We start from the raw sequence: 57,671 nt of genomic DNA, 5'->3' as shown, positions 1-57,671 counted from the left end.
GGCCACGCCTACGGCGATGGCGATGCAGTAGATGGTCATGGCGAGGGGCGCCACGATAAAGATAATGGCAGCGCCCGCCTTGCTGCGGCGCCCGACCTCATTGAGCACAATCAGGCCGATAAAGACCATGGCCCAGCCGAGCCAATGGATGCCGGTGTTGCTCCCCCAAACATCAAACAACATGTCCCTCTCCTTTCCTTAATGCCCGTCTCTCCCTCTAGTTCACAACGGGCGCAAATAAACAGTTGCGGCCGTTAGCATCCTATTTGGATGGTCGGCGCTCCGGGTACTTGGCGGTGTAGCCCTCGATGTGCAGCGTCGAAGCAATGATGTCCTTCACGGTCTCATCGGGCACATCCGGGTGCGTGCGAATGTACATGAGCAGTCCCATGACAAGCGTGTAGAAGGTTTCGTAAACATGGTCGATGCGCAGCTCGTGATGGGCAACAAAGTCGGCGACGGTCGTTTCGCACAGGTAGTGCGCAACGCGCTCAACTGCATGGTGGAGAAAACCGCCGTAGAGGGCCCCGCTGCCCGAGGTGAGCGTGGTGGGCAGCTCATGATCATCCACCACCAAACGCTTGAAGAGCGGGGCCACGCTGTCGAGCGCCCCCTCGATGTCGCCTACGGTGCGGCTGGCGTTCCAGTGTTCAAGTTCGCTGACAAAACCCTCGATAGCCTCGTCCATGACGGCTTCGACGGCGGCGTCCATATCGGAAAAATAGTGGTAGAAAAGCGAGCGCGTGCAGCCGGCCTGCTTTGCTACTGCCGATACCGAGAGATGGGATACCCCGCGCTCGGCGCTTACGATGCGTACCGCTTTGAGGATCTCTCGTCGGCGCTCGTCTCCGGGCAGGCGCTTGGAAATCGTGAGCGCAGCTGTGCCCTGGCTTGGCTGGGTTTCGTTTTGCTGCGAGGCGGCATCGCCTGGGTGGTTCGATGTCGCGCTGCGGGTGCTCATCCGCTTGCCGCCTTTCTGATGTTCCGGCCCGGTGATTCACCTTCTAGTCTTGAATATTGTTGACGGTTCGTCAATACTGTTTTTGACAGTATGTCAACTTTACGGGTCGAGCGCGAACAGCCGCGCGTAGCTCGCTTACACAAGGACCGCAGCCTGCGCAGTCGCCGCGCGGCAAGGGAGGGGACGCCATGATTCTCAATGGACCGGGGATTAGCTATACCGAGCCCGATATCGGTGCGGAGTTCGTGCCGCCGTTGCCCGAGCACCCGCGCGAGAAGATCGTGAAGCTTTGCGAGCACTGCACGAATCGCCTGCTGCATCGCGATGAGCTTTTGGGCTATGAGTACTGGTCGTTTGCCGAGGCAGCCACTGACGAGCAGGCAGATGTTTTGCTCAAGATGAAGATGCGCCGGCCCTACACCCTGGCCGAGATGGTCAAGCTCACGGGTATGCCCGAGGCCGAGATCGAAAAGATGCTCGACGACATGAGCTATACCGGCTTGCTTGAGTACAACTGGGAAAATCCGACGCGCACCAAGCAATGGGTGCTGCCCATGCTCGTGCCCGGCTCTGCCGAGTTTCTCAATATGCGTGTAGGCCAGCTGGATGAGCACCCGGTGTTCGCGAAGTTTTTCGAGCAGGCGTCCAAAGGCCCGCTGTCTAAGGCGACGCCCATGGTGCCTCCCGGAGGCGCGGGCATTGGCATGCACGTTATTCCTGTCGAGCAAGCCATAGATGCCGCGAGCACGTCGGTGCCTATCGAGCATATCGAGCATTGGCTGGACAAGTATGACGGCAAGTACGCTGCCTCGACCTGTAGCTGTCGCGCAAGCCGCAAGGTGTTGGGCGAGGGTTGCGGTGACGATCCGCACGACTGGTGCATCGCTGTGGGCGACATGGCCGATTACGTAGTCGAGACCGATCGCGGCCACTACATCACGCGCGAAGAGGTTTACGACATTTTGCGTGCTGCCGAGGACAACGGCTTCGTGCATCAGATCACCAACATCGATGGCGAGAACAAGATTTTCGCCATTTGCAACTGCAATGTGAACGTGTGCTACGCCCTGCGAACCTCGCAACTGTTTAATACGCCCAACCTATCGCGTTCTGCCTATGTTGCCCATACACAGGCCGACAAGTGCGTGGCGTGCGGCCGTTGCGTGGAGGTATGCCCCGCGGGTGCCGTCAAGCTGGGCCAGAAGCTTTGCAGCAAGACGACGGGCAAGGTCCCGGAGTACCCGCGCCAGGAGCTTCCCGATACCGTGAAATGGGGGCCGGAGAAGTGGTCGCCCAACTATCGTAACGATAATCGCGTCGAGACTCACGAGGCGGGTACCGCGCCCTGCAAGACCGCCTGCCCGGCGCACATCGCTGTTCAGGGCTACCTCAAGCTCGCGGCACAGGGCCGCTATGGCGAGGCGCTCGCGCTCATCAAGCGCGAAAACCCGCTGCCTGCCGTGTGCGGCCGCATTTGCAATCGCCGCTGCGAGGACGCGTGCACGCGCGGCAGGGTCGATGCCGCCATCGCCATCGACGAGGTAAAGAAGTTCATTGCGCAGCGCGACCTCGACGCTGCAACGCGCTATATTCCGCCGGTGGTCACGCCTACGCGCGCGGGCGGCTTTGACCAGAAGGTCGCCATCATCGGCGCTGGCCCCGCGGGCCTTTCGTGCGCCTTCTATCTGGCCGAGAAAGGCTACAAGCCGGTCGTGTTCGAGAAGATGCCGCGTCCCGGTGGCATGCTCACCTACGGCATTCCTTCCTTCAAGCTCGAGAAAGACGTCATCGAGGCAGAGGTCGAGGTCATTCGTGAGATGGGCGCCGAGTTCCGCTATGGCGTGGAGGTCGGTCGCGATGTGACCTTGGCCGAGTTGCGTGAGCAGGGCTTTGCCGCCTTTTATGTTGCTATCGGCTGCCAGGGAGGCCGTCTGCCCGGCATCGATGGGCAGGACGCGAAGGGCACCTGGACCGCTGTTGACTTCTTGGCCAAGTACACCGATCAAAGCGCGGGCGCTGCCCCTGCGATGGGCCGCACGGTGGTTGTGGGCGGCGGCAACGTTGCCATCGATGCTGCTCGCGTGGCTGCGCGTACCCAGGCCCCCGAGGTTACGATGCTGTGCCTCGAGTCGGCCAAGGAAATGCCCGCAAGCGACGAGGAGGTTGCCGAGGCTCGCGAGGACGGCGTCGACATCCGTTGCGGCTGGGGCCCCAAGGAGGTCCTCACCAACGAGGCCGGCGCTGTGCGTGGCGTTGTGTTCAAGCGCTGCACGCGCGTGTTTGGCGAGGACGGACGCTTTGCCCCCGAGTATGACGAGAACGACCTTGTGACCATCGAGTGCGACCAGGTTGTCTTTGCCATTGGCCAGAGCATCGAGTGGGGTAACCTGCTGGAGGGCTCTGCTGTCGAGCTTGGCCGTGGCCAGGGCGCCGTTGCCGATCCGCAGACGTATCAGACTGCGGAGCCCGATATCTTTGTGGGCGGCGACGTCTACACGGGTCCTAAGTTTGCTATTGACGCCATTGCCGCTGGCCACGAGGCCGCCGTGTCGATTCATCGCTTTGTCCAGCATGGAACGCTTACCATTGGCCGCAACCAGCGCAAGTATGTTGAGCTTAACAAGGACGACGCCGATCTTTCGAGCTACGACACCGCCCAGCGCGAGGCGCCGGCTTCCAAGGACGCTGCGGCTGCCAAGGCGGCGCCTTTCCGCGAGTACGTGCAGACGCTTACCGAAGAGCAGGTGCGCGCCGAGACCGCTCGCTGCTTGGGCTGCGGCGCCTCGGTTGTCGACCCCAACAAGTGTATTGGTTGCGGCCTGTGCACTACCAAGTGCGCGTTTGACGCCATTCACCTTACGCGCGAGCGTCCCGAGTGCTCGAATATGGTCAAGTACGAGAAGAAGGTTCCCTCGCTGGCAAAATATGCCCTCAAGCGCGAGATCAAGATTCGTTTTGGCAAGAAGAAATAGCGCGGCGGGCCTTGAGGTTTAGTTGCTGCATTGGATGGGCGGGGCCGGACGCAATGCCGGCCTCGCCTTTTAGATAAGAGGTTGATGTCATGCACGAGCTGGGCATCGTGTTTCATATCATCAGGACGGTCGAGGACGCGTGCCGCGACAACGCGATTTTGCGCGTGTCTTCGGTGACGCTGCAACTTGGCGAGGTATCGGGCGTGGTTCCGCACTATCTTGAGGATGCCTGGCGCTGGGCAAGCAACAAGAATCCGTTGGTAGCGGGCTCCGAGCTTAAGATCGAAGAAATACCTGCTGTCACGTATTGCGAGGACTGCAAAAAAACGTATGAAACGGTAGCACACGGCAAGACATGCCCGCACTGCGGAAGTTCTCGCACGTATTTGGTGCAGGGCCAAGAGGTGATGGTGAAGGAGATCGAAACTCCCGACGAGCAGCTTTCGCGCGATGACGTGGACAAAGAGTACGTTGACGGTGTATCTCCATTGGGCCAAGGAGCCATGCGAGAGGCACCACTGGACCCGGTGGATGCCGCCAACCCGTTGATTATCGAGTGAGGCCGGGCTGGGGCAATAAAAATTAAGCGTCAGCCACATCGCGCGAGCGACGGCTGGCCAGAAGTGTTTCTTCCGCCCATCGATTTAAGTTGCATTTTTTTTTCGCTGAGAAAATGGAATTGTTCGAGCTCGCAATCAAGTTCCATTTTTCGGGGAAGGAAAACCATGGACGAGGAGAAGAATCCGCAATCAACTTCGCCGGTCGCGGAAGAAGCGCAGCCAGCAAAGAAGGCCAAAAAGCCTCTTTCAAAAAAGAAAAAGATAATTATTGGCGTGATTGTTGTCCTTATTGTTATTGGCGCAGCCGGCGGTAATGGGAACGGTGCTGGAAACGCGTGGGAATCGAGCGATTCGCAACAAAGTGCCTCAACGACGGTTGAGAAGAAAGAAAAGAAAAAGACTCCGGCCAAAGTCAAGGTCGATAAATCAGGGCTTGAATCCTACATCGATTCGTATGGATCCGTTGCCGCAGATGGATACACCGAGGATTCCTACCAGGCGTACTCGAGCGCTCTTGAGAATGCCAAGTCTGTGGACGCCGACGAAGACGCCACACAATCGCAGGTTGATTCGGCAAAGGGCGATCTCTACACCGCTTACAACGGCTTGGTAGAAGCATTTAACCCCGCTAACTATTCATGGCCTGCGTACCGTGATGTCGCGAGGAACCCTGATAGCTATTCCGGTCAGAAACTTGCGTTTAAGGGAAAGGTCCTTCAGGTTGTAGAGGGGGACTCCGAGACGGATTTGCGTATTGCGACTGATGGCGGATACGACGACGTTATATTCGTGGGCTTTGACCCGAGCATTATGGGCGGAACTCGTGTTCTCGAAGACGATACGGTAACGGTTTATGGTACCTGCGTGGGACAGTACTCATACCAGTCGACCCTGGGTGCAAAAATATCTCTTCCGGGATTGTATGCCGATCAGATAGAGATTAACCAATAGGGTGAGGACGGACGGTTCTCGTCGATTGAGAGCTTGTATCTGCTAGAATGCAATACGCAATGCCTCAGTAGCTCAGGGGATAGAGCACCGCTCTCCTAAAGCGGGTGTCGTACGTTCGAATCGTATCTGGGGCACCAGAGCTTATACGGGCCGGAAGCCATATTGGTTTCCGGCCCGTTTGCTTTTAGCTCATCGTGTGCTCACGGGGCGAAATGAGAGTAAAAAGCGTGTCGGGGCGCCTTGCTGGGCCCCGGCTGGTAAAACCCGCGCACAAACGTTCAGTTTTCCTTATTTTTGGCAAAAAGTTGACGTTTGTGCGCGGGTTTTTATTTGGTGTCGCCGCGGCGTCTGGTTTGGTGCGGCGATGCCTGCGCGCGGTACCTCCTCGAGCCTCCACAAACCTCTCCTGCACCTCCGCCTGGCTCCATTTCCGGGCCATGTGTCTATCGCTGCCAGTGGATAATGAGCCGCTGGGCGATATGAGCAGGACGTTCGCTCCCTGTACCATCTAACATGCTACATAAGATCGCAAAGCTATCGAAAACGGCGCCACCGCGACTGCTGTCGGACACATGCCGCAGCGACCTCGACATCAACCGTCGGTACTCATGGTTGCACCAGGGCGCGTCAAACGCCGGTTTCACTCCTTTGCGAGTCCACCAGGACGAGAGGAGCGTCATGAGCAAGATACGGAAACTGATAGGTTTTGCCTCAGCACTCGCCTTTGTCATAGCGATGCTGCCGGCGTTGGCGTTTGCCGAGACAACGCAGTACAACCTGTTTGTTAACGGCGAACAATTCACCAGCGATAACCTCACTATCGCATGCGGCGAGGGAACGGCGACGTACGACCCCGACGCGCAAACCCTTACGCTGAACAACGCGTCTATCACAAACACGCTTGGCTACGGCGGCATCAATTCACAATTGACAGGCGATTTGGACATCGTGCTTCAGGGTGAGAACCGTATTACTTTCGATGACAATATGGGCATTATGGCTAAAGGGAATGTCGAGTTCTCGGGGTCTGGCAGCCTTACGATCAATGTAGCGGGGGAAACGAAGGACGGCATAAGTGCTGCCGGCAACGTTTCGGTACGCGCGACGACTCTTATCGTTAATGCTCCGGGCGGCGTTGGCATTGCTAGCGACGGCTCGGTGGTCCTCGATAACGCGCGGCTTACGTCGCATGCGCTGTATGCGGGCATCGACGCCGTTAACCTCACCATCCGAAACGGCAGCGTGGTTGACATCTTGGCGACGGAAAACAATTGCAACGCCGCGTTTATCAGTTCTCGTGGCGACCCCGTGGGTGGCAACCTGAGCATTTCGAATTCTAGCGTCGTGGCAAAGAGCCTCTCTCCCGGTTTGTTTGCTAGTGGAAATCTAACGATTGACGGCGGTTCTGTTCAATCAACCTCTACCAAGAATTCTGGCCTGTGGGCACGCGGCGATCTGACCATCAAGGGCGGCGCAAAGGTCGCGCTTACTGGCGCATATCCTGCTGGCTGCGGCGGCAATTTCACGGTCTACGCGGCCGAAATCGATGCCAAGAACACAAACACGGATAATATCCCCGCGCTTTTTGATAGCCTTGTCATCAATGCCGATTTTGACCTGACGCATGCCGTCGCCGTCGATAGCGAGGGCACGACCATCGATCTCATCGAACATGATGGCGCCGAGCAGGCCAAGGGCTTCTTGCATCTCTATAAGAATATCCACTTCACTACCGGTGAGAAATCCGTCAGCTACAGCTTCCCCTTCACGAAGGTTGTCAAGAAGGGCGGAGACATCGCTCCCGGCAAGCAGGAATTTGAGCTTGAGATTTTCAACGTCGGCGTTGGCCAAATTGAGGATTACGCTGGCGTGACCGTGACGGCGAGCGTTGTTACGGATGGCGAAAAGAAGTACGAGGGGCTCCTCACCATTAAGGGCCCCAAGAGCCAGGTTCGCGATGTCACTTGCGAGGGCTTCTGCGTGCGCGAGAAGAATACGGGTGTGGCAAACTGGACTTACTCCGATGCTGTCTACCAGATTTTCTGCCATGAGTACACAATTGTGGCTGACGCCCAGTCGGCCACCCAGTCGAGTTACGAAATTTTCCCCGTCAAGCTGGTGGAAACCGATAACGGTGCATTCTACGAGAAGACTCAGGACACGCCCGTGACGAGCATGACGTTCGAGAACGTCTATACAGAAAAGACCGCACCTGCCGAGGGCGATAAACCTGATACCGGCAAAAAGCCTGCTGACACCACGAAGCCTGCCGGAAAGAAAAAGACCACTGCGGGCAAGATTCCCAGCACGGGCGACAGCAACACTTTGGCTATGGAGTGCGCCGCACTGCTGGCAATCGCAGGCGTGCTAGCTGTTGGGCTTTCGATGAAGAAGCTGCGCGGTGGACGTAACGCTCGTTAAGAGTAAGGGCCATGACGTCTGCTGAGGCGGACATGACCAACCAACAAAGGGGTCGATTTCGGAAGAGTTCCGGAATCGACCCCTTACGTTCTGGCCGTTATTTGGCGCACCCGAACCCTGAGTTCAATTAGTCAATCTCAGGAAGCCGCAGCTCTTGCGCGTAATCCTCTTGCGTGAAAAGGTCCACAACCGAGAACTTGCCATCTTCGTAGGAGAAGTGGATTGCTCCGCAGTTGCCAGGTACCTTGTCGTTTGGATTCGCTGCCTCTTCGAGAACGGCGTCATAAAACTCTTTGCACGAGCGTCCGTGGCTTACAACGAGAACGCACTCGGTGTCGTCTTGCTCCATGATGTCATGAATGCAATCAAAAATACGGGTTCGCACTGTCGACTGGGCCTCTCCACCGAATTGGCAAAAGTAGTCACCAAAAGGCGCCTGAGGCATTATGGCAACCCTTTCTGCCTCGTAATAGCCAAAGAACCATTCGCGAAGCGGCTGCTTAATTTCAGGTGCAAGGTTGGGCTCAACGAGCTTTGAGGTCTCTACTGCTCGATGGAGATCCGAACAGTAGAGATGGTCAAAATGAATCCCCTTGCTTTGAAAGAAGAGGCCGGCTCGCTTTGCCTGCTCGATTCCCTTCTCGGTAAGAGGGGAATCGGACCATCCGGAAATGAGATGCTTGGAATTAAAGAGCGTTTGGCCGTGCCTTAGCAAATACAGATTCTTCTTCATCTAGGCACCGGCCTTTTTGTTCGTGAAGGCGCGGCGGGCATTGTGGATGAGCATCTTGTCTACCGTTTGCTGGCTTATGCCCGAAGCCAGAAGGCGAGGAGTGAAAATGCCAAGGTTGTAACCGAGGCCGGGGCCTCCCTCGTAGGAACGGAAGTACGATTTTCCTCCCAGGTCGGCACCCATCAGCAGCTGATCTTCGAATCCCGTCTCGACCATATGCTCGATGAGGCGGGCAATTACCTCGTCCGTGTAGTACTTAACGCGGGCGGCGCCATCATAAATAAGGAAAACGCCGCGCTTGGCAATCTGCTCGTGGTAGTAGTAATCCGGGTTGCGGTCGATGTGGCCAAGAATGATGTTGTTGGGCTTGGCTCCGTTTTCGAGAAGAATATCGATCGCTTCGAGCGCCATCGTGCCCTTCTCAAGGTGAAGGGAAACGGGCGCACCGGTTATATTTGAAGCGATTGCCGCGGCGCGAAGCTCTTTTTTCTCGACAGTCGTAATTGATTGCAGGCTGCATGCCGCTTTGATGACGCCGGCGCGGCCTTCCGATCTTTTGACTATGGGGCCGGCGTAATCATAGATATCAATGCCGTCGCATACGTCTGCAACGAGGAGCTCGACAAGCTGCTCTGTGTCGTATTTCCACAGGAAGTGAGACTTGTCATAAAACTCCGACTTGTGAAAGCCGGTGGTCGCAATGATGTTAACGCCGCTTTTTGCACTGATTTCACGCAGGCTTTCGATGCTGCGCCCACTGCCGATGGGGGTCATTTCGACGAGGGAGTTGCCGCCAACTTGTTTGAAAAGCTCCAATTCCTCGAGGGCTTTGTTCTCGTTGGGCATGTCGAAGTCGCTTCCATTGGTGATGACTTCGACACCGCCCTTTCTGATGAGGTGGTCGTGGGCATCGGTCTTGCCGATGTTTGACGGATCGATTTTTCCCAGGACTGTTTCGATAAATGCCATAAATGCCTCCAAAAGAAAGTGCGGGCACCTTTTGGCAAGGCACCCGCACGGAGAGAAAGGCTTTTTGCGGGAACGGCTATGCGATGCCTGCAATAAGCTTGATGACAAAGAGGACCGGGAGCCAGAACACGGCGTAGTCGATGTTCGAAAGCATGAGGCCGGTGCCAAAGAGCGAGCCCATCATCGGGTAGAGGGCGATGATGCCCAGGTGAGCGATGAAGCTGGAAACAAAGCCACCCAGGAGAGCACCCTTCCAGCCGCCGTACTTGTTGCCAAACACGCCGACCGTGCAACCGTCAAAGAAGAGGATGATCGGGCTCGGGAAGACAACCACGGAAGAGCCGAGGGCAACAGTGAGCAGGCAGACGATGATGCCAGCGGGGATGGAGCCCAGGAAGCCGAACATGGCGCCGGAGGGGCTGAACGGGTAGAGAACGGGGCAGTCGAGAGCGGGGACCGAATTGGGGATGAGCTTCTCAGAAATACCCTTGAATGCCGGGATGATGGAGTTGAGGAACATGCGGACGCCGGAGAGCATGATGGATACGCCGGCTGCGAACTTCAGGCCTTCCATGATGAGGAAGATGGCCCAGTTCTGAGAGCCGGAAAGCGTCTCGACCTGACCCTGACCCACAACAAGACCGATGATGACGAAGAGGATCGGCATGATGAGGGAGAGCGCCAAAGTGACGTCCTGGAACAGGTAGAGTCCGCCGGGGAGCTTGATGTTCTCAGCGTCCTCGTCCTCAGCGTGCTTGCCAAACAGCTTGCCGCAGAGTGCGCCGATGAGGGTACCGAACTGTGCTGCGTGACCGAGGGTGAAGTCCTCGCCAAAGTACTTCTTTCCCAGAGCACGGGGAATTGCAGGAGTGAAGGTCCAGTAGAGTGCAGCCAGGATCGCGCAGGTGACAATAAGGGGCATTCCCTGAAGACCGAGGATGCAGTTGATCGAAAGCGCGAGGAAAACCGCGAGGTACAGCATCATGTGCGCCGTGAGGTAGACGTTCTTCATATCCTTTTTGGGCATGAGGAACACCATCACAAGGTGGATGATGAAACCAAGGACGAAGATGGAGACAACGGTCTCGGACATGGTGGACATGCCCACGGCGAATGCTGCCTCGTTCATGGGCATAACGCCATTAACGCCAACGACATCGTTAAGCAGCTGCATAACGGGGGTGATGGTGTTGGAGATAAGATCTGCGCCGGCATTGAGGATCAGCATGCCGACGATGGTCTTGATTACGCCCTCGAAGACTTCGCCCGCGGGGGTCTTTTGCAGGAGCAGGCCGACAAGCGTGATGATGCCCAGGAAGATGGGGGCTTGGTCAAGCACCTGGAAAATGATGAAGTTGCCAATGGAGGCAAGAATATCCATGTCTCTTCCAATCGATGAGGAACTAAGGACGGGAATTGAAAAAAGGAGCCAGGCGGAAGCTTTTACTCATCCTGACCAGCGAAGAACTCGTCGAGTTTTGCGTTGATTTCGTCCTTCTTGATGAGGTTCGTGACGTACATGACTGTGGTGCGGCTGCGAATATCGTCAGAGATATGGCTTGCCATGCTCTTGGTGGTCAAGATGATGTCGGCATCGATGCTCTTGACGCTTCCGATGTCGGCGACGGTGACGGTGGCGTCGATGCCGTGTCCCTTCACATAGTCCATGATTGCCATGCGAGCAAGGCTGCTCGTTCCAAGGCCCATACCGCAAAGGGCAGTGATTTTGTAACGCTTATCCATGAGAATCATCCATTTCTTGAGTTAATCGATCAGATTGATTGAGCTAAAAGCGGCTGATGAGGTCCATGACTTCAGACACATCCGCTGCGTTGAGAATCCCGTCGACATTACGTTTGTCTTCGAGAAGCGAAACCAGCCTTGCGAGAGCATCGAGATGCGACTCTGAATCTGTCGAGCAGAGGCAAATCACGAGGCTCACGGGATCGTTTTCGGGACTTCCGAAATTAACGGGAGTGTCGAGGGTGATCAAGCTCAGGCCGACAGCAAGTGCTCCGTCTTCTGGGCGAGCGTGAGGAATGGCAATGCCAGGGGCTATGACCATGTAAGGGCCGAATTCCTCGACAGCAGAAATCATTCTTTTGGTGAACGATTCGGTTGCTTTACCTGCTGAGACAAGGAGGTCTCCACCAATCGCGATCGCTTCTTCGTAGCTGTCTACCTTGTTGTGAAGCGAAACGCATTGCGGTTCTAGCCAGTTTTCAAGCATAAAACCCCTTTCGTTATCATTCGTTTCTACAACGCTTGCGGAGCATCGATGCATATGGGCGCTGCCTGAAATCGAGAATAGCGATTCGTTTTTTTTTTTTCGAAAATTGGAAAAAAATTTCGAACGGTGGCATTTGTTCGGTGAACGTATTTCGAAGTAAAGCGAAAGTTAACATCTTGTTAACGAAATCAACCAGTTCCGTTCAAAGAGCTCGCCGGGCATTCCTGCCTCTCTTTTATTAACAACCCTATTAACAACCCATCGGCGTAAGCTTTCGATCTGACGTCGGACGGGTTGGGGCCCGCTTCTTGTACCACTTCCCCTCCCGGGGTGGTAAAGTTGTTGACCACACGGAAATGCAGGCGCGGAAAGGGAACGATCGCATTGGCTCAAAAGGTGACACTCAAGCAGATTGCCAACGAGGTGGGGCTTTCTCCCTCTTCGGTTTCCCTTGTGCTCAACGATCGGCCCTGCCGCATCTCGGAGGAAAATCGTCGCCGCATCAAGGAAGTCGCGGCGCGTGAGCATTACGTTCCCAACCAGATCGCTCGCAGCCTGGTGATGCGCGAGTCCAAGACGCTTGGCCTCATCGTCCCCAATATCGAGAGTCGCTTCTTCTCTTCGCTTGCCAAGAATTTGGAGCAGCGTTGCCGCGCCGAGGGGTACGCTCTGTTCATCACCAACTCCGATGGCTTGCCCGAAAACGACCTGGATTTGCTGGGGCTTCTGGTTACACGCGGTGTGGACGGCATATTCTTGGTTGTCGCCGATGAGCTCGCAGACGACAGCGTGCTGGTCAATGAGCTTTCTCATCTGCCTGTTCCTTATGTGATGATCGACCGCGTGGTGGACAACCTCTCCTGCGACAAGGTCTTGTTCGATCATGAGCAGGGCGGCTACATGGCAACAAAATACCTGCTCGAGAAGGGCCACGAGCGCATTGCCTGCTTGGTCAACGCGGCCAAGTCTATGACGGGTCGCAAGCGTCTTGCCGGTTATGAGCGTGCCCTTACCGAAGCCGGCGTGGCATTTGATCCCTCGCTGGTGGTCGAGACCGACTACTACATCTCCGATGCCTATGAGGCGTCGGCAAACGTGCTGGATACCGATGCCACAGCTGTTTTTGCAAGCTCCGACAACATTGCCCTTGGCTTGCTCAAGCGTTTGTACAAGGGCGGCCATCGCGTCCCGAGCGACTACTCGGTGGTGAGCTATGACAACAGCGCCGCCGATGCCTTGTTCGAGCCGGCTTTGACCTCGATCGAGCAAGACGTGACCATGCTTTCCGAGCACGCTATCAACATGATGCTTCGCAGGATCGAAAAGCCGACGGCGCGCCCCATCGAGCGCGTGCTCGAACCGCGTCTTGTGGTGCAGGGCAGCGTTTCCCCGCGTTAGCGGGGACGGGGCGCCCGCGTCTTCTTGGCGCATGCTGTAAAAGCAAAAATGGCTTTGCCCGAATGCTTCATATGAAGGCGTTATGGAGAGCCGGGGCGATAATCTTTTAGATTGTCAAAACTGCGAACGAGCCCACCACGCTGCATAAATAACCAAATAATGTCCCTCAATATGTATAAGTCTTTACAGTGCTAAAACGTTTTTTCATAACGATAAAACGTTTTACCTCCTATACTTTCACTTCGGATACAGGTGCTTGTTGTACCTGATGCCGTGCCAATAAGCGTCGGTTCCCCCCATACGCCCCACCTGTCCCTAACGGGGTGTGTTTTCAGACGCTTTTTAAGCCTTGGCGTCCCGTAGGAGAGAGCGGTGCGTGCCCGGGAGGCCAGCATCAAAGCGCTTGAGATCTGACGCATGCAGTCCCTTGCATGCGCCGATGCGTGCGAGATGCGCTCCCGCGGCGATTGCCCTGCCCGGCAGGCCGCGGGAACGCAGCGCATCGTTTATCGGGAGTTACACGCCGGTGCCCACCGGCGAGAATACAGGAGGCAATACATGACTCAGCCCGTTATCGGAACGCCGTGGAAAAAGCTCGATGCGCCCGTTTCCAGCGAGGAGCTCGAGGGAGTGGAGAAGTATTGGCGCTGCGCCAACTATCTCTCCGTCGGCCAGATTTACCTGCGCTCTAATCCTTTGATGCGCAAGGATTTTGTCGATGAGAAGACGGGCGAAGTGCGTGACTTTGGCCGCCCCGACGTCAAGCATCGTCTGGTGGGCCACTGGGGCACCACTCCGGGCGTGAACTTTTTGTTTGGCCATGTAAACCGCCTTATTGCCGATCATCAGCAAAACGCCATCTTCCTTATGGGCCCCGGTCACGGCGGCCCGGCCGGTACCGCGCAGTCCCTGCTGGATGGCACCTATCGCGAGATTCGCCCCGACATCACCAATGACGAGGCCGGCCTGCAGAAGTTCTTCCGTCAGTTCTCTTACCCCGGTGGCATTCCCAGCCACTTTGCGCCCGAGACCCCGGGCTCCATCCATGAGGGTGGCGAGCTTGGCTACACCCTGTCCCACGCGTATGGCGCCGTGATGGATAACCCGAGCCTTCTTGCCGTGGCCGTGGTGGGCGATGGCGAGTCCGAGACCGGCCCGCTTGCGACCTCTTGGCAGTCCAACAAGCTTGTCAATCCTAAGACCGATGGCATCGTGCTGCCCATCTTGCACCTCAACGGCTATAAGATCGCCAACCCCACGATTCTGGCGCGCATCTCCGATGAAGAGCTCACCAAGTTCTTTGAGGGCATGGGCTACGAGCCGCACTTCTTTGTGGCCGGCTTTGACAACGAGCCCCACAGCTCCATCCATCGCCGCTTTGCCGATCTGTTCGAAGAGGTCTTTAACAAGATCTGCGACATCAAGGCACGCGCCGAGGCGGGCGACGAGACGCGTCCCGTCTACCCGATGATTGTGTTCCGCACGCCCAAGGGCTGGACGTGCCCCAAGCATATCGATGGCAAGAAGACCGAGGGCAGCTGGCGTGCGCACCAGGTGCCTCTGGCATCTGCCAAGGATACGCACGAGCACTTCCGCGTGCTGCGCAGCTGGCTTCGCTCGTATAAACCGGAGGAGCTCTTTACCCCGGAGGGCCAGATTCGCCCCGAGGTGACGTCTTTCATGCCCGCAGGCGACCTGCGCATCGGTGCCAACCCCAACGCAAATGGCGGCAAGGTGCGCCACGAGCTCACGCTGCCCGACATCCATGCCCATGAGGTTCCCGTGGCGGAGAAGGGGCATGGCTGGGGCGCAACCGAGGCGGCTCGCGTCTTTGGTGCCTATACCGCCGATGTCATGGAACTCAACGACGACTTCCGTATCTTTGGTCCGGACGAGACTGCATCCAACCGCCTGCAGGACGCTTACAAGGTGACGCGCAAGCAGTGGGACGGCGGCTACTATGCCGATGCCGACAACGATGAGCTGCTGGCGCCCACCGGCCGCGTGGTCGAGCAGCTGTCCGAGCATCAGTGCGAGGGCTTCCTCGAGGCCTATACCCTCACCGGTCGTCATGGCGTGTGGAGCTCCTACGAGTCGTTTGTGCATATCGTCGACTCCATGGTCAACCAGCACTGCAAGTGGCTTGAGGCCTGCGTGCGCGAGATTCCCTGGCGTGCTCCCATCTCCGGCTTGAATATCCTGCTGTCCAGCCACGTGTGGCGTCAGGACCACAACGGATTCTCGCATCAGGATCCCGGTTTTGTGGATCTGCTGCTCAACAAGGCAAACGACACCCATGTGGTCAACGCGTACTATCCGTGCGATGCAAACATGGCACTTGCCGTGGCCGAGCGCGCGTATACGTCTACGAACTGTGTGAATGCCATCTTCTGCGGTAAGCAGCCGGCGCCGACGTTCATCACGGTGGACGAGGCCCGTGCCGAGCTTGAAGAGGGCCTTGCCGAGTGGAAGTGGGCAAGCAGTGCTTCCAGCCTTGATGAGGCAGACTTGGTCATCGCTTCTTGCGGCGACGTGCCCACGCTCGAGGCGCTGGCAGCGCTCGACATGCTCAAGAAGATCGGCGTGAAGGCAACCTTTGTAAATGTGGTCGACTTGCTCAAGATCAAGAGCGTGGCCGAGAACAACCAGGCTATCTCCAACGAGCGCTTTGCCGAGTTCTTTGGCGCCAACAAGCCGGTCCTGTTCTGCTTCCACGCATATGCGGGTACTATTCATCGTCTGATTTGGGATCGCCCCAACCACGACAACTTCCGCGTGCACGGCTACGAGGAGAAGGGCTCCACGACGACTCCCTTTGACATGCTGCGCCTTAACAACATGGACCGTTGGGCGCTTGCCGCCGATGCTCTGCGCATGGTGGACGCTCAGAGGTGGGCGGCGCAGATTGAGGAGTGGGAGAACTTCCGCCAGGAAGCCTTCCAGTTTGCCGTGGACGAGGGCTACGATCATCCGGCCTTTACTAGCTGGGTGTGGCCCGATGCCGCTGCCGCGAGCGAAGGCCAGCTGTCGGCTACGCAAATGACTGCCGGCGATAACGAGTAGCTGCTTAACGTGTAGGCGGCGTACCTCCGTTTGAGGGACGTCCAGGCGCTCGGGCAATAGGCTAAGTTGCCTCTCGATTTTGCTTGACGCTCCATAAGCTCAGCCCCCTATGCATGCCCGCGTCCGGGTTTTCCGGATGCGGGCATTTTTATGTGCGCGGACCTTTTATTTCATATTGAGAGAAGCCATGCGGACGGGATCGTGCCTCCGCTTTTTGCATGAGCTGCGCCCTGCCTGACTATTGTTTCATTTCGATGCTTTTGCGCGTTGGGTTGTAAGATACTCGCAAATGATGCCGATGAAACGGGAGGGGCGCGCGGGTGTTGGAGCGGCGCGAGCGGTTGGATAGCAGCAGGAGGGACCGTCTGGGTGCTTCTTGGCTCGAAAGCAAGGTTTTCGCTTGGTCCGACGACCCCACGCCAAAGCGCTATGCGATCGATCTTGCCTGCATATTCTTGTTTTTGGTGACGGCCACGCTGGTTGGTTTTGCCTTCTTTGCCTTTGATATGGAGGCATGCATCGTCGTCACCTATGTGCTTGCGGTTCTTTGCATATCGCTCCTCACGGCAAAGCGCGCGTACTGCCTTGTCGCATCGGCGCTTTCTGCGCTCCTGTACAACTACTTTTTCACCACGCCGCGCTTTTCATTGACGGCCTGGGGGCGCGCGTATCCCGCTACCTTCGCCGTGATGTTTGCGGTTGCTCTTATTGCGAGCACGGTTGCCATGACGCTGAGACGAGAGCTGCACGCTTCCCACACGGCGTACCGCAGGACCAAGATTATGCTGGAGGCAGACGAGGCCTTTCGTCGCTGCGAGACGCGCCGCGAGATCGTGAGCGCGGCGGGCGCCCAGCTGTCGAGGCTCCTTGACGCAACGGTTGTCTGGTACTGCGATGAGGGAGAGGGCTTCTTGGAGCAAAGGAGCTTCTCCTCGGCCGGCGCGTCTCCAACCCCTCCGGTGATCGAGCTCTCTATGGCAAGAAGGGCCTTGGAGGACGGCGAGAGCGTCGGCGTTGGGACGAAGCTTTTTCCTTCGGCATCCGGCTTGTACCTGCCCCTGCGCTCTGGCACCGATGTCGTGGGCGTCATGGGCATTTGCCTTATGGGCGCAGTCCCGCTTCCTGCGGAGCGCAACGAGGCCGAGGCCGTTGCGGGAGAGGCATCGCTTGCCCTTGCCCGTGCAAGGGCGCTTGAGGAGCGCGAAAAGGCTGCCGTTCTGGCTAAAAATGAACAGCTGCGCGCCAACCTGCTCAGGTCTATCTCGCATGACTTGAGAACGCCCCTTACGGCAATTTCGGGCAATGCCGATGTGCTCCTGTCTGATGGCGAGGACCTGAGTGCCAAGAAGCGCGAAGGGCTTTTGCGCGATATCCGCTCCGATGCCATGTGGCTCAACGCCACGGTGGAAAACCTGCTTGCGATCACGCGCCTAGAGAATGGTGAGGTGCACCTTTCGACGACAACGGAGCTGCTCGATGATATCGTCGAGGAAGCGCTGCGCCATGTAAGCCCGGACTCCGAGTTCCACGACATCGAGGTCGAGCCGAGCCGCGATCTTTTGCTTGTCGACGTGGATGCGCGTCTTATGGTGCAAGTTGTGGTGAACCTGCTGAACAATGCCGTTGCCTATACTCAGGTGGGCTCGCGTATTCGCATTATGTCGCGCGCCGATGCCAACATGGTCGTTGTGCGTGTGGAGGATAACGGCCCCGGTATTGCCGAAGGGGATCGTTCCCGTGTGTTCGAATCGTTCTACACGGCAAGTCATGCTCTGGCAGATTCGAAAAGGAGCGTGGGCCTAGGGCTTGCTTTATGCAAATCGATTGTGGAGGCACATGGCGGCAGCATTGGCGTCGATGCGGTCGAACCGCATGGATGCGCGTTTTGGTTTACGCTGCCCTTGCATCGTATGGAGAATGGAGATATAGACCATGCCGATTGAGAGCCATGCAATAATCCTTGTTGTCGAGGATGACGCTACGGTTAGAAACCTGGTGCTCACGGCGCTTGAGGCCCAAAGTTTTGATCTTCTTGCCGAGTCTACAGGGCGAGGCGCCATCGCCTCGGCCGCCACGAATGCACCCGATGTGGTTTTGCTCGACCTGGGGCTTCCCGATATTGACGGCATCGAGGTCGTTCGCGCTATACGCGTGTGGTCCCAGATGCCGATCATCGTGGTGTCGGCCCGAAGCGAAGATGCCGATAAGATCGCTGCGCTCGATGCGGGAGCCGATGATTATCTCACCAAGCCGTTTTCGGTAGGCGAGCTCCAGGCGCGTATTCGCACGACCTTGCGCCGCTCGAGCTACCTTTCGAATGCCCCCACGCGCGAGAGCTCCACGTTCGAGAACGGAGATCTTCGTATCGACTATTCGGCGGGCGTGGCATACCTGTCTGGCGAGGAGCTGCATCTGACGCCCATTGAGTATAAGCTCCTGTGCTTGCTGTCGCACAATGTGGACAGGGTCCTTACGCACAGCTTTATCTTGAATGAGGTTTGGGGCGTCGAGCATCAGGCGGACCTTGCGTCGCTGCGCGTATTCATGGGCACGCTGCGCAAGAAAATCGAGTCCGATCCGGCGCATCCCCGCTATATCCAAACCCATGTGGGTGTGGGCTATCGCATGATTCGCGCCACTGCGGCTAAAGACTAAACATAGCCGTTTACCTGGGGTCTTTAGGCTTTCTTTATCCGAGTTTAACGGCACTTTTATGCCTGGCGCATGTTGAATCGTGCGAGGGTGGCAGTCTTGTTCTGGAGAGGCTCAAGGGTGGCTATTCTTCCTTTGCGTTGGCGGCATTGCCGCCGGCCGCGCATGTCCGTCGGGCACGCGCGCAATCAAAGAAAGGAGGACCCTTGGATACTGTGTCCGAATCGCATGAGGAGAAGATTTCGCAGCTCGCATCGCTCACCGGCGCGGATGCGCTGGCGGCCATGGGCAGCAGCGCTGCTGGCCTGATGAGCGATCAGGCAGCGAAGTTGCAGGCCAAATACGGCAAGAACCTCATCCAGGCGGCCAAGAAAAAATCTCCAGTCCTGGCATTTCTCTCCAACTTTACGCATCTCATGGCTATTTTGCTGTGGGCGGCGGGCATTATCGCCCTGGTGGCGGGTATGCCCGAGCTGTGCGTTGCCGTGTGGTTGGTCAACTTGATCAACGGATGCTTTAGCTTTTGGCAGGAGCATCAGGCGGACAAGGCAACCGAAGCGCTCAAGAAGATGCTCCCGTCTTACGTCAATGTTATTCGCGACGGCCAGCAGTCTCAGGTGCTTGCGGAAGACCTCGTGCCTGGCGACATCATGGTTCTAGCAGAAGGCGACAAGATCTCTGCTGATGGTCGTGTTGTTCGCGCTTCCGATTTGCAGGTGGACCAGTCGACGCTTACCGGCGAGTCCAATCCGGTGCGAAAGACCGCCGACGCCGTGCTCGAGACCGATCTTACCGCTGCCGAAACGCCCAACCTCGTGTTTGCGGGAACCTCTGTTTCCGAGGGCAACGGCCGTGTTGTTGTCACAAAGATCGGCATGGCGACGGAGTTTGGCAAAATCGCGAGTCTGACGCAGAACATGGAGGACTCCGAGAGCCCCCTGCAGCGCCAGCTTGATCGCCTGACCAAGCAGGTTACGCTGTTTGCCCTGTGCATGGGCATCGCGTTCTTCCTGCTTGACGTGCTCTTTGTGCACAACGGCCTTGCCTCCTCGTTCATCTTTGCTCTGGGTATGGTTGTTGCCTTTATTCCCGAGGGCTTGCTGCCCACGGTTACGCTGTCGCTTGCTATGGCAGTGCAGCGCATGAGCAAGCGCAATGCCCTGGTGAAGAAACTCAGCTCTGTTGAGGCCTTGGGCTCTACGAGCGTTATTTGCACCGACAAGACCGGCACGCTTACTCAAAACGAGATGACCGTCAACCATCTGTGGACATGCGAGCGCGAGTACGAGGTCACTGGCGTTGGCTATGCGCCTGCGGGTGACATCGAGGGCGACGGCGAGAAGTGGCTGGCTGCCGATAACAACGAGCTTCGCCTGCTGGTGGCAGGCGGCGCGCTGTGCTCCAATGCGCGCCTTGTTGCTCCCGAGGAAGAGGGCGGCCGGTATACCGTTTTGGGCGACCCCACCGAGGCATGCCTGCTCGTGAGTGCCCAGAAAGCCGGACTTACGCTCGAGGACCTCGAGCGCGAGATGCCGCGCGTGAGGGAGCTTCCCTTTGAGAGCCGCCGCAAGCGCATGACGACCATCCATCAGCTCAAGCGTCCGTTTGAAGGCGCTTCCCGTATCGCATTTGTGAAAGGCGCCCCTAACGAGGTTGTCCGTCTTTCCGAGCATGTGCGCTGCCGCGGCGAGGTCGCTCCCATGAGCGATGAGATGCGCGAGCGCATCATGGCTGCAAACGATGGCTATGCAGCGAATGGTTTGCGCGTCCTCGCTTTGGCATATCGCCCGCTGTGCGCCGACGACGATTCCATTCCCCGCTCGATGAGCGATTACACTCCCGATAACATCGAGTGCGGCCTTACCTTTGTTGGACTGCTCGTTATGCAAGACCCGCCAAGGCCCGAGGTTGCGGCAGCTGTTGCTGAGTGCCGCCGCGCTGGCATCCGCGTTGTGATGATCACGGGCGACTACGGTCTTACCGCAGTGTCCATTGCCCGCAAGATCGGTATCGTGCAGGGTGAGCACCCGCGCGTTTTCTCGGGCGTCGAGCTCGAGAAGACCTCGGATGAGGAGCTCAAAGAGGCGTTGAAGGGCGAGGTAGTCTTTGCTCGTATGGCGCCGGAGCAAAAGCTGCGCGTTGTCGAGAACCTGCAGCAGATGGGCGAGATCGTGGCTGTCACCGGAGACGGCGTGAACGACTCTCCTGCGCTTAAGAAGGCAGACATCGGCGTTGCCATGGGCATCACCGGCACGGACGTGGCCAAGGAGGCCGCGGACATGATCTTGACCGACGACAACTTCGCCTCGATTGTCCATGCCATCGAAGAAGGCCGTGCGGTCTACGCCAACATCAGGAAGTTCATGCTCTATATCTTGAACTCCAATGTCCCCGAGGCTGTTCCTTCTGCGATCTACCTGCTCTCAGGCGGAGCGGTGCCTCTGCCGCTTACGACGATGCAGATCCTCACCATCGACCTGGGCACCGATATGCTGCCTGCCCTTGGTTTGGGCACCGAGCCTCCCGAGGCCGACGTTATGAGCAGGCCCCCTCGCGACCCGAACGAGCCCTTGCTTTCGGGCAAGGTCATGCGCAAGGCCTTCCTGTGGTACGGCATGCTTGGCGCGCTCTTCTCCTTCGCTGCGTTCATGTTCTGCCAGATCATGAATGGTTGGCATCCGGGCATCGCGATGTTTGGCGTGGGCGCCGACCTCGATCCGGTCTATGTCCGTGCAACGACCATGGCGCTCGCTGCTATCGTCTTCACGCAGATTGGTGAGGTTTGGAACTGCCGTACGGAGACCGCTTCGGTTTTTGCCGCGGGTCTGTTCTCGAACAAGCAGATCAACAAGGGTATTCTGTTCGAGATCGTGCTCATTGTTTTCATCACACTGTTCCCGCCGTTCCAGGGCGTCTTCCACACCAGCCCGTTGCTGCTGAGCGACTACGTGTTCTTGGTGCTGCTTCCGCCCGTCATCTTGTTGATTGAGGAGTGCCGCAAGGCCATCGTTCGCAAGAAGAACCATATCGACCGTAATGGCGTCGCGCTTTCTCAGACGCCGGAAAAGAGGTAGCCATGAACGTAATCGTCGTGGGCATGGGACGCATGGGCGTGAGCCTCGCCCGCAAACTTGACAGGCAGGGCTATAACGTCTGCGCTATCGATCAGGACCCGGAGCGCCTTGAATCGCTGGGGGAGTCGTTTGGCGGCAGCACCGTAGAGGGTGTTGGCTTTGACCGTGCAGTTCTCGAGGCCGCTGGGATCGACCGTGCCAGTGCTGTGGTCGCCTGCACCTCGTCCGACGAGACGAACATCGTCGTCGCGCGTATCTCGCGCCAGACCTATCGCGTCCCACGCGTCATCGCCCGCCTGTACGAGATTTCCAATGCCGAAACCTACCGTAGGCTCGGCATCCAGAGCATCTCCACCACCGATTGGGGCGTGCGCCGCGTTTGCGAGCTTTTGACGTTCAACGAGCTGGACGATGTTGTCGAACTTGGGTCCGGCGATGTGCGCCTCGTGCGCGCCGACGTCCCGGCGCTTCTTGAGGGAAGCCCGGTGCGCGAGCTCACTGTTGTGGGCGAGATCAGCATCGTTGCCGTTTCGCACGATAATGAGACGTTCGTGCCCACGCAGGGAACGGTGCTTGACCACGGAGACATCATCTATGCGGCGGTTGCGTCGAGCGCTGCGGGCAAGTTCCGCACCATGCTCGGCTTGGCCGAGTAAGGAGGCAACCATGAATATCATTATCGTTGGCGGTGGCAAGACCGGCTCGTATCTCGCCTCCCTGCTGAGCGGCCGCGGCGACACGGTGCGCGTTATCGAATCGAGAAAAACCGTGGTGCAGCGTCTTGAGGCAAAGCTGCCCGAGGGTACGGTCGTGCGCGGCATGGGCTCGAGCCCCGATGTCCTCGAGGCGGCAGGTGTGCTGCATTCGGACGTCGTGATTGCCGTTACGGGTGACGACGAGGTTAACCTCGTGGTTTCGATGCTCGCAAAGATGGAGTACGGCGTTGGCCGCGTGGTCGCACGCGTCAACAACCCGGCGAATGCCTGGATGTTCGATGCCTCTATGGGCGTCGATGTGGCCATCGACCAGGCCGATCTGATTACGCGCTCCGTCGAGGAGGGCCTTGATATCGAGGACGTCTACACGATTATGCGCTTGGGCAAGAGCGGTCACGCTATTGTTCAAGGCGAGGTGCGTCCCCGTTCCTCGGTGGTTGGGAAGGCGGTGCGCGACTTGCAGCTGCCCGAGGACCTTGTGCTCGTAGCCGTTGAGCGTGACGGGGATATTGTTATCCCCAATGGCGGCACGGAGCTGTGCGCAGGCGATCGCGTGGTCGCGTTCTCCGACGATTCTGGCAGGGATTTTTTGAGCCACGCTTTGCAGTAGACATTGCTAATTTGCAAAAGGCCGCATCTGGGTTTTCCGGGTGCGGCCTTTTTGTGAGTGGGACCATGTCCTCTCATGTGGACTTCCACGTGTGATTGTCACGGTTCTGTTACCGATTTTGAGGGTTCGCGCAGAATACACTCTAGTATGCTAAAGTACCAGACACCGGTTGAGGCCGGGTCTTTTTTTCGATATGTTTGGCTATCGTAGAGGGGATGGGCGCGCGTATGACGGCCACACCGTGGGGATTCAGGGACATTTTGCCCGAGGAAGCTCAAGCGCGCGAGGAGATCGCACAGACGGTGAGGGACTGCTTTCGTGCTCATCATTACCTTCCGGTCGAAACGCCGCTGCTCGAGGACAAGGGCTCTCTCGAGGAGGGCGGCCGCATTGCGGACACCCCGTTTAAGTTGTTTGATGACGATGGCCGCCTGCTCGTGGTACGTCCCGACAACACGCTTCCCATTGTTCGCCTGGTCTCTACGCGCATGCGCTCGGCCGATTTGCCGCTTCGCCTGCGCTATGAGGCTCCGGTCGTGCGCGAGCAGGTGCGTGGCGCTGGCGGCTCCCGTCAGTTTACGCAGCTGGGTTTCGAGCTTATCGGCGAAGGGGACGCCGCAGGCGATGTCGAGATGGTTTCGCTGGTGACGAGCGCTGTTCGCGCTCTGGGCCTTGCCGATGCCAGGGTCGTATGCGGCAGCGTCCGTCCCTTTAAAACGCTTCTTGCACATGTGAGCGACGCATCTTTGGCCGAGGACGCCTTGCGTATGGTCCACGCAAATGATTTTGTGGACCTGGACGCTCGCGTGATGGCAAGCAGCGAGCCCGATGCCATGAAGGCTGCCATCTGCGAGTTGCCGCGCCTGGTGGGCGGTGCGTCGGTTCTCGATCGTGTGGACGCGCTTCTCGCCGCAGCCGGTGTCGCAGGCGACATGACTTGCGAGCTTCGTGCGCTTATCGCGGGTTTGGATGCTCAGGACGCCGCGCTGCTCTCCTTTGACTTTTCCATCATGAATTCGTTCGATTACTATACCGGCCTGGTGTTCAAGGCATATGCGGGCGGTCTTCCCGATCCTGTGGGTTCGGGCGGTAGGTACGATTCGGTGTTCTGTGGCGTGTTCGCATCTGCGGCAGATGTTCCGGCGGCGGGTTTTGCCTTTTCGCTCGAGCGTCTGGAGAGCGCGCTGAACACGGCAGAGGACGCTGCCGACGGCGATCACGCTGCCGTGCGCACGGGCAACGCAGCGGGCGCCCCGCTGCGTATCGCCGTGCCCAAGGGTTCTCTCAAGGCCGATACGATCGAGGTTCTGGAGGCCGCCGGCATCGATGCCTCCGAGCTACGCGACCCGGGTCGTCATCTTATCGTGCACGGCCGTGATGCCCGCGCGGGCGAGGACGGCATCGGCGATATCGAGTTTATTATCGTGCGCCCCAGCGATGCCCCTGCCTTTGTGGGCTGTGGCGGCGCCGACTGCGGCATTTGCGGCCGCGACTCCCTGATCGAGGCCGGTCTCAACCTTTTGCAGCTGGTCGACCTTGGCTATGGCGCCTGCAAGTTTATCGAGGCGGAGCCCTCGTGGCGTGCGGGGCAGGCCGAGCGCAACTATGCCCGTCGCGGATCGCTTCGCGTGGCAACCAAGTATCCGCGCATCGCCGCAGCGTGGTATGCGAGCCGGGGCGTGGTGGCAGATATCGTTTCGCTGCACGGCAATATCGAGTTGGGGCCCATCGTGGGCATGACCGACCGCATTGTCGATATCACGGCCACGGGTGCCACCCTGCGCGAGAACGATCTGGTTGTCACCGGCGAGATTATGGAGTGCACAGCGCGATTCTTTGTGAACCCCGGCGCTGCCCGTTTGGATTCGCGCGTGCGCGTCTTGGGCGAGCGACTGGCTGCTGCGGTGGAGCATCTCCATTTCGAGCCCGTTGCGGGCTCGGCTCAGTAGCGGGCATATATCGATTTTGACGTAGCATGGGCGCAGATGCCCAATAGAGATAGGACTGTTCGAGATGAAGACCATCAAGTTGGCAGCGGGCGAGCTGCTGAGCGTCAACCAACTCAATCGCAAGGGCGTGCTGCCCGAGAATATCGTGGCTTCTGCCAAGGAGATCGTCTCCCGCGTGCGCGCCGAGGGAGACGCGGCAGTGCGCGACTATTGCAGCCGTTTTGACGGTGTTGACCTTGAGAGTTTCCGTTTGCCGCAGGAGCAGATCGATGCGGCGCTTGAGGGCTTGGACCCCACGTTTGTCGCGGCACTCAAGAAGGCCGCTACGCAGATTCGCGAGTTCCACGAGCGCGAGGTCGAGCAGAGCTGGTTTACCACGCGCGCGGATGGCACCATGCTCGGCGTCAAGGTGACCCCGCTTGCTGCTGCCGGCATCTACGTGCCGGGCGGACGCGCGCAGTATCCCTCTACGGTGCTCATGAACGCTATTCCTGCCAAGGTCGCAGGGGTCAAGCGCGTGGTCATGGTCACGCCTCCGCAAAAGGATGGGCTTATCAGCCCCTACACGCTTGCTGCCGCAAGGCTCGGCGGTGTGGATGAGATTTACATGGTGGGTGGCGCGCAGGCGGTAGCGGCCCTTGCCTATGGTACCGAGACCATCCCCAAGGTCGATAAGATTACCGGTCCGGGCAACGCGTTTGTCGCCGCGGCCAAGCAGATCGTCTCGGGCGATATCGGCATCGACATGATTGCCGGTCCGTCCGAGGTCTGCGTGCTCGCCGATGCGAGTGCGAACCCCATGGTTGTCGCGGCCGACCTTATGGCGCAGGCCGAGCACGACCCGCTGGCGGCTTGCTACTTGGTTACCTGCGACGCCGATTTTGCCGCTCAGGTCGAGCGCGGTATCGAGGTTCTGGTGGCGCAGTCGCCCCGTGAGGAGATCACGCGCGCCTCTCTTGACAACGAGGGCACGATCGTAGTCGCTGCCGATATGGCGGCGGCGGTCGAGGCCGTCAACACCGTGGCGCCGGAGCACCTGGAGCTTCACTGCAAAGACGCCATGGGGCTGTTGGGTGGCATTCGCAATGCGGGCGCCATCTTTGTGGGCGCTTGGAGTTCCGAGCCGCTTGGCGATTACGTTGCCGGTCCCAACCACACGCTTCCTACGGGTGGCACGGCGCTCTTTTCCAATCCGCTTTCTGTCGAGGAGTTCGTCAAGCGCTCGAGCGTCATTTGCTATACGCCTCAGGGCCTGATGAAAGATGCGCCTGCGACCCAGCGTTTGGCCGAGGCCGAGGGTCTGTGGTCCCACGCTCTTTCTGCGGCGCTGCGCCGTCGCATTCTGGAGCAGGGTGAGGACTCCGTGAGCTGCGAGGCACTTGCCGGCACGGACCTTACTTCCGTTGCCTGGCCGGACGATGACGTCCAGACGGTCGCCGACGGCGCGACGCCAGTGGGTGAATAGCGATGGCAGAGCTTTCCCAGAAGATGAAGGAGCTCGTGCAGCCGTATCTGGCGAGCATCGAGCCGTATGACCCAAACTTCACGCCCACGAGCATCAATCTCTCGGCAAACGAGAACACCTATCCCGTGCCCGAGGGCGTGCGCGAGGCCGTTGACGCCGCCTTGGCCGCAACGCCCCTCAACCGCTACCCCGATCCCATGAGCAACGACTTGCGTGACGAGCTGGCCGCCTGGCACGGTGTGCCGCGCGAGATGGTTTGCGCAGGCAACGGTGGCGACGAGCTGCTCTATAACTTCCTGCTCGCCTTTGGCGGGCGCGGGCGCACGCTGCTCAATTGCCCGCCATGCTTTAGCGAATACGCGTTTTTTGCCTCGCTTGTTGAGACCGGGGTGCATGACGTATGGCGCGATCCCAAGACCTTCGAGCTCGATTGCGCGGCGGTGCTTGAGGCGGCCCCCTCATGCGATCTTGCTATCGTGACCTCGCCCAACAATCCCACGGGAGACGTGGCTCCGCTCGATTTTATCGGCAAGCTCTGCGAGGCATGTCCCGGTATGGTTATGGTCGACGAGGCATATATCGAGTTTGCCGACGCCTCCTTTGGTGCCAAGACCACGGCCCAAGGACTTATCGAGAAGTATTCCAACATCGTTATCCTGCACACGTTGTCCAAGGCCTTTGGGGCGGCGGGCGCGCGCTGCGGATATGTGATCGCGGCGCCCGAGGTTATCGACGTGTTTGCGGCGATTCGCCAGATCTACTCGGTCAATGTGCTTACGCAGGCGGCGGCGCTTGCGGCCGTGCGCGCTCGCGATGCCTATGCGCCGGTTGTGGCCCAGGTTGCCGCGGAGCGCGAGCGCGTCAAGACTGCGCTCGAGGCGCTTGCTGCCAAAGGCCTGCCCGTTGAGGTCTGGCCGAGCTTTGGCAACTTCCTGCTTGTGCGCACGGCGCATGCGACCCGTGTGCGCGAGCGGCTGCGCGACGAGTACTCGATTCTTGTGCGCGACTTTAGCTATGCGCCCGGACTTGCTGACTGCCTGCGCATCACCGTGGGCACGCCTGCAGAAAACGACGCTGTATTGAGCGCGCTTGCTGTGCTCGTAAAGGAGGAGATGTAGATGTCTCGCACCGCAGAGGTAACCCGCAAGACGGGAGAGACCGACATCCAGATCAAGCTCGACCTCGATGGGTCTGGCGTTTGCGATATCGATACGGGTGTGCCGTTTTTCGACCACATGCTCAACGCGTTTGGCCGTCACGGCCAGTTTGACTTGGCGGTGCATGCCGTGGGCGACGTTGAGGTCGATGCGCACCATACCGTGGAAGATACGGGTATCGTGCTGGGCGAGGCATTTTGCCAGGCGCTTGGCGATAAAGCGGGAATCGCGCGCTTTGCCTCCTCGACCATCCCCATGGACGAGACGCTCGTCATGGCGGCGGTCGATATTTCCGGTCGCGGTCAGGCTTATTGCGACCTGCCGTTGCCTACCGAGCGCGTGGGCTCGTTCGATACCGAGCTTGCGGTCGAGTTCTTCTACGCCTTTGCGCGCGATGCCAAGCTCACGCTGCACGTGCGCGAGCTGGCGGGCGAGAACAGCCATCACATCATCGAGGCAGCTTTTAAGGCCACGGGCCGTGTCATGCGCTTTGCATGTGAGATGGACCCGCGCGTGAAGGGCGTGCCATCGACCAAGGGCACCCTTTAGCTGGGCGTTTTAATCGATTGAACGGTAAGAGAAGAGGGAACAGTGCTCAGTCCATCGATTGTCATCGTCGACTACCACAAGGGCAACCTGTCGAGCGTGGTGCGCGGTTTTGCGCGCGCTGGCGCCGAGGCCTATGCGAGCGACGATCCTGCGCATGTCCGCGCGGCCGACGGCATCGTGATTCCCGGCGTGGGGTCGTTTTACGATGCCATCTCCTATATGAGCGAGTCGGGGCTTGACCAGGCGGTGCTCGAGGCCGCTGCCGCAAACAAGCCGATCTTAGGTATCTGCCTGGGGCTTCAGCTGCTGCTTGACCGCGGTGACGAGGGCGTTCCCAAGGATGTTTCTGCAGCTGTTGCGAATGATGCCTACGGCAAGGGTTTAAATCCCGGAGTGATTTTTGAGGCTGACGGCAGGCGTTGGGTACGCGGTTTGGGACTGATTCAGGGGTCGTGTTCGCGCCTTGAGTCCACGCGTCTTAAAGTTCCCCATGTTGGTTGGGATCAGGTGCATCTGACCAAGGAGGGTGCCGCTTCGCCTCTTTTGCGCGGCTTTCCCGAGGGCGCCAACATGTATTTCACGCATTCGTATGCGGCAGGCCTCGATGTGCCCGCTGCCGACACCCTTGCCCATACGCACTATACGCGCAGCTTTGCCTGCATGGTGCAGCACGGCCGGGTCTTTGGCTGCCAGTTCCATCCCGAGAAATCCTCGACGCGCGGCCTGCGGCTTATCGAGAACTTCGTGGGCATCGTCGAGGGTGCCATGAACGGTGGGGAGGTAGACGCATGATTTTGTTTCCCGCTATCGATCTGATTGGCGGCAAGGTTGTTCGCCTGGAGCGCGGCGACCGAAGCCGCTGCAAGGTTTATTCCGACGATCCCGTTTCGGTTGCGCGGGAGTTTGCCGCTCAGGGCGCAACGTGGCTCCATGTGGTCGATCTTTCGGCAGCATTCGAGGAGGATGAGGACGCTCGCGAGGCTAATTCGCGCGCTATCGAGGCAATCTGCCAGGTAGATGGCCTGTCCATTGATGTGGGCGGCGGCGTGCGCTCGCTTGCGCGCATCGATGAGCTTGCGGGGTATGGCGCCAAGCGCATCGCTATGGGTACCGTTTTGGTAACGGAGCCGGGTTTTGCCGAGGTCGCGGCGCGCGGCTTTGGCGACCTGCTGGTTGCCGACGTTGCCGCTCGCGATGGTCAGGTCAAGGTGAACGGCTGGCGCGATGGCGTGGGCCTGGCGCTTGACGAGGTGGTGGGGCAGCTTGCCGAGCAGGGCTTCAAGCACCTGGTCTATACCGACATCGCACGCGATGGCATGCAGACCGGCATCGATGTGGCGGCATATGCCCACGTGGCCCACGTTGCCGGCTTTCCGGTTGTCGCCTCGGGAGGAATCTCCACGCTTGACGACATTCGTGCGGTTGCCGCCGCGGGCGCGGATGTCATCGAGGGCGCCATCACCGGGCGTGCCCTGTATGAGGGCAACTTCACGTTGGCCGAGGCCTTGGCCGTGGCCCACGGAGAGGAGGGCGCATGCTAACAAAGCGCATCATTCCGTGTTTGGACGTCAAGTGCGGACGCGTTGTGAAGGGCGTCAACTTTGTGGAACTGCGCGACGCGGGCGATCCAGTCGAGCTTGCCTCGGCATATGATCGCGAGGGCGCCGACGAGGTTGTGTTCTTGGACATTACCGCCACGAGCGACAATCGCGCGACAACAATCGACATGGCTGCGCATGCGGCTGAGGAGCTCTCCATTCCCTATACGGTGGGCGGCGGTTTTCGCGATCTTGCGGGCATGCGCCAGATGGTTGCTGCGGGTGCCGACAAAGTGTCGCTCAACTCGGCGGCCGTGCGCGATCCAAACCTGATTACCCAGGCCGCTGCGGCGTTTGGCAGCCAGGCGGTGGTGTGCGCTATCGATGCCAAGCGCGTGGGCACGCCCGGAAAGCCCGGCGCCGACAAGTGGGAAGTCTTTACCGCGGGTGGTCGCAATGCCACGGGTATCGATGCCGTTGAGTGGGCTGCGGAGGCGGCACGCCGCGGTGCGGGCGAGATTTTGCTTACGAGTATGGATCGCGACGGTACCAAAGAGGGATTTGACCTGGCGCTCACGCGTGCCGTTGCTCGTGCGGTCTCTATTCCCGTGATTGCGAGCGGCGGCGTGGGCACGCTCGAGCATTTTGCCGAGGGCGTTATCGAGGGCGAGGCGGATGCCGTCCTTGCGGCAAGCGTGTTTCACTTTGGAACCTTTAGCATTCGCCAGGTAAAGGAGTACATGGCAAGTCAGGGTATCCCGGTAAGATTGGATTTTTAGATGATCGAGGTCACAACGCCCGCGCAGCTTACCTATGACGAACGCGGCCTCATTCCGTGCGTGGTTCAGCAGTACGACACCGGTGAGGTGTTGATGGTGGCGTGGATGAACGAGGAGTCTGTGGGGCTTACGCTTGAACGCGGTACCACGTGGTTTTGGAGCCGCAGCCGCCAGGAGCTTTGGAATAAGGGCGCGACCAGCGGAAATATGCAGCAAGTGCGCGAACTGTGGACCGATTGCGATAGCGATACGCTGCTTGTGAAGGTCGACAGCCCCGGTCCGGCATGTCATACGGGTGCACGCAGTTGTTTTTTCAAGCGTGTTGAGCCGTAGGTAGATGAGATGCAAGCCGCGATAGCAGCGGCGTTACGTTTGGGAGGAGTCAAGCATGGGCGTACGTACCGCTAACGTGCAGGATGGAAATATCGGCGAGACTCTGGAGAGCCTGGCCGCGACGATACATGGACGTCGCGAGTCTTCTCCCGAAAAGAGCTATACGGCGCGCCTTTTGACCGACGTTGAGGACGAACTGCTCAAGAAGATCGCCGAGGAGGCAAGCGAGGTGATCATGGCCTGCAAGGATAAAGACCACGACCACATTCGCTACGAGGCGGGCGACTTGGTGTACCACCTGCTCGTGACGCTCGAGCGCTACGGCGTGACTCTCGACGAGCTTGCCGGCGAGCTCAACGCGCGCATGAAGTAGCCGTTTTTACATGAAGCAATCGGGCGGGTGCCTTCTGCGAGGATGGCACCCGCCCATTTTTTACGGGTATAGGTAGGTAAAAACCGTTCATTCGAGTAGACGCTCTTTTTGAGGCGCGACAACCTGCGAAAATGCCGCCGATTTTAGAGGCGTACCTTGGGTTTTGGGTTTTACCTACCTATACCCGTATTTTTTGGTTGAGAGGGTGCTGGCGACGCTGCGATGTGGTGTTGCCAGCACCCTTTTTTGGTCGCTTTTGGCAACGGGTGGCGATGTTTCGTGAGGGGCCAGCGCCCTAGAGGGAGACGGTCTCCCATGCCCCGGCATCGCGGGGGATGTCAAATGAGCGGTATCCGCAGCTATAGGCGAATGCATAGGCATCACGGATGCCCCAGCAGATATCACAGGCGCGGTGCGCGTCTGATCCGAATGCGATGGGGACGCCTGCGCGAACAAAGCGTTCGAGCAGACCGCGAGTGGGGTAATAATCATTCACGCTTTTGCGCAGGCCGGCCGTGGAAACTTCGATTCGCCTGTGCGTATCGTGTGCGCACGCTGCCATCTGGTCCCATAAGGGGGCAAGATCAAAATCCGGGGCAAGCCCTTCGTTCGCAAAGCGCATGGGAAGGTCGGGGTGCGCCATCACATCAAAATCGAGCGGGCTTTCGCAGGCAGCACACCAGGCGTCGACATAGCGGCGCCAGACCTCGTGAACGCCAAGGTTTTTCCAAACATGCAGGTCGGCATCGTAGTCGATCCATCCGGCGTCGGAGTTGGGCGGGTCGGCACGGGGCACATCGTCGGTTCCGGCGGCGCCGGCAGCGCCAGCCATGATATTGCCCGGGCTGCCGAGCCAGTGAATACTGCCCAAGCGTACGGCGGCTCCTGACGACCACGCTTTGACCAGCGGCTCGCATCCGGGATACCAGTCGCATTCGAAGCCGTAGAGCAGTTTGAGCGAGGGTGAAAGCTCGGCCGCGAGTTTGACTGCATCGTCGAAGGCGGCACGATGGGCCGGAAGGTCTGCTTCGGTAACCTGCACGTCCCCAGCGGCGTCCATGCTGGCGGGCAGGGTGAGGTGATCGGTCGAGACCATTAGCTCGCAGCCTATGCCCGCCGCCGCGCGGACGTTTTCCTCGAATGTCGAGCCGCCATCGGAAAAATGCGTGTGAGTATGGCAGTCGACCAACGGGCAGCAAGGCATAAGGGCTCCTTTATTGGGCGATGGCTTGTTACAGCAGGCCCATGTCCTTAAGCTTGAACAGGTAGATGCCTACGAGCGCGAGGCTGCTGAGGATGCAAAGCACGCCGATAGCGATGCCTGCGAGGGCGAGGCCAAGGCGTGGGGATGCCTGCTTGCGCGCCACAACGCCCAATACGATGGCGACAATACCGGCGATAACGCTCAAAATCCAGCTGACATAGCCGCCGAGGATGGCTCCTGCTACAGCAAAGATGAGAGAAGCGACGGGAAGGCCGGGATTGCCGGAGCCGGGCTTGGGGGCTCGTTTTGCCGGGCTCGGGTCGTCCTCATCAAAGGCGTCGTGGATGCTTTGTTTGATATCTTCTTGGGACATGCGTGCCTCCCGTACATATTGTTGGCGCATTGCGTGCAAACGATGCCGCAAAGCATAGCACGCGGGCATGGGATTATCGTGGTGCGCGCCGCTGCTCCGTATGCCTGCGTGGATAAGTTGGGCTAGCGCAGAACATGCTTGTTTGAGTTGCGCATCTGCTGTGGTAGCGTTGGCGGGAAACGTTTGCGCTTGAGATCGAGAGGGGCTGCGTGGAGATGGCGATAAGGGCAGCGGGCACGAGATGCGGCAAAACGCTCTACTTGGATTGTCAGGCGGGAATTGCCGGCGACATGTTGGTTGCGGCGCTTCTTGACCTTGGGGGAAAGCCTGCACTGGGGCGGCTGACGCAAATGCTCGAGAAATTGTCGCTCGAGGGGTTTTCGGTTGCGGTGACGCGCGTGAAGAAGGCTGGTATCGATTGCTGCGACTTCGACGTGAAGCTGGACGCCGCGCACGAGAACCATGATCACGACATGGCCTATCTGCACGGTTTGGGCGACACTTCCCACGACCACGACCACGACCACGACCACGACCACGACCACGACCACGACCAAGCGCAGCGCGGCTTGGCGCGGGTCGAGCAGATCATCGATGCCGCCCCGCTTTCCGAGCGTGCACGCGGCCTTGCCCGCGACGCCTTTCGCATTCTCGCACGAGCCGAGGCAAAGGCCCATGGTCTGCCGATCGACCAGGTTCACTTTCATGAGGTGGGCGCAGTCGATTCCATTGTCGATGTTCTTGCGGCGGCATTCTTGATTGACGATCTAGAGATTGAGCGAGCGATTGTCCCCGCGCTGACCGATGGCCATGGGACGATTCGCTGCCAGCACGGCGTTATCCCGGTGCCCGTTCCTGCAACGCTGAACATCTGCATTGCTCATGGCTTGCCGCTGTCTTCGAGTTCGGTTGAGGGCGAACTTGTGACGCCCACCGGCGCGGCGCTCGTTGCTGCCCTGGATCCCGAGTTTTCCCTGCCCGAACGCTATACGATTCGCGCGGTGGGCCTCGGCGCGGGCAAGCGCTCCTACGAGCGTCCATCGATCTTGCGCGCAATGCTCATCGAGGAGCTTGACGCGCACGTTGGTGCCGCCCGTGAACCTCGCCCCTCGCTCTCTGCCGAAACGCAAGCGCCCAACCGCATCGTTAAGCTCGAATGCGATATCGACGACTGCTCGCCGGAGGTTTTGGCCTATGTCGCGGAGCGTTTGCGCGAGGCGGGCGCGCGCGAGGCGCATTGGCTGCCGATTTTTTGCAAGAAGGGCCGCCCCGCTTATCAGCTGCAGGTTATTGTGGAGCCCTCCGATGTTTTACGCATGGAGGAGATTATCTTGAGCGAGACGACGACCATCGGCATTCGTCGCCTGCAAATGGAGCGTACCTGTTTGCCTCGGGCCATCGAGTCGGTGGAGACGCCGTGGGGCGAGGTGGCGGTAAAGACCGTTCGTCTTCCCGACGGCACGCGGCGCACGACTCCGGAGTACGAGGCCTGTGCTGCCATCGCACGCGATAAAGGCGTTGCGCTGCAGACGGTGATGGATACCGTGCGCAAGGCGGTCTGCGGCCGATGAAGCGCGCTCGCGTCCGATAGGGCGGGGTACAATGCTTCGCGTATACGCGTTTTGCTCCGCCGCTCGGCGGGGAGAGGAGACCTTATGTCCACTATGCGAAAAGCGCTGAAGGTCCTGAGCCTTCTCGCCGTGGTTGGCGGCATTGACTTGCTAATCACCCTTATCGTGCTCAACACTTCCGGCGACCAGGCACCCGACCTGCTGCATTCCATCGTAATGGGGTTTGTCGTGCTCTTTGCGTTTTTGCTGGGGGCGCAGGGCATCTCTGCTGCTAACGTTCCCGTTCGCGCCCGCGGCCTGCTGCCCGTGGCGCTCGTCGGGCTGCTTGTTAATGCCGCCGATGTGGTGCTTGCTATCCTGAACGGCACCGCTGTTGTGTCGGTTGTGATCAACGCATTGATCATCGCGGGCATTTCCTATTGCGCCAGCGCTGTCGCAAAAGAATCCCTGCGCTAGCGTTATTCGTTGCAAGGTGTCTTGAGATTGGACCCCATCATGAAGTTTCTTATCGCATCCGACATCCATGGCTCCGCGTATTGGGCCGAGCGCCTGATGTCTGCCATCGAGGAGGAGCAACCCGATCGTGTCATCCTTTTGGGCGATCTGCTCTACCACGGTCCCCGCAACGATCTTCCCCGTGACTACGCTCCCAAGCGCGTGATTCCGCTGCTCAACGATCTTGCCAAGAGCGGGCGCGTGATTGCGGTGCGCGGCAACTGTGAAGCAGAGGTCGACCAGATGGTGCTCGAGTTTCCCTGTATGTCCGACAGCGCTCTCGTGATGGATAGCGACGGCCGCGAGCTCTTTTGCACGCATGGCCATGTGTTTGGCGCCGGCATGCACAACAGCGTCGATAGCGCACCGGTGCTGCCCGCCGGCTCCGCGCTGGTGTACGGACATACGCATATCAAGGTCAACGAGGAGAGCCAGAAGCATCCGGGTTTGTGGCTTTTCAACCCAGGCAGCGTATCCATTCCCAAAGACGGGACGCACAGCTACGGCATCTACGAGGACGGCTCCTTCCGGCACGTGGTTCTCGAGGAAGCCTAGCGAAAGCTTCGACGAGGCGCATTTTGCTCGCGTGTTAGCGCAAAAGCCGCCAAAGGGTAGTGCGGCTGATGCCCAAGACATCGGCCGCTTTTGTTTTGTTGCCGCCCAGGTGGTCGACAACCAGCTGGGCGATATCTCGTTCGGTGTCGGCGAGGGGACGCAGGATATAGAGGTCGGTTTCCAGGGCCGGAGATGAGAAGACTCCGGAACGAATCACGTTTTCCTGGGCAAGAACCGCGTTTGCGTTCTCTTTGCTAACGGGGGCGTCTCCACCTAGAATCAGCAGGCGCTCGGCGACTTCGCGCAACTGTGCGTAATTGCGTGGCCAGCTGTAGGCGTCCAAGATCGCTGCGGCATCGTGCTCGATTGACGGCGCCTCCATTTCAAATTCTTGGGCGAGACGCGCCAGGTAACGTTCGACGCGTCGCGCGGCATCGCCTTGTTCTCGCACGGAGGGGGCAATGCAGACCGCGCAGTTGAGCTGCTCGGCGCATTGGGCCACGGCATCGCACTCTCCGCCACCGGGAATGTCGTTGCCCGAAAGAATCACGCGACAGCGTTCGGTCAGGGCTCCCTCGCGCAGCGTTGCCAGAAGTTCGCGATGGCGGCGTTCTTCCAGGGCATGCAAGCGCCTGATATAAATGGTCATATCGGTTTGATAGAGCGGCGAATCTGCGGATTTGAGCAGATGATGCCAGGAGCGGTCGTTCAAGATATCGCAGCTAATGCGAACAAATGGCTGGTGGGAAAGGGAGCCGCTCAAATAGAGAAGCTCGGCTATCTGGTCTTTGCCAGACCCTGCTTCGCCTTCCAGCATCACGGGCGTATTGTGCTCGTAGGATGTAAGGACAAGCGGGGAGAGGGCCGCCTCGCCCTCGATGATGCCAAAGGCGCTTTGCTCAAAATCGATGCGCACTTCTTTGGCGTTGAGCCAATCGATGCCGGGGCGAACGGTGGTGGTATGGCGATGGCGCACGGTAAAGACGTCGAGCGCGTGCCCGCCCACATCTTGTTTGCGGGGATAGAGCGTAAAAAGCTTTCGGTCGCGCGTAAACAGCAGGCGCCCTCCTGCGGATGCCTGGTCTCGATGGTTTCGCGCGTATTGGATCAGGGCATCGCGATGCTCCTGTGTCGATGCCAGGGTGGTAAAAGCAACGGACGCGTCGCTGTCGAAGGCGATGATATCGATGCCGGCGTCGGCAAGCGCTCCGACAAGAAGTCCTTGCAGTGAGTCCGGGGCAAGATAGTTGACGGCAGGGCTGTTCGCGTCTCGGTTGTCCATGGGCCACCTCTGTGACTGTTTCAAAATTAAACGATAATTCGCATTTGTCAGTATAGAGCAGGAAAAGGCGACACGCGATTATAGTGGTGCACCAAACAGAAGGTGCCTGACGGAGTGGCTAACCGCCAGCTTCCAACTGGGCGATGAGGGTTCTTGGCAACGCCCGCCATCGCCGTGCGACAACGGATTTCGAGCCGGTGCGCACAGCGATGGTGAGCGACATTACTAACACTGCGGACAAGCCCGCCGAGTGCCCTCAACGCCCCGTTGGTACCCTTTCCGTTCTTGTGACGCCATCCACACAAGAATGAGGAGCGACCCCGAGTTCTCGGGGTCGCTTTGCTTTTGGCGTGCACGTTTGCTTGCGTATGTGCGCAACTTCTGCTTTTGTCGCTCGAAGGCTGCCGATGCTGTCACAATTGTGCGCATATGATTTTCGATTCGAGCGGAGTTTTTCATGCCCACTTCCGGCGCTGCCTGCAATATCATCGTCGATTCATGCTGCGAGCTTTCGAGGGGTTACTGCGAACGTGCGGGCTTGCGCGTGCTCAATTTTTCCTATACCGAGACCGTCAAAGGCGACGATGGCCTGACGGGCGTAGATGATATGTATGAGAGCACCTCGGCACACGATTTTTACGAGGCCATGCGCCATGGTGCACAGCCAATGACCTCGCAGCCTTCGCAGCTCGCTTTCGAGACCGCCTTTAACGAGGCGATCGATTCGGGTGTGCCAACGGTGTATCTGGCTTTTTCGAGCGGGCTTTCCGGTGCATATGAGGGCGCCTGCACCGCGCTTGCGCGCATTTGCCGCGAGCGCGAGGTCGAGTCTGCGGCAGAGCTGGGCATGTATGTTGTCGATCTTAAGCTGGGCTCCACGCCCCAGGGTCTGATCATCGCCGAGGCGGTGCGTCAGCGCGACCGCGGCCTTACTGCTGCCGAGCTTGCCGCATGGGCGGCCGAGGCACGCTATTACGTGCAGACGATGTTTATGGTCGACGATCTTGATGCCCTGCATCGAGGCGGCAGGATTCCTGCCGGTGTGGCGCTTGTGGGCGGAAAGCTGGACGTCAAACCGCTGCTTACCTTTGATACCGATGGCAAACTCGCCGTTGTGGGCGTGGTGCGCGGTCGCAAGAAGGGGCTGCGGCGCATGGCGGAGTTCTATAGCAAGGGCCGTAATGCAGACCTGTACTCTAACGTCGCGGCTATCGGCAACGCCGACGCCACGGGCGATGCCCGTCGGCTGCGTGAGCTGATTGCCAAGCAAGACGACACCACGATGTTTCTCGAGACGAACATCGGTCCCACGATTGGCTGCCATGTGGGGCCGGGCATGGTGTCTGTTTCCTTCTGGGGCGAGGACCGTCGCGGCCAGACTTCGATTTCCGATCGTATCGCCGGAATGGTCAAAGGCAAATAGCGCATACACACCAAGCGTATGAGAAATCGGGCCTGTCCAAAGATGCGGACAGGCCCGATTGCATACGAGGGCTACTGGGGGTAAAGGCTACTTTACGTACACCACGTTGTCGCGACGCGGTTTGGGCTCGCCCGCGGGGCCGGCGGCGTAACCCAGGATGCAATGGCCTACGCCGCGCAGCGATCCGTCGGAGGGAAGACCCCAAGATGCCAAAAGCGCGCGTCCTTCTTTGGACTCAAACTCCTCGCGTGCGCGATGGATCCAGCACGAATCGACGCCTAGGGCATGTGCCGCATTTATCAGGTTGCCCATAGCGAGGGCGCCGTCTTCCACGCAGGTGGGAACGTTTGCGTCAACAAGCACCACAACTACCGTCTGCGCTCCATAGAACGGATCGGTGTCGACTCCCATAATCTGGGCGTTCATGCGCGAAAGCTGTTTGACTGTGGCGGGATCGGTTACGGCAACAAAGGTGACGGGCTGGCGTCCCATGCCACTTGCGGCGAAACGGCCCGCTTCGATAATGGCATCGAGCGTTTGGGCGTCGACAGGGCGATCGAGGTATGCTCGGCAGCTGCGGCGCGTCTTTAGGGCATCGAGGGCATCCATAACGGTTCCTTTCGATTGGGAATTGGTCTACGGGGCTATCTATACCCACTGAGCGTATATGAATAATGGCTTAGGACTTGCAGAATTTTAAGATGCGTAGGGCTTGGCAATGTGTGCGTTGCACACTCGGCTGCCATATCTTTTTCGTTTTCTTCCGTTTGCGTGTATGTCTGTGCCGCCTGCCTAAATGACCTGTCGCGCGGGGCCTTAAACGGGTTTATTTGAAGATAGCGCTCTGTTTGATACGGGGCTTTCACATCCGCCCGCGACCATTTGGGAGGTCATCATGGGATTGAAGGCAGACGAGACGATATCCTTGGAATTCGAGGATCTCCTGAGCTACCTGCGGTCTAAGACGCGCATCTTTATGGATGCCGACGGCGGTCAGTATTACGTCACGCACACCGATGGCTACTGGCGTGTGCAGGATTGCAACCAGCTAAACGAGAAGGGCCGCTTTACGGATTGTTCCGAGCTGGTCAACACCTTGTCCGAGCTTATCGAGCTTCCCTGGCATGACGGCAAGAGTATCCACGACTTGTGCGCAGATGCCACGTTCTACGAGTCGATACAGGAGGACTAGACGAACGCTTGCGTTCTAATAATCGATTCCCCTTTTGCCCGTCAGCTCACGTTGGCGGGTTTTTTATGGCAAGGTTCGCTTTGGCGCGAGTGACCCCCTCTTGACAGTAATCCGAAACCGGACTATCCTCTCTCGAAAGAAATGTCCGATTTCGGATTACTGATGCCGAGCGAATCTTCGGAGGGGTATGGACGATATGGATGGGGACGAGCTCGCTGCGATGGCGCAGCGCCTCGACCATGGTTACAACCAGGTGGATAAGCTCTACTACGAGGTTGCTCGGGCATGTGGGCTTCCGGAGTGCTCGTACTGGATGATCTATGACATCGTGCAGCATGGCGGCTCGCGTCCCGTTGCCGCGCTTTGCTCGGAGTGGGGCTACAGCAAACAGACCATCAACTCGGCGCTCAAGCATCTGTCGATGCGCGGGCTTGTGGATCTGGTTTATGCCGAGGGAAGCCGCAAGAACAAAGTGGCCCAGCTAACCGTCGAGGGCACGCGCTTTTCAAAACGCTTTATCGCGCCCGCACTCGATGCCGAGGTTAAAGCCCTCTCGACGCTGACCGCTACCGAGCGCAAGCGCTTCGAGGCCTTGGTAAATAAGTACGATGCTGCGCTTTCGCTCGAGCTCACGCGCCTCAAAGAAGCAATTCTGGAAGAAACTCGATAACGAACGAAGGATATATATGAAAACGCTTGTGCGTTTCCTCAAACCTCACAAAGGGCTTGTTGCCCTCACCCTTCTTATTTTGCTGATTGACAACGCGGGAACGCTGCTGGTTCCCACCATGCTTGCAAATATGGTCAACGTGGGCATCACATCGGGATCGACCGAGTACATCCTGCGCAACGGCCTGCTCATGCTGGGCGCCACCGCCATGGCATCGGGTGGTGCGGTGACCGGCTCTTACCTCACTGCGCGCTTGGCCTCGCGGGTTGCCTGCGACATCCGCTGTGCGATCTATCGTAAATCCCTGGAGTTCTCGGCGAGCGATTTCGAACGCTTTGGAACCGGCGCCATGATTACGCGCACGCTGGGCGATATCAACGTGATTCAGCAGGCGATTATCATGACCTGCCAGATGGTGCTGCCTATGCCGGTGCTCGCCGTTGTCGGTATCATCCTTGCTTTTAGGATTGACTACCAGATGGGCCTCATGTTGCTGATCGCCGTGGCTATCGTGATGGTGCTTGCAGTGATTACGGTGGCAAAGACGGCGCCGATCTTTATTCGCTTGCAGAGTTTTGTCGACCGCATGAATGTAGTGCTGCGCGAGAACATCGTCGGCGCGCGCGTGATTCGCGCGTTTGGCCGGGAGCAGCGCGAGGAGCAGCGCGAAGGGCGCGTATTCGAGGATTATGCGCAAAACGCCATCCGCGTGAACTACGTGTTCTCGGGTCTCGATTGCTCGTGTTTCTTTGTAATGAATATGGTTGAGGTATGCGTTATCTGGCTTGGAGGCAATCGCGTGGGTGCGCATGCCATGCAGATTGCCAGCATTTCGGCGGTGTTGGAGTATGCCATCCTCATCCTCTTCTTCATCATGATGGCGCAGATGGTAATGGTGACCATGCCGCGCGCCAAGGCGTGCCTCGATCGCGCGCGCGAGGTGCTGGAGCTCGAGCCTTCCATTGTGGACAGTGCGGATGCCAAGGTGCCTTTGGCTGTGGCGGCGCCTGCGCGTGCGCTTGCAGGCGAACGGGATGTGGTGGCGCGCTTTGACCACGCGAGCTTCCGTTTTGCCGATGCTGACGAAGACACGCTTCATGACCTTACTTTTAGCTGTCGACGTGGGCAAACCACGGCGATTATCGGATCGACGGGATCGGGTAAATCGACGGTGGCAAAGCTTTTGCTGCGCCTTCACGACATTACGCGCGGGCGCGTGCTTTTGGGCGAGCGCGATGTGCGCGATATCACGCAGCGTGAACTGCGTGCGCGCGTCTCGTATGTGCCGCAAAAGGCATGGCTCTTCTCGGGCACCGTGGCGAGTAATCTGCGAGACGGCTTGCCCGATGCGACAGAGGAGCAGATGCGCCATGCGCTCGACGTTGCCCAAAGCCAGTTTGTCTACGATCTCGAACGCGGGCTCGATGCGGCGGTTGCCCAGGGGGGAACGAACTTCTCGGGCGGTCAGCGCCAGCGTTTGGCCATCGCGCGTGCGATTATCAAGCCCGCGGACCTTTATATCTTTGACGACAGCTTTTCGGCGCTCGATTTTAAGACCGATGCCGCCCTGCGCGCCGCGTTGACGCAGGAGATGCGCGGCTCTGCGCTTCTCATCATCGCCCAGCGCATCTCGACCATCTTGCACGCCGATCAGATCATCGTGCTTAAGGACGGCGAGGTTGTGGGCCAGGGGCACCACGAGGAGCTTATGGAAACGTGCGAGGCATATCGCGCTATCGCCGAATCGCAGATGAGGGGAGGTGAGGCGCATGAGTGAGCAGAGGAAGTATCTTTCTGCCGAGGAGATTTTTGCCGAGGAAGAGCGGGAGGAGCTGAGGCGCGAGCAAAAGCGCTTGGCCGATCTGCGCGATTCGGAGGAGGGGGAGCTTGAAGACCTCAAGCCCCGCAACACCTGGGCGACGGTGCGTCGTCTATGGGATGAGGCGGCAGACCAGCGCTGGCGCTTTGTGGTCGTAGTCATCGCCATCGTTTTCTATACGGTGTGCTCGATTGCAGCGCCCGCCTACTCCGCGCATCTCATCGACTACATCTGGACGCAGGTTCAAGCGGCCGATGCTGCCGGCAGGCAGTTCTCGATCGGCTGGGGGACGGGCGGCGAGAAGATTCTTTTTTACCTGGGAATCTGGACTGTGGCGCTTGTTTTCTATTCGACGCAGAGCCTGTGTATGGCGAGTTTTGCGGAGCGCCTTAACCTTAATTTGCGCAATCGCTTGGCGGCAAAGCTTAACCGTTTGCCGTTGAAGTTCTACGACGGGCACAAGCCCGGTGAGATTGTGAGCCGTGCTACAAACGACCTGGACAAGATGAGCGAAGTGCTGCAGCGTGGCGTGCTCACGCTGCTTACTGCGATAGGCAGTATCATCGGCTCGGTAATCATGATGCTTACGTATAGCGTTGAGCTCACCGTGATTTTCCTTGTCTTTTCGGCAATCTCCCTTGGCATTACCGCTTGGGTTTCCAAGGCGACTCTTGGCGCTGCGGCGCGGCGACAAGAGCTTTTGGGAACCTTGACCGGGGCAGTTGAGGAGGCCTACAGCGGACGTTTGGTGATTCGTTCGTTTTGCCGCGAGAAGGCCAGCGCCGACGAAGTCTGCTCGCAGGCCGCAGAACTTGCTGACGCCAACTGCAAGGCGGATTTCTACACCAATGCGGTGGGCCCGTCAATTCGTTTCCTAAGCAGACTCTCGCAGATTATCATCGCCGTCGTGGGCTGCAATATGCTTGTTGCCGGCCGTATGACCGTCGGTATATTCCAGGCGTTTTTCCAGTACATCTATACGGCAGGCGAGCCCATAACGCAGCTGAGCTACACCATCAACTCGATGCAAAGTGCGCTGGCGAGCGTGGAGCGCGTGTTCGATGTACTTGATGAGCCCGAAATCGAGCCCGACCCGGCGCCAGGGCTGGCGGCGCATGTGCCTCAGCCTATGCGGGGGCGCGTCTCGTTCGAGCACGTGAGGTTTGGCTATACGCCCGAGAAGACCCTTATGCAGGACGTATCCTTTACGGCGGAACCCGGCCAGAAGATCGCGATTGTGGGTACGACGGGCGCGGGCAAGACCACTCTCGTTAACTTGCTCATGCGTTTTTACGAGATTGATGGGGGCCGCATCACGCTTGATGGTGTGGACACGCGCGCCATGACCCGAGCGGAGCTGCGTTCGAACTTTGGCATGGTGCTGCAGGATGCATGGCTATTTGACGGCACCATTGCCGAGAACATCGCGTACGGATGCGACGGCGCTTCGCGCGAAGAGATCGTTGCCGCGGCCCGCGCTGCGCAGGTTGACTTCTTTGTGCGCACTATGCCCGCCGGCTACGATACGAAGGTGGCAAACGATGCGGAGAACATTAGCCAAGGTCAGCGCCAGCTGCTCACCATTGCGCGCGTTTTGCTGGCAAATCCCAAAATCTTGATTTTGGATGAAGCGACGTCGAGTGTGGACACGCGTACCGAGCGTGCTATCGACCGTGCGATGGCGGCGCTTATGCAGGGTCGTACGAGCTTTGTGATCGCGCACCGGCTGTCGACGATCGTGGATGCCGACTTGATTTTGGTCATGCATGCGGGCAACATCATCGAGCAGGGAACGCATGAGGAGCTGCTCGAACGGGGCGGCGCGTATGCGACGCTCTATCAGAGCCAGTTTGCGTAAATGAAAAGAGACGAGGTGCCGGGTTTGGCGCCTCGCCTTTTCACTATGAGGTAAAAAGCCTGCTTGTGCGCGTAAGGCTACTTTTTGGCAGCTTGATCGGTCAGTTGGCGCACAAGGGCGGTGAGCTTGGCAACTTCCGCCTCGAGCTCGGTGACGCGGCGAGCGTTTTCGGCGATGCTCGCGCGGTTGCGAGCCGATGCCTCTTCGCCGGGGTCGGGCATGAACTCGCGGTGACGCTTGGCGTCGAAGGTCTCTTCAAAGACGCGGCATCCGTTGCGTTTGACGATGCGCCCCGGCACGCCCACCACGGTGCAGTTGGCCGGAACGTCCTTGACGACAACGGAGTTGCCGCCGATCTTCACGTTGTCACCGATGGTGATGTTTCCCAGTACCTTGGCGCCGCAGCCAACGGTTACGTTGTTGCCCAGTGTGGGGTGGCGCTTGCCTGTCTCATTGCCGGTGCCACCCAGGGTGACGCCCTGGTAGAGCGTGCAGTTATCGCCAATGATCGTGGTCTCGCCAATAATGACGCCCATGGCATGGTCGATGAAGAAGTGCTTGCCGATGTGTGCGGCAGGGTGAATCTCGACGCCGGTCATATGCCGGGTTATCTGCGACATGATGCGGGCAAGGCTTTTGCAACCATGGTTCCACAGCCAGTGCTCGGGCACGTGGTTCCATTTGGCGTGAAGGCCGGGGTAGGTAAGAAAGATGACGAGGCCGTTTTGCGCGGCAGGGTCTTCCCGCTTGACGTTGGCGATATCCTCGCGAATTGTCGTGATAAAGCCCATCTTCGGCACCCCTCCCGTGCAAACGATGCGCTTAAGTATAGCGAATCACTAGGATTAATAGGTACTGGGAGAAGAAGAAAGAATAATACGTTTCGCGAAGTTCGATTGGTTTGACCGGAAGGCTATTTACTGTATATTTACTGTAAATATGATACTACGCTGAAAGGAGCTGTCATGCCAGCCGTTGCATCGCTTTCGGAGTTCAATCGCAATCAAACAGCCCTTATCGATACATTGGAAAAAACCCAAGAGCCTATTTATCTAACGCGCAACGGAAAAGCGAGCGTGGTGGTGATGGACGCTGCGGCTTTTGACCGGATGGTGTCGGCCAAGGAGCGTGCGCAAAGACGTGAGATGGATGTTTACCAAGGCTTGATGCGTGGCTATGCCGACGTCCTTGATGGAAAGATGTCGGACGCAAAGGGCGCCCTCGGTGCTATTCGCGAAAAAAAGGGCTGGTAGCGTGAGCTATAACGTTGAGATTACCGATTACGCTGCTGATTTTATCGAACAGAATGTGGCGTTGGAGTCGGTCTTGAGGCGCTTTGAGTGGGCGGCCGAGATGCTGTCAGCGTTTCCGTCCCTGGGACCCGTCTACGATCCTGAGTACATAGCGGCTCGACCGCCGTTTCCCTGTAGATATTTGCCGCTTCCCGATACGCCTTTTACACTTTATTACACGGCGGATGAAGCGGCCCTTCGCGTGACGATTATCGATATCGAATGGTCTGCCGGAGATCCTCGAAAGCGTTTCCCGGGATTGTAGAGCGGTGCGTGCCCAGACGGCGCCCCCGATGGATACACCTGTTACTTATGCATAGTTGCTGCTAATCGCGTTGGGCTTTTGTTGCACGGTGCCGCCGCACGTATACTTTTTTGCCTGGACGCATTCCGCGCCCAAGGCAGAGAGGTTTTACCCTATGAGTTTTATCAACATGATTATCGAGCTGCTCAGAGATCCGCGCACGGCGATTTCGGCCTGGATCGCAGCCGGTCCGCTCACGGCATACGGCTTTATCTTCCTGATTATCTTTATCGAGACCGGCGTGGTCTTCATGCCGTTTTTGCCCGGCGATTCGCTGCTGTTTGCAAGCGGCTGCTTTGCCGCCGACGGTAGCTTCAATATCGTCACGCTGCTTGCCGTGGCATGGGCCGCGGCGATTTTGGGCGACCAATGCAACTTCATGATCGGCCACTTCTTTGGTAAGAAGATTATCGCTTCGGGCAAGGTCAAGGTCATGACGCCCGAGCGCATCGAGAAGTCCGAGGCGTTCCTCGACAAATGGGGCCATCTGGCCATCTTCTTGGGTCGTTTCTTCCCGTTCATCCGCACGTTCGTGCCGTTTCTTGCTGGCGTGGGCGGCATGAAGTGGCATTCCTTTGTCCTCTTTAATGTACTAGGTGGCATCACCTGGTCTACGGTCTTCACACTGCTGGGATTCTTCTTTGGCGGCATTCCCTTTGTCCAGGAGCATTTTGAGCTGCTGATTGTAGGTATCGTTGCCGTCTCAGTTGTTCCGACGGTTGTGGGCCTGCTCAAGGCGAAGTTTGGCAAGAAGAAAGAGGCTTAAGGCGACGTTTGTGCCTGCGCGCCTGCGGTGCTGTTCTGCATGTCGTATCGGGCTTAGCGCGCCTATCGCGATTTTTCAATTAGTAGATGCAGCGAGTTGCTCCTCGGCGCACCTCGAGCTGCCCCCGTTTCCCGGATAAGGGGAACGGGGGCCTTTTTGTGCGTGCGGGTAACGCTTCGACATTGGGTTATCACAGAAACGTTACGTTCGTATTACGGCTATTGCCGTGCGCGTGAAATTTGGCTCATGCATTGGAGGTGGGAGTAGAATTCCCTTCATGCGACCGTCTTGGCGGAGAGTCCACACATGTGCTGCAGGCATGCGTGGTCCAAATGCCGACGCGGCGCGTGGACTATTGCAAGAGAAGGAGCACAGTATGACTGTCGAGAAGAAGGATCTGGATTGGGGCAACATCGGCTTCAATTATATGCAGACCGACTACAGCTACGAGGCACATTGGAAGGATGGCGAGTGGGACGAGGGCGGCCTGACGTCCGACCACACCCTGCATGTTTCCGAATGCGGCGGCATTTTCCATTATTGCCAGGAGGTCTTTGAGGGCCTCAAGGCATATACCACTCAGGACGGCAGCGTCGTGTGCTTCCGCCCCGACCAGAACGCGCAGCGCATGTATGACTCTGCCCAGCGCCTCGAGATGCCCCCGTTCCCTGTTGACCGCTTTGTCGAGGCCGTCAAGCAGGTTGTTACCGCTAATGCCGCGTGGGTTCCGCCCTTTGGCTCGGGCGCCACGCTCTATGTCCGCCCGTTTATGATCGGTTCCGGCAACGTGATCGGTGTCGCTCCTGCTCCTGAGTACACGTTCCGCATCCTCGTCACGCCGGTTGGCCCGTACTACAAGGGTGGCCTCAAGGCCGTCAAGCTGCGTATTTCCGATTACGACCGTGCTGCACCCCACGGCACCGGCAACATCAAGGCCGGTCTCAACTACGCTATGAGCCTCAAGCCTTCCGTCGAGGCTCACGCTCAGGGTTACGCCGACAACCTGTATCTCGATTCTGAGTCCCGTACCTACGTTGAGGAGACCGGCGGCGCCAACGTGCTGTTCGTCGACGGCAACACCCTTGTGGTTCCCAAGAGCCACACCAACTCCATCTTGCCCTCCATCACCCGTCGCTCCCTTGTACAGGTTGCCCAGGACTTGGGCATGACGGTGGACGAGCGCCCGGTGGAGTGGGCCGAGGTCGCCTCGGGCAAGTTCTCCGAGTGCGGCATGTGCGGTACCGCAGCTGTTATCTCCCCGGTAGGCGAGATCGACAATAAGGTCTACGGCGCCGACGAGACGGTCGTTTTCCCCGCCGGCCACACCGAGTGCGGTCCGGTAATGAAGAAGCTGCGCGAGACGCTCACCGGCATCCAGGATGGTGCCGTTGAGGATAAGCACAACTGGGTCTTCAAGGTCTGCTAAGGTAGATTTACCAATAGCGTTTGCATGCTCGACCTCCGCCGGCGCAGGCCTGCGGGGGTCGTTTTGTTGAAAGGACGGCAATGAAGATTGATCGCAACGAGGTGGTTCGGCTGCTCGAGCGCCTCTCCAATGCCAAGGGTCCTTCGGGTTTTGAGGATGAGGTTATCGACGTGGCCCGCGACTTTTGCGACGGATGGGCCACGGTGGAAGAAAACACGCTGCGTGATGGCTTGATTGTGCCGAACGGCACGGGGCTTGATGACAATCGTGCTCGTCCGCGTGTGATGATGGATGCCCACGGCGACGAGGTGGGCGGCATGGTGCGCACCATTCGTGCAAATGGAACCATGGGTTTTGTGACGCTGGGGCGTTTTCCCGAAGGGGCCCTTTGCGGCCAGGACGTGCTGGTGCGCAATGCCCGTGGCGAATGGCTGCACGGTACCATTGGCGTCAAGCCGCCGCATTTTACCAGTGCTGCCGAGAAAGCTGCCCATGTACCGCCCGAGATGATTCTCGACGTGGGTGCGACAAGTGCCGAGGAGGCACGTGAGCGCTTTTTCCTGCGCATCGGCGAGCCTTTTGTCGTGGCGACGCAGTTCACCTTTGATCCCGAGCGCGGCATTGCGGTGGGCAAGGCGTTTGACTGCCGCGCGGGCGTGGCGGCGATGCTGATCGCCCTGCGCGAGCTCGCTTCTCGCGACGACCTGTCCGTCGACGTGGTCGCATCCGTTTCCGCACAGGAGGAAGTGGGGGAGCGCGGCGTGGCGGCAGCGGCGCGGACGCTTGATCCAGATGTTGCGTACATGTTCGAGGGCTGTCCTGCAGACGATACCTTCTTGGTTCCCGATGAGGTGCAGACGGCGCTTCATGGCGGTCCTATGTTCAGACATTTCGACCGTTGCATGATCACGAACCCTCGGTATCAGCGCTTTGTGTTGAATGCCGCCGAGGCAGCGGGACTGCGCGTGCAAGAGAGTGTGCGCGAGGGCGGTGGCACCGATGGCGGTCCTGTGCACCTTATGGATGTGCCGTGCGTGGTTTCGGGCGTGCCCTGCCGATATATCCACACGGCTACCTCGATTTGCGCCATCGACGACGTGATCGAGTCGGCCCGTGTTGCCGTCGAGGTCATTTCACGTATGACTCCCGAGGTTATTTGCGGCTTTTAAGGTCTCGCTTTGTTGGCGTGCGGCGTACAGAAGGTGTACATGCATCCTTTACCTGCGCCGCATGCTGACAGGGGATTGCAAAAACAGGCGAGATTCAACATACTAGATATACCTCTTGCGCTCTGACGCAACCGCACACCAAATGAACCCATTCCCGCAAAAGGGGACGCAGAACCAGGGAGGAACCATGAAGCCTAAGCATCAGGCTATCGTTGCCGGACTCGCACTTTCGCTCACGCTGGGCGTGGCGGCACCTATTCCCATGTTTGCACAGACCGATACCGTCCAGCAGCAGGATATTGCCGGCAATGCCAACGCCGACCCCATCACCGATGTCGACGCAAAGCAGCCCGCTCCTTCGGATTACGATCCCGCCGATGAGTATTCGGAAGCCGTGGACCCCTCGTCTCTTATGACGCTCTCCTTCAATTCGATGATGGCGACGAGCTCCTCGAGCCTGCAGCCCAAGGCGCTTTCCTCTGAGATGAAGTACTTTGCCCAAAACGAGAGCGGCAGCAATTACAATCTGGGCTTTAGCTATGGCGACGGCTATCATGCCATGGGTTTCTACCAATTTGATCGTCGCTATGCGCTCGTCGACTTCATGCAGGAGTGCTACAACTACAATCCTCAGAAGTACGGCATGTTCAAGGCGGTCATCGATCGCGGCAGCGAACTTAAGCGCGACGTCGATGACGTGATTTACGACGAAAAGACTCACAAGCTTACCGAGCTGGGCCAGCTTGCCGAGGATGCCTGGCATGCCGCGTATGCTGCCGATCCACAAGAGTTCTCGGCACTCCAGGATGCATATGGATATCAGGAGTATTACCTGCCGGTTGAGCGCATCGTGCGCAAGTACGGGCTTGACCTTTCGGGCCGTGCCGACTGCCTCAAGGGCTTGTGCTGGGGCATGAATAACCTGTTTGGATCGGGTGGCTGCCAGAAGTTCTTCAAGATGGCCAATCTTTCCAACGATATGTCTGACGAGCAGGCCGTGACTGCTATCTGCGATGCGTTGATCGATTACATGACCAACACGTCGACCAATCAGTATGCCGCAAGCTATGCGAATCGCTACACGCGCGAAAAGAAGACGTGCCTGACATATCTGGCCCAACACAAGACCGAAAACGATGCGAATAAGGATACTGCGGGCTCCGGCTCCGATGCGGGTTCTGACGCCGGTGCCGGCTCTGGTTCCGGTGCCGGCACGGATTCTGGCAATGGTTCGGGCTCCGGCACGGGTTCCGATAGCGGTACGGGTTCCGGCTCGGGCTCTACCGATCAACCGTCTCAGGGCGCTGGCAGCGCGGGCGGTGGTTCTTCTGCTGCCGGCGGTGCCATCACAACGCCTGCGGGTGGCAGCACGACGGGCTCTCCGAACGCTCCTTCTACCGATGCGGGTACGGGGTCCACGTCTTCGCCGAGTACGGGCGGCGGTGCAGATTCCGGTGACGGCTCGACATCGGGCGGTGGCTCGAGCTCGGACGCCCCGAGCAGCGCTCCGTCGGGCGGCACGACGGGTTCGAACGGTTCCGTGGACGCCGGTGGAAACTCTGGCGACGAGGCCGGAGATGCCGATGGCGGCACGGCGAGCGGAGATGCCTCTGGCAACGGAAGTCCCTCCAATGCAGATGCACCGGGTTCGGGCTCCACTTCGCTGCCGAGCACGGACGGAAAGCCAGATGGCGGTAAAGACGGCGCCGATTCGAAAGACGATGGCGGCAAAGGCCAGGGCGACAAGAGCGTCAACGGCCAGGGCAAGGCCAAGGCCGGTGCCGACAAGGCCGATACGAAGTCGGACGAGGTTGAGAAGCTTCCCGCGACGGCGGACGCCAGCACGATCGGTCTTGTGGTCTCTGCAGCGCTCTCGCTTTCGGGCGTTGGCGCCGTGGTGGTAGGTAAGCGCCGTTCGGCCGAGAAGGTTCCCTTTGAGGATGGCTTTAGGGGCTAACGTATTTATCTTGTAACAATCGAGCGGGAGCGGGGTTGCAGCGCTGAGCTGCGGCCCCGCTGGTTTTTTAACGCCGCGTGCCGTTTTTTCTCCACTTAGCTAAAGTAATTCCTTGCGTCTTACACTCTACTAGGCTAAAGTGAAACGCGTTACAAGAGAGGCCGACGGTTTTGCGCGGAAAGCGCGAAGTTGCCGGCATTGCAATGAGATTGAGGATTCCCATGAACAAGAAGCGCTTTATGGCTTTTGTTGCATGCGCGTTTGCGCTTGTTGCCGCCTTTGCTCTGGTTGGCTGCGGTGGCACGTCTGCCCAGACGGCGGGCTCCGCTGCTGGCTCCGCTTCTGCCGGCAGCGATGATTCCGCAGACATCAAGACCCTGACGGTTGGCTTTGACCAGTCCTATCCTCCCTATGGCTTTGTGGGCGATGACGGCGAGTTCACCGGTTTTGATATCGAGCTTGCCACCGAGGTTGCCAAGCGTTGCGGCTGGGAGCTTAAGCTCGAGCCCATCGACTGGGATGCCAAGGACAGCCTGCTTAACTCCGGTGCCATCAACTGCATCTGGAACGGCTTTACCATGGAGGGCCGCGAGGACGACTATACCTTCTCCGATCCCTATATGCTCAACGGCCAGGTGATTGTGGTCAAGAAGGATAGCGGCATCAAGAGCCTGGACGACCTTGCCGGCAAGACCGTCATTACCCAGACCGATTCTGCTGCGGAGGACGTTTTGAGCGGCGATAAGGCCGACCTTGCCGCCACCTTTGCATCCCTGGAGACCATCGGCGACTACAACACGGCTTTCATGCAGCTTGAGTCCGGTGCCGTCGATGCGGTTGCCTGCGACCTCTCGATTGCTCAGTATCAGCTTGCCGCAAAGCCCGACGAGTACGTGCAGCTCGACGAGATGCTCTCCGAAGAGCACTATGCCGTGGGCTTCAAGAAGGGTGACGACGCCCTTGCCTCCAAGGTCACCGAGACCCTGAAGGAAATGGACAAGGACGGTTTTGTCAAGGACCTGTGCGAGAAGTACGCGGATTACGGCATTAGCTACGATAACTGGGTGCTTAAGTAAGGATTGCTTCATTCGGGGCGCTCGTCCGGGTGCCTCGCAATGGGTGGACTGTGCTCCCGATGCCGGCTGGTCGGCATCGGGAGTTGCGTGTCTATAGAAAGGTAGAGCATGGATATCACAACGATGTCGGGAATGTTGCTCTCGGGTTTTGGGACGACACTGCAGATTTTTGTGTTGACGCTCGTGGGGTCGATCCCCTTGGCGGTGCCCGTGGCGCTTGCGCGTATGAGCAAGATTCGCCCGCTCGCGCTTCTTGCGCGCATCTACATCTCCGTTATGCGCGGCACGCCGCTGATGTTGCAGATGTTCGCCATCTATTTTGCGCCGTACTACGTTTTTGGTATCCGTTTAACGCCGGATTCCAAGTGGTACGCGTGCATCGTCGCTTTTATCATCAACTACGCTGCGTATTTTGCCGAGATTTACCGTTCGGGCATTCAGTCCATTCCGCGTGGCCAGTACGAAGCGGCTGAAGTTTTGGGCTACACCAAGGTGCAGACGTTTTTCCGCATCGTGCTGCCCCAGGTGGTCAAGCGCATCCTGCCGGCTATGGGCAACGAGGTAATTACGCTTGTCAAGGACACGTCGCTTGCCTTCGCAATTGGCGTGGCCGAGATGTTCTCGACCGCAAAGGCGCTTGTCGCCTCGCAGGTGAGCATGGTGCCCTTTGCCATTTCTGCAGCGTTCTACTGGGGCTTCAACTTCTTGGTCGAGGTCGCTATGGGCGCGCTGGAGAAAAAGCTCGATTATTACCACGACTGATAGGGGGCAACGATGACCGATTCCAATCGCTGTGCGGCTCCTGTCTTCTCGATGGAGCACGTGAGCAAATCCTTTGGCAAGACTTGCGTTTTGCGCGATATCTCGCTTTCCGTACGTCCTGGTGAGGCTGTGGCCATTATCGGGCCTTCGGGTGGCGGCAAATCGACGCTGTTGCGCTGTGCCACCACGCTCGAGACCATCGATGCGGGGTCGCTGCGCTATGGTGACCTGACGGTCGCTTCTTCGGACGGCGGTGCGGTCACCTATGCCAAGGGCGCCGATCTTCGCGCGGCAAAGAGCCGCTTTGGTCTGGTGTTTCAGGGCTACAATCTCTTCCCGCACATGACGGTGATGCGCAATATCTGCGACGCTCCCATTGCCGTGCAAAAGCGTTCGCGCTCAGAAGTGGAGGCGCAGGCCCGGGCGCTTATCGCCAAGATGGGCCTTGAGGGTTGTGAAAACAAGGTCCCCTGTCAGCTTTCCGGCGGCCAGCAGCAGCGTGCAAGCATCGCACGCGCCCTGTGCCTCAATCCCGACATTCTCTTTTTTGACGAGCCCACCAGTGCGCTCGACCCCGAGCTGACAGGCGAGGTGCTCAAGGTGATTCGTCAGCTTGCAGACGAGGACACGACGATGATCATCGTCACGCACGAGATGGCTTTTGCCCGCGACGTTGCCGACCGCGTGGTCTTTATGGATGGCGGCTTGATCGTAGAAGAGGGCTCGCCTGCCCAGGTGCTGGGCTCTCCGCAGCATGAGCGCACCCGTGCGTTTCTTTCGCGCTATAGCGGATAGCATGCGGTTTGTGAGATAAAGGCCAAGGCGGGGCGGTGACGCTAAACGTTGCCGCCCCGTCTGCTATTCACTGGTATCATGGGCAGCAGATTCGCTCGCAAATCGAAGGGAGCTTCGTATGGAGGCTTACAAGCAAGAGTTCATCAAGTTTATGGTCGAGTCCGACGTGCTCAAGTTTGGCGAGTTCACGCTCAAGAGCGGTCGTCAATCGCCGTTCTTCATGAACGCCGGTGCTTACGTGACGGGCAGTCAGCTCAAGCGTCTGGGCGAGTACTATGCGCAGGCCATTCACGATAACTTTGGCGACGACTTCGACGTGCTGTTTGGACCTGCTTACAAGGGCATTCCCCTGGCCGTGGTGACCGCCATCGCCTATCACGAGCTGTATGGCAAGGAGGTCAAATACTGCTGCGACCGCAAGGAAGCCAAGGACCACGGTGCCGATAAGGGCAATTTGCTGGGTTATGAACCCAAGGACGGCGACCGCGTGATCATGGTCGAGGACGTTACCACCAGCGGCAAGTCCATCGACGAGACGTATCCCAAGGTCAAGGCTGCTGCCGATGTCGAGATCAAGGGCCTCATCGTGTCTCTCAACCGCATGGAGGTCGGCAAGGGTGGCGTGACCACCGCGCAGAAGGAGATCGAGGCCAAGTACGGTTTCCCCGTCGCGAGCATCGTCTCCATGGCCGAGGTTGTCGAGGTGCTCTACAACCACGAGATCGACGGCAAAGTGGTTATCGACGATACCCTCAAGGCGGCTATCGACGCGTACTACGAGCAGTATGGCGCCAAGGAGTAGCATCTCTGCCCGTTGCTAATTAGATGTTGAGCGGACGTTCCGTATTCGGGGCGTCCGCTTTTTAATAACTGGTAAAGATCTATGCCGCTCCTCGAATAATGTCCTGTCATCGCTTGTTGAGAGCAGGGGGTCTGATACATTCAAATCATTGTATAAATGGGCTTGGGGGAACATGGAGAGTGCCATGGCGGGCCCGCGATCACGTTCGGAGGAACGATGAAGAAGAAACTCACGACGCTCGCGCTTATTCTGATTGCTGCGTTGAGCATGCTCGCGCTGTGCGCCTGCAACAACGGTCCTTCGTCGGAGGAGGTCATTCGAGAGGGCCTGTCCGGAGAGCTCGACACGATCGTCAACAAGAAGGGTGACGATTGGGATGAGATGATCAGCGACATTGAGGATGAAGCCGACCTCTCCCAGTTCGGTATCGATGCCGAGGAGTTCGTTAACGTTTTGTTTGATGGCTTTGATTACGAGATCACCTCGGTCGATGTCGACGAGGAAGACGATACCGCCGTTGCGCACGTGACGCTCACCTCTAAGTCCATGAAGGACGTGATGACGGCTTTGCAGCAGGCAGCCGATGACTTTATGGGCGATCCCAACAACTATGCAGGTTTGAGCGAGGACGAGCTTTACAAGAAGGTCGGCGAGCTGATGATGGATGCCATCCGTGGCGTCGAGACACAGAATGTCGATGTGGATCTTGAGTGCGAGCGCGACGAGGACGGCAACTGGACCGAGGCCGATAGCGTTGCGGACGAGATCACCAATGCACTGATGAGTTAATCGCCAATCGATATCTTGCCTCTGGGGGCCGGGAGTAATTCCCGGCCCCTTTTTATTTGAAACGAAAACGAAACCCATCAATAACTCGAAAGATAAGAATGCAAAATCGAAAGTAAGGGGTTGTTAGGCGTAGCAGGACTATTTGTCGCGCTTGGGCAGGGAGTACGGCGTGGATGTATGGAAGGTGGTCGGCTGCGCGGTCTTGATTGACATGGCGGTGCGCGGTCCGACGAAACGCTTACGAAACAATTAAAGCCAAGCTTGACTTCATTGAGCTAAAGCGTAGACTGCATAAATGCAACGTAGGGAGATGGGAATTTAACAGGGACCCATCGCTTTGTAGAGGAATGCCACAGCATGTTTATGAGCCAGCTACACATTATCAGCGTAATTATTATTTAGCGCGGGTTGGCGATAAACAGTCAGCCCGTGCCAAATGCGGGCGGCTGATAAAAGACGAGGGCCGTCGAATCGAAAATCGACGGCCCTCGTTTTTTATCGAAATCGAAAGTGTTGGGGAAACCTCAGAAGGAAGGATAGTATGAACGGAGTTGTAGTCATGCTCGTGTGCGCGGCGGTTCTCGCCTGCGGCTATCTCGGGTACGGACGCTGGTTGGCCAATAAGTGGGGCGTCGATAAGGAGGCCCTTACTCCTGCCAAGCGCATGAAGGACGGCAAGAACTTCTCGCCCGTCTCTGCATTCACCGCATTTTCGCATCAGTTCAGCTCGATCTGCGGCGCAGGCCCTGTCACGGGCACCATCGTGGCCATGGCTTTTGGCTGGCTGCCCGTTGTGCTGTGGGTGCTCGTCGGCGGCATCTTCTTTGGTGCCGTGCATGACTTTGGTGCCCTGTATGCCTCGATGAAAAACAACGGCAAGTCGCTGGCCCAGCTCATCGAGAAGTACATCGGCAAGACCGGTCGTCGTCTGTTCCTCCTGTTCTGCTGGTTGTTCTGCATCATCGTCATCGCTGCCTTCACCGACATGGTGTGCGGTACCTTCAAGTTCACTCCGGTCATGGGTGCAGATGGCGTGGCTACCGCTGCTATCGACTTCACCAAGTCCTATGCCGCCGGTTGCGCAGGTACCATCTCCATCCTCTTCACCTTTGTTGCCATCGCTTTTGGCTATGCCCAGAAGAAATTCAACCTCACCGGTGTGGCCGAGTTTGTCACTGGTGTAGTGCTGATGGTTCTCATGTTCGCCGTGGGCATGCAGTTCCCGCTGTACCTCGATAAGTTCCAGTGGTTCGCCGTCGTTATGGTCTACCTGGTCTTTGCCGGCGCAATGCCCATCAGCGTGCTCAAGACCCCGCGCGACTATCTCACTTCGATCATGATGATTGTCATGATTGTCTGTGCCGTGCTGGGCATCTTTGTCCTGGGCGCTCAGGGTCAGGCAACCATCACCGCTCCTGTGTTTACCGGTTTCTCCACTGCTTCTGGCATGATGTTCCCCATCCTGTTTGTTTCCGTTGCCTGCGGCGCACTTTCCGGCTTTCATAGCCTCGTGTCTTCCGGCACCTCTTCCAAGCAGGTCGAGAAGGAGGCCGACGCCGTCAAGGTTGGCTACGGCGCCATGATCGTTGAGTCCTTTGTGGGCGTCCTCGCCATCGTTGTCGCCGGCATCATGTTCTCCTCGATGAATACCGCCGGTACCGGCACGGTGAACGTTGCCAACGGCGGCCTTGCCTCCACCCCGTTCCAGATCTTCGCTGCCGGCATCGCTCGCGGCATGACGTCTTTTGGCGTCGACCAGACTGTTGCCACCGTGTTCATGACCATGAACGTCTCGGCCCTTGCTCTCACCTCGCTCGACGCCGTTGCCCGCATCGCTCGCACTTCGTTCTCCGAGTTCTTTGCCAAGACCAACGACGCTTTGGCTATCAACGCCAAGACCGGCGTCATGAGGGTCCTGGGCAACCCCTGGTTCGCTACGGTTGTGACCCTGCTTCCCGGCCTTGCCCTGGCCTTTGGTGGCTATGCCAACATCTGGCCGCTGTTTGGTGCTTCTAACCAGCTGCTCGGCGGCATGACCATGATCACGCTCGCTGTGTTCTGCAAGTGTACCGGCCGCAAGGGCTGGATGCTCTACGTGCCCGTGGTGTTCCTGCTGGTATGTACCTTCACCTCCCTGGTACAGAGCGCCCTGGGCTGCGTTGCCGCTATCCAGGCCTACGGTCTGTTTGGATCGATCCCCGCAGCAACTGCCGGCGCCGCTGCGACGCCCGTGCTTGCCACCAAGGGCCTGCAGCTGCTCTTCGCCGTGCTGCTGATGGTCCTGGGCCTGATTGTTGCCGTGAACTGCTTGAAGGAGCTCTTTGGCAAGGAGGCTGGCTCCCTGCTCGACGAGGAGCCCGAGTGGACCGAGATGGGCCGCGCCGAGTATGGTCGCGCATCCGTTGAGGCTCCTGTCGACGGAGCTGCTCAAAACGCCTAATCGCGTCTGAGCGTACCTTTCGCACATCGTTATATTCGCCCGAGTGCTCTGCAGCCGCACTCGGGCGTTTTTTATTTTGGCGATACGTGGTGCAAGGGTACGCCCAATTGCATGCAAAGAGTCCTGTTGCGCCGCACTCCCCGTGGAATCATTCGAGCAAGAAGCCTCGTTTAGATTCCATGGGGTACCATAAAGACG

Annotated in this window: 52 protein-coding genes and 1 tRNA gene (1 of these 53 cut by a window edge); 41 read left to right on the top strand and 12 right to left on the bottom strand. The window is 58.5% G+C overall.

All coding sequences use genetic code 11. From position 1 onward, the window contains the following. Together HF320_RS08800 and HF320_RS08795 are read right to left on the bottom strand one after the other, a co-directional pair. Nucleotides 1-183: the 5' end (the start) of a DUF5692 family protein gene (locus HF320_RS08800; protein ID WP_169277947.1), read on the bottom strand. 825 nt of this gene lie to the left of the window's left edge; 183 of the gene's 1,008 nt are visible here — the first part of the coding sequence; it begins with the start codon at nt 181-183; its stop codon lies beyond the left edge, outside the window. Nucleotides 184-262: 79 nt separating this feature from the next. Continuing rightward, complete coding sequence (locus HF320_RS08795) at nt 263-961, bottom strand: TetR/AcrR family transcriptional regulator (RefSeq protein WP_169277946.1); 699 nt, start codon at nt 959-961, stop codon at nt 263-265. Nucleotides 962-1,149: 188 nt separating this feature from the next. Here HF320_RS08795 and HF320_RS08790 point away from each other — a divergent pair, with 188 nt between their 5' ends. From HF320_RS08790 to HF320_RS08770, 5 genes are all read left to right on the top strand, one after another. After that, nucleotides 1,150-3,933 carry an FAD-dependent oxidoreductase gene (locus HF320_RS08790; RefSeq protein WP_169277945.1) on the top strand — a complete coding sequence of 928 codons (2,784 nt, stop codon included), beginning with the start codon at nt 1,150-1,152 and terminating at the stop codon, nt 3,931-3,933. 89 nt (nt 3,934-4,022) lie between these two features. Further along, the gene (locus HF320_RS08785) at nt 4,023-4,493 is read left to right on the top strand and encodes a hydrogenase maturation nickel metallochaperone HypA (RefSeq protein WP_169277944.1); all 471 of its coding nucleotides are present in this window, start codon (nt 4,023-4,025) and stop codon (nt 4,491-4,493) included. Between the two features lie 165 nt (nt 4,494-4,658). Further along, nucleotides 4,659-5,444: an FIVAR domain-containing protein gene (locus tag HF320_RS08780; RefSeq protein WP_169277943.1), complete on the top strand. Its 786-nt coding sequence runs from the start codon at nt 4,659-4,661 to the stop codon at nt 5,442-5,444. Nucleotides 5,445-5,505: 61 nt separating this feature from the next. Next, a tRNA-Arg gene (locus HF320_RS08775) sits at nt 5,506-5,581 on the top strand. A gap of 541 nt (nt 5,582-6,122) precedes the next feature. Then, on the top strand, nt 6,123-7,865 hold the full coding sequence (locus tag HF320_RS08770) for a carbohydrate-binding domain-containing protein (RefSeq protein ID WP_169277942.1): 1,743 nt from the start codon (nt 6,123-6,125) through the stop codon (nt 7,863-7,865). A 127-nt stretch (nt 7,866-7,992) separates the two neighbouring features. Here the strand turns inward: HF320_RS08770 and HF320_RS08765 are convergent, their stop codons facing one another. The 5 genes from HF320_RS08765 to HF320_RS08745 form a co-directional block, all read right to left on the bottom strand. Next, a complete protein-coding gene (locus HF320_RS08765; protein ID WP_169277941.1) occupies nt 7,993-8,598 on the bottom strand; it encodes a histidine phosphatase family protein in 606 nt (201 codons plus the stop codon). After that, nucleotides 8,599-9,567 (bottom strand): phosphotriesterase family protein, encoded by a 969-nt coding sequence (locus HF320_RS08760; RefSeq protein ID WP_169277940.1) that lies wholly within the window; start codon nt 9,565-9,567, stop codon nt 8,599-8,601. Between the two features lie 76 nt (nt 9,568-9,643). Beyond that, a complete protein-coding gene (locus HF320_RS08755) occupies nt 9,644-10,948 on the bottom strand; it encodes a PTS ascorbate transporter subunit IIC (protein ID WP_169277939.1) in 1,305 nt (434 codons plus the stop codon). A gap of 62 nt (nt 10,949-11,010) precedes the next feature. Continuing rightward, nucleotides 11,011-11,310 (bottom strand): PTS sugar transporter subunit IIB, encoded by a 300-nt coding sequence (locus HF320_RS08750; protein ID WP_169277938.1) that lies wholly within the window; start codon nt 11,308-11,310, stop codon nt 11,011-11,013. Nucleotides 11,311-11,353: 43 nt separating this feature from the next. Beyond that, nucleotides 11,354-11,797 (bottom strand): PTS sugar transporter subunit IIA, encoded by a 444-nt coding sequence (locus HF320_RS08745; RefSeq protein WP_022387573.1) that lies wholly within the window; start codon nt 11,795-11,797, stop codon nt 11,354-11,356. A 384-nt stretch (nt 11,798-12,181) separates the two neighbouring features. Between HF320_RS08745 and HF320_RS08740 the strand changes: the two genes are divergently transcribed. The 16 genes from HF320_RS08740 (at nt 12,182) to hisE (ending at nt 31,453) form a co-directional block, all read left to right on the top strand. Then, nucleotides 12,182-13,195, top strand: coding sequence for a LacI family DNA-binding transcriptional regulator (locus tag HF320_RS08740; protein ID WP_040219745.1), 1,014 nt, complete (start codon nt 12,182-12,184; stop codon nt 13,193-13,195). Between the two features lie 558 nt (nt 13,196-13,753). Continuing rightward, nucleotides 13,754-16,258: a phosphoketolase gene (locus HF320_RS08735; protein ID WP_169277937.1), complete on the top strand. Its 2,505-nt coding sequence runs from the start codon at nt 13,754-13,756 to the stop codon at nt 16,256-16,258. A 341-nt stretch (nt 16,259-16,599) separates the two neighbouring features. Next, a complete protein-coding gene (locus HF320_RS08730) occupies nt 16,600-18,201 on the top strand; it encodes an ATP-binding protein (RefSeq protein WP_169277936.1) in 1,602 nt (533 codons plus the stop codon). Then, nucleotides 18,191-18,913 (top strand): response regulator, encoded by a 723-nt coding sequence (locus HF320_RS08725; protein ID WP_169277935.1) that lies wholly within the window; start codon nt 18,191-18,193, stop codon nt 18,911-18,913. Before HF320_RS08730 ends, HF320_RS08725 begins: the two co-directional genes overlap by 11 nt. Nucleotides 18,914-19,125: 212 nt before the next feature. Continuing rightward, nucleotides 19,126-21,984 (top strand): cation-translocating P-type ATPase, encoded by a 2,859-nt coding sequence (locus HF320_RS08720; protein WP_349290726.1) that lies wholly within the window; start codon nt 19,126-19,128, stop codon nt 21,982-21,984. Nucleotides 21,985-21,986: 2 nt separating this feature from the next. Further along, the gene (locus HF320_RS08715; RefSeq protein WP_169277934.1) at nt 21,987-22,640 is read left to right on the top strand and encodes a potassium channel family protein; all 654 of its coding nucleotides are present in this window, start codon (nt 21,987-21,989) and stop codon (nt 22,638-22,640) included. A 10-nt stretch (nt 22,641-22,650) separates the two neighbouring features. Continuing rightward, nucleotides 22,651-23,310: an NAD-binding protein gene (locus HF320_RS08710; protein ID WP_022387580.1), complete on the top strand. Its 660-nt coding sequence runs from the start codon at nt 22,651-22,653 to the stop codon at nt 23,308-23,310. A 227-nt stretch (nt 23,311-23,537) separates the two neighbouring features. After that, nucleotides 23,538-25,259: an ATP phosphoribosyltransferase gene (hisG, locus tag HF320_RS08705; protein WP_169277933.1), complete on the top strand. Its 1,722-nt coding sequence runs from the start codon at nt 23,538-23,540 to the stop codon at nt 25,257-25,259. 64 nt (nt 25,260-25,323) lie between these two features. Next, the gene (hisD, locus tag HF320_RS08700; RefSeq protein WP_169277932.1) at nt 25,324-26,724 is read left to right on the top strand and encodes a histidinol dehydrogenase; all 1,401 of its coding nucleotides are present in this window, start codon (nt 25,324-25,326) and stop codon (nt 26,722-26,724) included. Between the two features lie 2 nt (nt 26,725-26,726). Beyond that, a complete protein-coding gene (gene hisC / locus HF320_RS08695) occupies nt 26,727-27,842 on the top strand; it encodes a histidinol-phosphate transaminase (protein ID WP_169277931.1) in 1,116 nt (371 codons plus the stop codon). After that, entirely contained in the window at nt 27,843-28,430 is a 588-nt protein-coding gene (gene hisB, locus HF320_RS08690) for an imidazoleglycerol-phosphate dehydratase HisB (RefSeq protein ID WP_169277930.1), read from the top strand. It begins immediately after the preceding gene. A gap of 42 nt (nt 28,431-28,472) precedes the next feature. Beyond that, nucleotides 28,473-29,222, top strand: a complete 750-nt coding sequence (locus tag HF320_RS08685) for a glutamine amidotransferase-related protein (RefSeq protein WP_169277929.1) — start codon at nt 28,473-28,475, stop codon at nt 29,220-29,222. Then, nucleotides 29,219-29,971: a 1-(5-phosphoribosyl)-5-[(5-phosphoribosylamino)methylideneamino]imidazole-4-carboxamide isomerase gene (locus tag HF320_RS08680; protein WP_169277928.1), complete on the top strand. Its 753-nt coding sequence runs from the start codon at nt 29,219-29,221 to the stop codon at nt 29,969-29,971. Before HF320_RS08685 ends, HF320_RS08680 begins: the two co-directional genes overlap by 4 nt. Beyond that, entirely contained in the window at nt 29,965-30,747 is a 783-nt protein-coding gene (gene hisF, locus HF320_RS08675; protein WP_040219755.1) for an imidazole glycerol phosphate synthase subunit HisF, read from the top strand. Before HF320_RS08680 ends, hisF begins: the two co-directional genes overlap by 7 nt. Beyond that, nucleotides 30,748-31,080, top strand: a complete 333-nt coding sequence (hisI, locus tag HF320_RS08670) for a phosphoribosyl-AMP cyclohydrolase (protein WP_022387589.1) — start codon at nt 30,748-30,750, stop codon at nt 31,078-31,080. 55 nt (nt 31,081-31,135) lie between these two features. Then, a complete protein-coding gene (gene hisE / locus HF320_RS08665) occupies nt 31,136-31,453 on the top strand; it encodes a phosphoribosyl-ATP diphosphatase (protein ID WP_022387590.1) in 318 nt (105 codons plus the stop codon). A gap of 295 nt (nt 31,454-31,748) precedes the next feature. On the opposite strand, the gene HF320_RS08660 is transcribed toward hisE, so the two are convergent. Further along, the gene (locus HF320_RS08660) at nt 31,749-32,657 is read right to left on the bottom strand and encodes a PHP domain-containing protein (RefSeq protein WP_169277927.1); all 909 of its coding nucleotides are present in this window, start codon (nt 32,655-32,657) and stop codon (nt 31,749-31,751) included. 28 nt (nt 32,658-32,685) lie between these two features. Next, nucleotides 32,686-33,030 (bottom strand): hypothetical protein, encoded by a 345-nt coding sequence (locus HF320_RS08655; protein ID WP_169277926.1) that lies wholly within the window; start codon nt 33,028-33,030, stop codon nt 32,686-32,688. Between the two features lie 215 nt (nt 33,031-33,245). Between HF320_RS08655 and larC the strand changes: the two genes are divergently transcribed. The 3 genes from larC to yfcE all read left to right on the top strand — a co-directional run bounded on the left by larC (nt 33,246) and on the right by yfcE (nt 35,651). Then, nucleotides 33,246-34,601, top strand: coding sequence for a nickel pincer cofactor biosynthesis protein LarC (gene larC, locus HF320_RS08650; RefSeq protein ID WP_169277925.1), 1,356 nt, complete (start codon nt 33,246-33,248; stop codon nt 34,599-34,601). A gap of 84 nt (nt 34,602-34,685) precedes the next feature. After that, nucleotides 34,686-35,057: a hypothetical protein gene (locus HF320_RS08645; protein ID WP_138378603.1), complete on the top strand. Its 372-nt coding sequence runs from the start codon at nt 34,686-34,688 to the stop codon at nt 35,055-35,057. Between the two features lie 39 nt (nt 35,058-35,096). After that, nucleotides 35,097-35,651: a phosphodiesterase gene (gene yfcE, locus HF320_RS08640; protein WP_169277924.1), complete on the top strand. Its 555-nt coding sequence runs from the start codon at nt 35,097-35,099 to the stop codon at nt 35,649-35,651. A gap of 34 nt (nt 35,652-35,685) precedes the next feature. Here yfcE and HF320_RS08635 read toward each other — a convergent pair whose 3' ends face one another. Next, nucleotides 35,686-36,933, bottom strand: coding sequence for a helix-turn-helix domain-containing protein (locus tag HF320_RS08635; protein ID WP_169277971.1), 1,248 nt, complete (start codon nt 36,931-36,933; stop codon nt 35,686-35,688). Between the two features lie 457 nt (nt 36,934-37,390). Between HF320_RS08635 and HF320_RS08630 the strand changes: the two genes are divergently transcribed. Further along, the gene (locus tag HF320_RS08630) at nt 37,391-38,356 is read left to right on the top strand and encodes a DegV family protein (RefSeq protein ID WP_169277923.1); all 966 of its coding nucleotides are present in this window, start codon (nt 37,391-37,393) and stop codon (nt 38,354-38,356) included. A gap of 87 nt (nt 38,357-38,443) precedes the next feature. Here HF320_RS08630 and HF320_RS08625 read toward each other — a convergent pair whose 3' ends face one another. Then, the gene (locus HF320_RS08625; RefSeq protein ID WP_169277922.1) at nt 38,444-38,965 is read right to left on the bottom strand and encodes a nitroreductase family protein; all 522 of its coding nucleotides are present in this window, start codon (nt 38,963-38,965) and stop codon (nt 38,444-38,446) included. Between the two features lie 286 nt (nt 38,966-39,251). On the opposite strand from HF320_RS08625, the gene HF320_RS08620 reads away from it, so the two are divergent. The 4 genes from HF320_RS08620 (at nt 39,252) to HF320_RS08605 (ending at nt 43,895) form a co-directional block, all read left to right on the top strand. After that, nucleotides 39,252-39,548, top strand: a complete 297-nt coding sequence (locus HF320_RS08620) for a CDP-alcohol phosphatidyltransferase (protein ID WP_169277921.1) — start codon at nt 39,252-39,254, stop codon at nt 39,546-39,548. Nucleotides 39,549-39,735: 187 nt separating this feature from the next. Beyond that, on the top strand, nt 39,736-40,218 hold the full coding sequence (locus tag HF320_RS08615) for a MarR family winged helix-turn-helix transcriptional regulator (protein ID WP_169277920.1): 483 nt from the start codon (nt 39,736-39,738) through the stop codon (nt 40,216-40,218). A 16-nt stretch (nt 40,219-40,234) separates the two neighbouring features. Further along, complete coding sequence (locus HF320_RS08610; RefSeq protein ID WP_169277919.1) at nt 40,235-41,995, top strand: ABC transporter ATP-binding protein; 1,761 nt, start codon at nt 40,235-40,237, stop codon at nt 41,993-41,995. Then, nucleotides 41,988-43,895, top strand: coding sequence for an ABC transporter ATP-binding protein (locus tag HF320_RS08605; protein WP_169277918.1), 1,908 nt, complete (start codon nt 41,988-41,990; stop codon nt 43,893-43,895). The genes HF320_RS08610 and HF320_RS08605 overlap by 8 nt, the downstream gene beginning before the upstream one ends. Nucleotides 43,896-43,972: 77 nt before the next feature. Here HF320_RS08605 and cysE read toward each other — a convergent pair whose 3' ends face one another. After that, complete coding sequence (gene cysE / locus HF320_RS08600; protein ID WP_169277917.1) at nt 43,973-44,686, bottom strand: serine O-acetyltransferase; 714 nt, start codon at nt 44,684-44,686, stop codon at nt 43,973-43,975. A gap of 174 nt (nt 44,687-44,860) precedes the next feature. Between cysE and HF320_RS08595 the strand changes: the two genes are divergently transcribed. The 12 genes from HF320_RS08595 to HF320_RS08540 all read left to right on the top strand — a co-directional run bounded on the left by HF320_RS08595 (nt 44,861) and on the right by HF320_RS08540 (nt 57,473). Next, on the top strand, nt 44,861-45,148 hold the full coding sequence (locus tag HF320_RS08595; protein WP_169277916.1) for a type II toxin-antitoxin system Phd/YefM family antitoxin: 288 nt from the start codon (nt 44,861-44,863) through the stop codon (nt 45,146-45,148). Between the two features lies 1 nt (nt 45,149). After that, the gene (locus HF320_RS08590; RefSeq protein ID WP_169277915.1) at nt 45,150-45,452 is read left to right on the top strand and encodes a hypothetical protein; all 303 of its coding nucleotides are present in this window, start codon (nt 45,150-45,152) and stop codon (nt 45,450-45,452) included. Nucleotides 45,453-45,606: 154 nt separating this feature from the next. Further along, complete coding sequence (locus HF320_RS08585; protein WP_169277914.1) at nt 45,607-46,257, top strand: VTT domain-containing protein; 651 nt, start codon at nt 45,607-45,609, stop codon at nt 46,255-46,257. Between the two features lie 319 nt (nt 46,258-46,576). Then, on the top strand, nt 46,577-47,683 hold the full coding sequence (locus HF320_RS08580; RefSeq protein WP_256376364.1) for a branched-chain amino acid aminotransferase: 1,107 nt from the start codon (nt 46,577-46,579) through the stop codon (nt 47,681-47,683). An 80-nt stretch (nt 47,684-47,763) separates the two neighbouring features. Further along, nucleotides 47,764-48,852 carry a M42 family metallopeptidase gene (locus HF320_RS08575; protein WP_169277912.1) on the top strand — a complete coding sequence of 363 codons (1,089 nt, stop codon included), beginning with the start codon at nt 47,764-47,766 and terminating at the stop codon, nt 48,850-48,852. 187 nt (nt 48,853-49,039) lie between these two features. Continuing rightward, complete coding sequence (locus HF320_RS08570; RefSeq protein WP_169277911.1) at nt 49,040-50,809, top strand: VgrG-related protein; 1,770 nt, start codon at nt 49,040-49,042, stop codon at nt 50,807-50,809. A gap of 221 nt (nt 50,810-51,030) precedes the next feature. Then, nucleotides 51,031-51,885 (top strand): amino acid ABC transporter substrate-binding protein, encoded by an 855-nt coding sequence (locus tag HF320_RS08565; protein ID WP_075843604.1) that lies wholly within the window; start codon nt 51,031-51,033, stop codon nt 51,883-51,885. A gap of 108 nt (nt 51,886-51,993) precedes the next feature. Then, entirely contained in the window at nt 51,994-52,647 is a 654-nt protein-coding gene (locus tag HF320_RS08560; protein ID WP_022387614.1) for an amino acid ABC transporter permease, read from the top strand. A 12-nt stretch (nt 52,648-52,659) separates the two neighbouring features. Beyond that, nucleotides 52,660-53,442 (top strand): amino acid ABC transporter ATP-binding protein, encoded by a 783-nt coding sequence (locus HF320_RS08555; protein ID WP_169277910.1) that lies wholly within the window; start codon nt 52,660-52,662, stop codon nt 53,440-53,442. Between the two features lie 118 nt (nt 53,443-53,560). After that, nucleotides 53,561-54,244: an orotate phosphoribosyltransferase gene (pyrE, locus tag HF320_RS08550; protein WP_169277909.1), complete on the top strand. Its 684-nt coding sequence runs from the start codon at nt 53,561-53,563 to the stop codon at nt 54,242-54,244. Between the two features lie 216 nt (nt 54,245-54,460). Next, the gene (locus HF320_RS08545; RefSeq protein ID WP_022387617.1) at nt 54,461-55,033 is read left to right on the top strand and encodes a hypothetical protein; all 573 of its coding nucleotides are present in this window, start codon (nt 54,461-54,463) and stop codon (nt 55,031-55,033) included. Nucleotides 55,034-55,574: 541 nt separating this feature from the next. After that, a complete protein-coding gene (locus HF320_RS08540) occupies nt 55,575-57,473 on the top strand; it encodes a carbon starvation CstA family protein (RefSeq protein ID WP_169277908.1) in 1,899 nt (632 codons plus the stop codon). The last annotated feature ends 198 nt before the right edge of the window (nt 57,474-57,671 follow it).

It is taken from the genome of Collinsella acetigenes (assembly GCF_012844445.1).
Classification (GTDB): Bacteria; Actinomycetota; Coriobacteriia; order Coriobacteriales; family Coriobacteriaceae; genus Collinsella; species Collinsella acetigenes.
This window is presented reverse-complemented; position numbering and strand designations above follow the sequence as displayed.

Coding starts and splice junctions, on each gene's coding strand:
- HF320_RS08680 (WP_169277928.1), top strand. CDS start 29,219: ATGATTTTGTTTCCCGCTATCGATCTGATTGGCGGCAAGGTTGTTCGC.
- HF320_RS08585 (WP_169277914.1), top strand. CDS start 45,607: ATGAGTTTTATCAACATGATTATCGAGCTGCTCAGAGATCCGCGCACG.
- hisB (WP_169277930.1), top strand. CDS start 27,843: ATGTCTCGCACCGCAGAGGTAACCCGCAAGACGGGAGAGACCGACATC.
- hisI (WP_022387589.1), top strand. CDS start 30,748: ATGATCGAGGTCACAACGCCCGCGCAGCTTACCTATGACGAACGCGGC.
- HF320_RS08555 (WP_169277910.1), top strand. CDS start 52,660: ATGACCGATTCCAATCGCTGTGCGGCTCCTGTCTTCTCGATGGAGCAC.
- HF320_RS08635 (WP_169277971.1), bottom strand. CDS start 36,933: ATGGACAACCGAGACGCGAACAGCCCTGCCGTCAACTATCTTGCCCCG.
- HF320_RS08725 (WP_169277935.1), top strand. CDS start 18,191: ATGCCGATTGAGAGCCATGCAATAATCCTTGTTGTCGAGGATGACGCT.
- HF320_RS08645 (WP_138378603.1), top strand. CDS start 34,686: ATGTCCACTATGCGAAAAGCGCTGAAGGTCCTGAGCCTTCTCGCCGTG.
- hisG (WP_169277933.1), top strand. CDS start 23,538: ATGACGGCCACACCGTGGGGATTCAGGGACATTTTGCCCGAGGAAGCT.
- HF320_RS08715 (WP_169277934.1), top strand. CDS start 21,987: ATGAACGTAATCGTCGTGGGCATGGGACGCATGGGCGTGAGCCTCGCC.
- HF320_RS08630 (WP_169277923.1), top strand. CDS start 37,391: ATGCCCACTTCCGGCGCTGCCTGCAATATCATCGTCGATTCATGCTGC.
- hisF (WP_040219755.1), top strand. CDS start 29,965: ATGCTAACAAAGCGCATCATTCCGTGTTTGGACGTCAAGTGCGGACGC.
- HF320_RS08770 (WP_169277942.1), top strand. CDS start 6,123: ATGAGCAAGATACGGAAACTGATAGGTTTTGCCTCAGCACTCGCCTTT.
- hisD (WP_169277932.1), top strand. CDS start 25,324: ATGAAGACCATCAAGTTGGCAGCGGGCGAGCTGCTGAGCGTCAACCAA.
- HF320_RS08625 (WP_169277922.1), bottom strand. CDS start 38,965: ATGGATGCCCTCGATGCCCTAAAGACGCGCCGCAGCTGCCGAGCATAC.
- HF320_RS08580 (WP_256376364.1), top strand. CDS start 46,577: ATGCGTGGTCCAAATGCCGACGCGGCGCGTGGACTATTGCAAGAGAAG.
- HF320_RS08750 (WP_169277938.1), bottom strand. CDS start 11,310: ATGGATAAGCGTTACAAAATCACTGCCCTTTGCGGTATGGGCCTTGGA.
- hisC (WP_169277931.1), top strand. CDS start 26,727: ATGGCAGAGCTTTCCCAGAAGATGAAGGAGCTCGTGCAGCCGTATCTG.
- HF320_RS08615 (WP_169277920.1), top strand. CDS start 39,736: ATGGACGATATGGATGGGGACGAGCTCGCTGCGATGGCGCAGCGCCTC.
- HF320_RS08575 (WP_169277912.1), top strand. CDS start 47,764: ATGAAGATTGATCGCAACGAGGTGGTTCGGCTGCTCGAGCGCCTCTCC.
- HF320_RS08780 (WP_169277943.1), top strand. CDS start 4,659: ATGGACGAGGAGAAGAATCCGCAATCAACTTCGCCGGTCGCGGAAGAA.
- HF320_RS08760 (WP_169277940.1), bottom strand. CDS start 9,567: ATGGCATTTATCGAAACAGTCCTGGGAAAAATCGATCCGTCAAACATC.
- HF320_RS08660 (WP_169277927.1), bottom strand. CDS start 32,657: ATGCCTTGCTGCCCGTTGGTCGACTGCCATACTCACACGCATTTTTCC.
- HF320_RS08545 (WP_022387617.1), top strand. CDS start 54,461: ATGAAGAAGAAACTCACGACGCTCGCGCTTATTCTGATTGCTGCGTTG.
- HF320_RS08765 (WP_169277941.1), bottom strand. CDS start 8,598: ATGAAGAAGAATCTGTATTTGCTAAGGCACGGCCAAACGCTCTTTAAT.
- HF320_RS08790 (WP_169277945.1), top strand. CDS start 1,150: ATGATTCTCAATGGACCGGGGATTAGCTATACCGAGCCCGATATCGGT.
- HF320_RS08560 (WP_022387614.1), top strand. CDS start 51,994: ATGGATATCACAACGATGTCGGGAATGTTGCTCTCGGGTTTTGGGACG.
- larC (WP_169277925.1), top strand. CDS start 33,246: ATGGCGATAAGGGCAGCGGGCACGAGATGCGGCAAAACGCTCTACTTG.
- cysE (WP_169277917.1), bottom strand. CDS start 44,686: ATGGGCTTTATCACGACAATTCGCGAGGATATCGCCAACGTCAAGCGG.
- yfcE (WP_169277924.1), top strand. CDS start 35,097: ATGAAGTTTCTTATCGCATCCGACATCCATGGCTCCGCGTATTGGGCC.
- HF320_RS08795 (WP_169277946.1), bottom strand. CDS start 961: ATGAGCACCCGCAGCGCGACATCGAACCACCCAGGCGATGCCGCCTCG.
- HF320_RS08595 (WP_169277916.1), top strand. CDS start 44,861: ATGCCAGCCGTTGCATCGCTTTCGGAGTTCAATCGCAATCAAACAGCC.
- HF320_RS08735 (WP_169277937.1), top strand. CDS start 13,754: ATGACTCAGCCCGTTATCGGAACGCCGTGGAAAAAGCTCGATGCGCCC.
- HF320_RS08570 (WP_169277911.1), top strand. CDS start 49,040: ATGAAGCCTAAGCATCAGGCTATCGTTGCCGGACTCGCACTTTCGCTC.
- HF320_RS08745 (WP_022387573.1), bottom strand. CDS start 11,797: ATGCTTGAAAACTGGCTAGAACCGCAATGCGTTTCGCTTCACAACAAG.
- HF320_RS08540 (WP_169277908.1), top strand. CDS start 55,575: ATGAACGGAGTTGTAGTCATGCTCGTGTGCGCGGCGGTTCTCGCCTGC.
- HF320_RS08620 (WP_169277921.1), top strand. CDS start 39,252: ATGGGATTGAAGGCAGACGAGACGATATCCTTGGAATTCGAGGATCTC.
- HF320_RS08565 (WP_075843604.1), top strand. CDS start 51,031: ATGAACAAGAAGCGCTTTATGGCTTTTGTTGCATGCGCGTTTGCGCTT.
- HF320_RS08710 (WP_022387580.1), top strand. CDS start 22,651: ATGAATATCATTATCGTTGGCGGTGGCAAGACCGGCTCGTATCTCGCC.
- HF320_RS08755 (WP_169277939.1), bottom strand. CDS start 10,948: ATGGATATTCTTGCCTCCATTGGCAACTTCATCATTTTCCAGGTGCTT.
- HF320_RS08610 (WP_169277919.1), top strand. CDS start 40,235: ATGAAAACGCTTGTGCGTTTCCTCAAACCTCACAAAGGGCTTGTTGCC.
- HF320_RS08655 (WP_169277926.1), bottom strand. CDS start 33,030: ATGTCCCAAGAAGATATCAAACAAAGCATCCACGACGCCTTTGATGAG.
- HF320_RS08785 (WP_169277944.1), top strand. CDS start 4,023: ATGCACGAGCTGGGCATCGTGTTTCATATCATCAGGACGGTCGAGGAC.
- hisE (WP_022387590.1), top strand. CDS start 31,136: ATGGGCGTACGTACCGCTAACGTGCAGGATGGAAATATCGGCGAGACT.
- pyrE (WP_169277909.1), top strand. CDS start 53,561: ATGGAGGCTTACAAGCAAGAGTTCATCAAGTTTATGGTCGAGTCCGAC.
- HF320_RS08605 (WP_169277918.1), top strand. CDS start 41,988: ATGAGTGAGCAGAGGAAGTATCTTTCTGCCGAGGAGATTTTTGCCGAG.